Origin of the sequence: Dyadobacter jejuensis (assembly GCF_003149085.1) — a bacterium.
GTDB classification, from domain to species: domain Bacteria; phylum Bacteroidota; class Bacteroidia; order Cytophagales; family Spirosomataceae; genus Dyadobacter; species Dyadobacter jejuensis.
Map to the genome: position 1 here is coordinate 115343 of NZ_QGDT01000007.1, position 57671 is coordinate 173013.

40 protein-coding genes, 1 tRNA gene and 2 pseudogenes (2 of these 43 running past the window's edge) are annotated in these 57671 nt (G+C 43.3%); 26 read left to right on the forward strand and 17 right to left on the reverse strand.

What is annotated here, in order from left to right; translation table 11 throughout:
- The 7 genes from CLV98_RS14310 to CLV98_RS14340 form a co-directional block, all read left to right on the forward strand.
- A protein-coding gene (locus CLV98_RS14310; protein WP_109675072.1) for a Z1 domain-containing protein crosses the window boundary here: on the forward strand, positions 1-447 show its 3' portion. 2268 nt of this gene lie to the left of the window's left edge; 447 of the gene's 2715 nt are visible here — the last part of the coding sequence; its start codon lies beyond the left edge, outside the window; the stop codon is at positions 445-447.
- On the forward strand, positions 434-1429 hold the full coding sequence (locus CLV98_RS14315; protein ID WP_158281262.1) for a PD-(D/E)XK motif protein: 996 nt from the start codon (positions 434-436) through the stop codon (positions 1427-1429). The genes CLV98_RS14310 and CLV98_RS14315 overlap by 14 nt, the downstream gene beginning before the upstream one ends.
- 6 nt (positions 1430-1435) lie before the next feature.
- Positions 1436-3760 (forward strand): AIPR family protein, encoded by a 2325-nt coding sequence (locus CLV98_RS14320; RefSeq protein WP_109675076.1) that lies wholly within the window; start codon positions 1436-1438, stop codon positions 3758-3760.
- A 124-nt stretch (positions 3761-3884) separates the two neighbouring features.
- Positions 3885-4700 carry an AraC family transcriptional regulator gene (locus CLV98_RS14325; RefSeq protein WP_109675078.1) on the forward strand — a complete coding sequence of 272 codons (816 nt, stop codon included), beginning with the start codon at positions 3885-3887 and terminating at the stop codon, positions 4698-4700.
- Between the two features lie 77 nt (positions 4701-4777).
- On the forward strand, positions 4778-5260 hold the full coding sequence (locus tag CLV98_RS14330; protein ID WP_229203380.1) for a VOC family protein: 483 nt from the start codon (positions 4778-4780) through the stop codon (positions 5258-5260).
- Positions 5261-5376: 116 nt separating this feature from the next.
- Entirely contained in the window at positions 5377-7404 is a 2028-nt protein-coding gene (locus CLV98_RS14335; protein ID WP_109675080.1) for a YHYH protein, read from the forward strand.
- Positions 7405-7589: 185 nt separating this feature from the next.
- Positions 7590-9392: an ABC transporter ATP-binding protein gene (locus CLV98_RS14340; protein WP_109675082.1), complete on the forward strand. Its 1803-nt coding sequence runs from the start codon at positions 7590-7592 to the stop codon at positions 9390-9392.
- A gap of 825 nt (positions 9393-10217) precedes the next feature.
- On the opposite strand, the pseudogene CLV98_RS14345 reads toward CLV98_RS14340, so the two are convergent.
- From CLV98_RS14345 to CLV98_RS14380, 8 genes and pseudogenes are all read right to left on the reverse strand, one after another.
- A pseudogene (locus CLV98_RS14345) lies at positions 10218-11050 on the reverse strand (IS982 family transposase).
- A gap of 472 nt (positions 11051-11522) precedes the next feature.
- On the reverse strand, positions 11523-12347 hold the full coding sequence (locus tag CLV98_RS14350; RefSeq protein ID WP_109675084.1) for a putative outer membrane beta-barrel protein: 825 nt from the start codon (positions 12345-12347) through the stop codon (positions 11523-11525).
- Between the two features lie 191 nt (positions 12348-12538).
- Positions 12539-13834, reverse strand: coding sequence for a PKD domain-containing protein (locus CLV98_RS14355; protein WP_109675086.1), 1296 nt, complete (start codon positions 13832-13834; stop codon positions 12539-12541).
- Between the two features lie 45 nt (positions 13835-13879).
- Positions 13880-15061, reverse strand: a complete 1182-nt coding sequence (locus tag CLV98_RS14360) for a hypothetical protein (RefSeq protein WP_109675088.1) — start codon at positions 15059-15061, stop codon at positions 13880-13882.
- Positions 15062-15416: 355 nt separating this feature from the next.
- On the reverse strand, positions 15417-16133 hold the full coding sequence (locus CLV98_RS14365) for a metalloprotease (RefSeq protein WP_109675090.1): 717 nt from the start codon (positions 16131-16133) through the stop codon (positions 15417-15419).
- A complete protein-coding gene (locus tag CLV98_RS14370; protein ID WP_109675092.1) occupies positions 16120-16647 on the reverse strand; it encodes a hypothetical protein in 528 nt (175 codons plus the stop codon). The genes CLV98_RS14365 and CLV98_RS14370 overlap by 14 nt, the downstream gene beginning before the upstream one ends.
- 83 nt (positions 16648-16730) lie before the next feature.
- A complete protein-coding gene (locus CLV98_RS14375; RefSeq protein WP_109675093.1) occupies positions 16731-17093 on the reverse strand; it encodes a hypothetical protein in 363 nt (120 codons plus the stop codon).
- 397 nt (positions 17094-17490) lie between these two features.
- Positions 17491-19311: a fibronectin type III domain-containing protein gene (locus tag CLV98_RS14380; RefSeq protein ID WP_109675095.1), complete on the reverse strand. Its 1821-nt coding sequence runs from the start codon at positions 19309-19311 to the stop codon at positions 17491-17493.
- Between the two features lie 461 nt (positions 19312-19772).
- On the opposite strand from CLV98_RS14380, the gene CLV98_RS14385 reads away from it, so the two are divergent.
- Both CLV98_RS14385 and CLV98_RS14390 read left to right on the forward strand, forming a co-directional pair.
- Positions 19773-21680 carry a 7TM diverse intracellular signaling domain-containing protein gene (locus tag CLV98_RS14385; RefSeq protein ID WP_109675097.1) on the forward strand — a complete coding sequence of 636 codons (1908 nt, stop codon included), beginning with the start codon at positions 19773-19775 and terminating at the stop codon, positions 21678-21680.
- Positions 21670-22287, forward strand: a complete 618-nt coding sequence (locus CLV98_RS14390; RefSeq protein WP_158281263.1) for a response regulator — start codon at positions 21670-21672, stop codon at positions 22285-22287. The genes CLV98_RS14385 and CLV98_RS14390 overlap by 11 nt, the downstream gene beginning before the upstream one ends.
- Before the next feature lie 381 nt (positions 22288-22668).
- Here the strand turns inward: CLV98_RS14390 and CLV98_RS14395 are convergent.
- The 4 genes and pseudogenes from CLV98_RS14395 to CLV98_RS14415 form a co-directional block, all read right to left on the reverse strand.
- Positions 22669-23037, reverse strand: a pseudogene (locus tag CLV98_RS14395) (ATP-binding protein); the annotation flags it as partial.
- A gap of 40 nt (positions 23038-23077) precedes the next feature.
- Positions 23078-23548: an integrase core domain-containing protein gene (locus CLV98_RS14400; RefSeq protein WP_262512152.1), complete on the reverse strand. Its 471-nt coding sequence runs from the start codon at positions 23546-23548 to the stop codon at positions 23078-23080.
- Positions 23549-23921: 373 nt separating this feature from the next.
- Complete coding sequence (tnpA, locus tag CLV98_RS14410; protein ID WP_109675108.1) at positions 23922-24287, reverse strand: IS66 family insertion sequence element accessory protein TnpA; 366 nt, start codon at positions 24285-24287, stop codon at positions 23922-23924.
- A gap of 1753 nt (positions 24288-26040) precedes the next feature.
- Positions 26041-26114: transfer RNA gene (locus CLV98_RS14415), tRNA-Asp, on the reverse strand.
- Positions 26115-26281: 167 nt separating this feature from the next.
- On the opposite strand from CLV98_RS14415, the gene CLV98_RS14420 reads away from it, so the two are divergent.
- The 4 genes from CLV98_RS14420 (at position 26282) to radC (ending at position 30615) form a co-directional block, all read left to right on the forward strand.
- Complete coding sequence (locus CLV98_RS14420; RefSeq protein ID WP_109675110.1) at positions 26282-27382, forward strand: Nif3-like dinuclear metal center hexameric protein; 1101 nt, start codon at positions 26282-26284, stop codon at positions 27380-27382.
- 101 nt (positions 27383-27483) lie between these two features.
- Positions 27484-28230 carry a zinc ribbon domain-containing protein gene (locus CLV98_RS14425; protein WP_109675112.1) on the forward strand — a complete coding sequence of 249 codons (747 nt, stop codon included), beginning with the start codon at positions 27484-27486 and terminating at the stop codon, positions 28228-28230.
- Positions 28231-28292: 62 nt separating this feature from the next.
- On the forward strand, positions 28293-29831 hold the full coding sequence (locus tag CLV98_RS14430) for a tetratricopeptide repeat protein (protein ID WP_109675114.1): 1539 nt from the start codon (positions 28293-28295) through the stop codon (positions 29829-29831).
- An 82-nt stretch (positions 29832-29913) separates the two neighbouring features.
- Positions 29914-30615, forward strand: a complete 702-nt coding sequence (gene radC / locus CLV98_RS14435; protein ID WP_109675116.1) for a RadC family protein — start codon at positions 29914-29916, stop codon at positions 30613-30615.
- Here the strand turns inward: radC and CLV98_RS14440 are convergent.
- The 4 genes from CLV98_RS14440 to CLV98_RS14455 all read right to left on the reverse strand — a co-directional run bounded on the left by CLV98_RS14440 (position 30612) and on the right by CLV98_RS14455 (position 34036).
- Entirely contained in the window at positions 30612-31394 is a 783-nt protein-coding gene (locus tag CLV98_RS14440; RefSeq protein WP_109675118.1) for a PdaC/RsiV family protein, read from the reverse strand. The genes radC and CLV98_RS14440 overlap by 4 nt on opposite strands.
- Positions 31395-31426: 32 nt before the next feature.
- Positions 31427-32161 (reverse strand): LytR/AlgR family response regulator transcription factor, encoded by a 735-nt coding sequence (locus CLV98_RS14445; protein ID WP_109675121.1) that lies wholly within the window; start codon positions 32159-32161, stop codon positions 31427-31429.
- A gap of 71 nt (positions 32162-32232) precedes the next feature.
- A complete protein-coding gene (locus CLV98_RS14450; protein ID WP_109675123.1) occupies positions 32233-33288 on the reverse strand; it encodes a sensor histidine kinase in 1056 nt (351 codons plus the stop codon).
- Between the two features lie 103 nt (positions 33289-33391).
- Positions 33392-34036, reverse strand: a complete 645-nt coding sequence (locus tag CLV98_RS14455) for a histidine phosphatase family protein (protein WP_109675125.1) — start codon at positions 34034-34036, stop codon at positions 33392-33394.
- 84 nt (positions 34037-34120) lie between these two features.
- Here CLV98_RS14455 and CLV98_RS14460 point away from each other — a divergent pair, with 84 nt between their 5' ends.
- The 9 genes from CLV98_RS14460 to CLV98_RS14500 all read left to right on the forward strand — a co-directional run bounded on the left by CLV98_RS14460 (position 34121) and on the right by CLV98_RS14500 (position 48637).
- A complete protein-coding gene (locus CLV98_RS14460; RefSeq protein WP_109675127.1) occupies positions 34121-34546 on the forward strand; it encodes a hotdog fold thioesterase in 426 nt (141 codons plus the stop codon).
- A gap of 44 nt (positions 34547-34590) precedes the next feature.
- The gene (locus CLV98_RS14465) at positions 34591-35838 is read left to right on the forward strand and encodes a chorismate-binding protein (RefSeq protein WP_109675129.1); all 1248 of its coding nucleotides are present in this window, start codon (positions 34591-34593) and stop codon (positions 35836-35838) included.
- 227 nt (positions 35839-36065) lie between these two features.
- Positions 36066-37175, forward strand: a complete 1110-nt coding sequence (locus tag CLV98_RS14470; protein WP_109675131.1) for an efflux RND transporter periplasmic adaptor subunit — start codon at positions 36066-36068, stop codon at positions 37173-37175.
- Between the two features lie 27 nt (positions 37176-37202).
- Positions 37203-40295, forward strand: a complete 3093-nt coding sequence (locus CLV98_RS14475) for an efflux RND transporter permease subunit (RefSeq protein WP_109675133.1) — start codon at positions 37203-37205, stop codon at positions 40293-40295.
- A 60-nt stretch (positions 40296-40355) separates the two neighbouring features.
- Entirely contained in the window at positions 40356-41687 is a 1332-nt protein-coding gene (locus tag CLV98_RS14480) for a TolC family protein (RefSeq protein WP_109675135.1), read from the forward strand.
- A 200-nt stretch (positions 41688-41887) separates the two neighbouring features.
- Entirely contained in the window at positions 41888-44287 is a 2400-nt protein-coding gene (locus CLV98_RS14485; protein ID WP_109675137.1) for a TonB-dependent receptor, read from the forward strand.
- A gap of 52 nt (positions 44288-44339) precedes the next feature.
- Complete coding sequence (locus CLV98_RS14490) at positions 44340-45179, forward strand: CvfB family protein (RefSeq protein WP_109675139.1); 840 nt, start codon at positions 44340-44342, stop codon at positions 45177-45179.
- A gap of 160 nt (positions 45180-45339) precedes the next feature.
- Positions 45340-47172, forward strand: coding sequence for a cytochrome-c peroxidase (locus CLV98_RS14495; protein WP_109675141.1), 1833 nt, complete (start codon positions 45340-45342; stop codon positions 47170-47172).
- A gap of 10 nt (positions 47173-47182) precedes the next feature.
- Positions 47183-48637, forward strand: coding sequence for a purple acid phosphatase family protein (locus CLV98_RS14500; protein WP_109675143.1), 1455 nt, complete (start codon positions 47183-47185; stop codon positions 48635-48637).
- Positions 48638-48706: 69 nt separating this feature from the next.
- Here CLV98_RS14500 and rihA read toward each other — a convergent pair whose 3' ends face one another.
- Positions 48707-49645, reverse strand: coding sequence for a pyrimidine-specific ribonucleoside hydrolase RihA (rihA, locus tag CLV98_RS14505; protein ID WP_109675145.1), 939 nt, complete (start codon positions 49643-49645; stop codon positions 48707-48709).
- A 383-nt stretch (positions 49646-50028) separates the two neighbouring features.
- Between rihA and CLV98_RS14510 the strand changes: the two genes are divergently transcribed.
- The 4 genes from CLV98_RS14510 to CLV98_RS14525 form a co-directional block, all read left to right on the forward strand.
- Positions 50029-51726 carry a sodium:solute symporter family protein gene (locus CLV98_RS14510; protein ID WP_109675147.1) on the forward strand — a complete coding sequence of 566 codons (1698 nt, stop codon included), beginning with the start codon at positions 50029-50031 and terminating at the stop codon, positions 51724-51726.
- 361 nt (positions 51727-52087) lie between these two features.
- A complete protein-coding gene (locus tag CLV98_RS14515; protein ID WP_109675149.1) occupies positions 52088-53446 on the forward strand; it encodes a TolC family protein in 1359 nt (452 codons plus the stop codon).
- Positions 53447-53471: 25 nt separating this feature from the next.
- Positions 53472-54641 (forward strand): efflux RND transporter periplasmic adaptor subunit, encoded by a 1170-nt coding sequence (locus CLV98_RS14520; protein WP_310588724.1) that lies wholly within the window; start codon positions 53472-53474, stop codon positions 54639-54641.
- A 74-nt stretch (positions 54642-54715) separates the two neighbouring features.
- Positions 54716-57671, forward strand: partial view of an efflux RND transporter permease subunit gene (locus CLV98_RS14525; RefSeq protein ID WP_109675153.1) — the 5' portion only. It continues 206 nt past the right edge of the window; 2956 of the gene's 3162 nt are visible here — the first part of the coding sequence; it begins with the start codon at positions 54716-54718; its stop codon lies off the right edge, out of view.

Below are 57671 nucleotides of genomic sequence, written 5' to 3' on the forward strand. Positions count from 1 at the left end.
TCGCATTGGACTGTGGCGATATTCAGCAGTCAAGACAAAGATGCTGTTAAATTTTCTTTAGACACCAATTATACAACATACGATATAGGTTTAACAAAAAGAAGTAAAGAGGCGCATACTTATCCTACTAAGGACAATCTTTTTTTAGTAAACAACTCACAAATTATTTCCCCTAGACATGAATTCATTGACATTGAAAGACTTCCTGAAAATCCTACGGGAAGAAAAATTAGATCTATTCGAGATCCAAGAAGAGGACTATTAATGATATACCTATTGGAACCTCAATTTATTGATTTAGATCATAATGTTCCACTTGTTGCTTTTGCTTTAAGCTTTCCTGAAAGTCCAAGTGATGTTAAAGTAAGGTACGCGGCACACAACCAATTAATTGATTATTTAGATTGGGAAGAAACAGATGAAGATTACAATTATGACGAAGATTGAAAGTATATGGGCTGATCTAGAGAGTGATATTTCAATTCATTCTGGGTTACTTTATAAGCGGTATTCTGCGGAGGTATTACCAGATGTATTTATTGCTTTAAAAGTTCCAGAAAAACTTAGGTGTATTTCATTTAGGCTAGAGGCTTCTTTTTCATTTGATATTAGGCCATGGAATAAACTAAAAGATATCAAGATTGAAGAAGTTCCTGACGTGGGAGATATATCCAGGAAGTTCTTAGTAATCCTATTACTCAACAAGCAACATAAAGACATATTCTCCACTCTTTGTGAGGATCTTATTTTTGGAATATCTGAGGTCACCACTGAAGAAAATCTAGTAGAAAAACTGTTGGAGCGTTTAGCCAAATGGCAATCCTTATTCGAAAAAATCGGCAAGCAAGGTCTTTCCAATGAAGCTCAAAGAGGCCTTTATGGTGAGATTTACTTTTTACGTTTTTTCTTAAACAGCACTCTGGACAAAAAATATTGTCTCAAATCTTGGCTTGGCCCAGAAAGATCGGTCCAAGATTTTCAGTATTCTAACTGGGCCGTCGAGGTAAAAACGACCCACGGGAATAATCATCAAAAAATCCACATAAGTAGTGAACGACAATTAGACGACTCTATCACTGAAAAAATATTTTTGTATCATCTTTCTCTTGATTTAAGGTTAGGAAATGGCGAATCGTTAAACGGGCTAATTGACGAAGTTTCAGAATTATTAAGTAGCCATACAATAGCTTCTGGCTTATTTAAGCTAAAGCTATTAGAGTCTGGATATTACGAAACCCATAAAAAGTTATATGCAGAAATGGGATACATAATAAGACAGGAGAATATTTATCGTATATCTGGCAATTTTCCGAGAATAACTGAAAGTCAGATATCAAGAGGAATAGGTGATGTAAGCTATTCAATAATTTTATCGGAATCTGAGGATTGGAAAGTTACACAAGAAATTCTTTTGAAGGAAATACAATAGCATCTTATGGAAAACAAAGAATTACAAAAGTTCTATGCTGATATTCTAGAAGAAATAAACTCAACAGTAATTACAAAAGAGGAAGGTACCAACCCTGAGCAGGTCTTTACAGAGTTGGCACTTTCATTTTTGTCGGAAGCGGGAGAAACGGAAAATTATCGGGTGTGTTTTGATGAAAAGCTCAGCAAGAGAGGTATTGAGCATAAAATTAATGGTTATTCTCTTTATGAAAATTACGAAACCCTTGACTTGTTTGTTACCATATATAATAGTGATACCACAATTCAAACCGTAAGCAAAGGAGATGCTGAAAAAACAATTGATAAAGCTGTTAAATTCTTTAGAAATGCTATCTACAAAGATTATGTGAATGAGATTGAAGAAAGCTCTGAAATATTTGATTTAGCTCACACCTTGGCAACGGTACCTGAGATTAAAGAATATCTAACAAGGGTAAATATTTTTTTAATTACAAATAATGAAGTAAAAGCTGATTTAAAGTCTTCGGATACCATTGCCGGTTATACTGTATTTTATAGAACAATTGATCTCAACTATCTTTTCAACCTTTCTGACCAAGCAAGAGTGCCTATCGAAATTAATTTTGAACAAACTGGTTATAAAGTTCCGTGTATAGCAAATGAAACAGAAAATACTGATTATCAGTCATGGCTTGCAATCATTCCTGGACTAGCTTTAGCTGATATTTACGAGCAATTTGGAGCTAGATTGTTAGAGCAAAATGTCCGTTCATTTCTCCAATTTACTGGAAAAATTAATAAAGGGATTCGCAATACTATATTAAAAGAGCAGCATATGTTTATGGCATATAATAACGGTATTGCTGCAACTGCTGAAGAAGTCTCAATAATAAACTTGCCAAACAATCAAGGAAAAGCCATTGGCATAGTAAAGGATTTTCAAATTGTAAATGGTGGTCAAACAACTGCCTCCATTTATCATACTTGGAAAAAAGATAAAGTCGACATTAGTAAAGTGTTTGTCCCAGTTAAACTAACAATTGTTAAGAACAGAGAAGATTTTTCTAAAACCGTTGGTCGAATAGCCGAATATGCAAATACACAAAACCGTGTATCGGCTTCAGACTTAAGCTCTAACAAAGAAAATCACGTCCTGATTGAGAAATTATCTAGAACCATATGGGCTCCACCAATATCGGGAGAAACAACTCAAACTCGTTGGTTCTTTGAACGATCAAGAGGACAATATAAAAATGAAAGATTAAGATTTGGGATTACAACATCAAAGCGTCAAGTATTTGACAAACAGAACCCTAGAAGTCAGATGTTTACCAAAGAATCTTTGGCAAAATATATAAATTCTTACGAAGAAGTATTTAATGGTAAAAAGTTAGCAATAGGCCCACATATTGTTGTGCGAGGAAGTCAGAAAAATTACGCACAATTCCTCAACTATAATTTCAATTTCAAACCTGACAATATATGGTTTGAAGATGCTATTGCAAAAGCAATTCTATTTTCATCTGCAGAAAAAGTTTATGGTGTAAAACCAAACGCAATTGGTGACATGCGATACATCACCGTCCCCTATTCATTAGCATGGTTAGGGTTTAGACTTAACTACAAACTGGATTTATATAAAATATGGAAGCAACAGTCTGTAAGTGAAACACTTAAATCCAGATTGTACGAAGTTATGTCCAAAATTGAAAATTACATAAAAACAAAAGCCCCTGGGTCACTTTATGGCGAATGGGCAAAAAAAGAAGAGTGTTGGAACTCAATCAAAAATGAGGGTTTTGGCATTGACCTAGAGAGTTTAAAAACAGAGTTAGTAAATAAGTTATCTGAAAAGCGAAAAAAATTAACAGATGACGAAACTCAAAGGGCTGAAATTGACGCGTCGTTGAACAGATTACAATCTATACATCCCAAAACATGGAAGAAAATAGAACTGTGGGGAAGTGAAACTACAAATTTAACACAGTATCAGTGTAATATGGCATATAGTATCAGAAATAGACTAAGTAACAATAGGTCAATAACCGATATTGAACGAGAACAAGGAGAATTTATCTTAAATACAGTTGCAGAAATTAGCCCTGAATTATTCTTTGATATGGATGATTTCTTTATGGAAGATCTCAGTCGGAAGAATGAAGAACTTGAAATCACTTTGGACCTCATAGAAAGAATTGTAAAATGGGATAGAACCAAGAAAAAACTAGATGCCTACAAATACCGTTTTATGGTCGATTTGTTAGAAGGCAAAAAAGAACTATCAGACAGGAATAAGTATCTAGCAAGAATAAACCTTAAGACAGCAGAAAAATATGGTTTTGGAGGATGATAACACCAATATTTAGCCAAACATGGCCAATTGTGCTGGACCTAACTATTTTTGGAGTTCTAACATAATAGATGCTTGGAGATCCTAAATGACGATTATTGGGGCTAGTAAAACACTTTAATCCATGAACTATCAAACATTTCAACCACATTCTGACTTAGAATCACTTGTAAGTTGCTATTGGACCTTGGATGTTCCAGCTCAACCTGCCCCCCAAAGACAGCGGATTATTCCTGATGGTTGCATTGAAATGGCCTTTATACTTGGAGACGACATCAAGCGGTATACTTCTCAAGATGCATACCTCCTGCAACCTCGGGCCATGGTCTTGGGCCAGACGATAAAGCCATTTTATATTGAACCAACGGGCTATGTAAATACCTTCGCCATTCGCTTTCATCCCTATGGTTTTGCAAACTTGGTTCCTATGCCCATAAAAAACTTGGCCAATAAAGAGACACCCCTATCAGAACTGTTTGAAAAACAGACCGCCGTTAGCATCGAAAATGAAATAATAAAGGCTAACAGCAGCAGCGAACGAATAGAAATCATTGAAAAATTCCTCTTCGATAGACTACACGATAAATCCACCATTGATAAAATCGTAAAGACTACGATTGATGCCCTTTTATTGACCAATGGAAGTGCGTCGATCGGTACGATTCTTAAAGATAATTTGCCCAAACGAAGACAACTTGAAAGAAATTTTGCAAACCAAATTGGCGTCAGTCCCAAACAGTTGGGCAAGGTGATCCGATTACAAACGGCTCTCAAAATGCTACTGAACCAAAAGTCAGAAAATCTGACCAATATAGCCTATGAAAGCCAGTATTTCGATCAATCCCATTTTATCAAAGACTTCAAAGCTTTTACAGGCATTAGTCCAAAGTCGTTCTTAGACGACGAAAATATGGCCCTCTCTTCCCTTTTCTACAAATAAGTAGTTCTGTCTCATTTTTACAATTTTAGGGATTCAAGGTATCCTAGTTTTGTCGTGCCAATCAAAAACAAGACCCTATGAAAAACCGCCTACTCTACTTATATCTACTGCTCACCTGTAGTATGACTGCTTGTAACACCCAAACCGAATCCATAGCGGATGATACTCACTCTAACCCAACAACCCCCATCATGAAAAGTCATATCTCACTTTTTGAAATTCCAGCAACCGATATCTCACGAGCTGTCGATTTTTATCAAGCAATTTTAGGCATTACCATCGAAAAAATGGAAATGGATGGCATGGAAATGGGGATATTCCCATACGAAGAACATCTGGTAACCGGGGTGATAATGAAGGCCGACGGTTACAAGCCTTCGGCCAATGGAGTAACGATCTATCTGGACGGCGGCGATAACCTTCAAAAAATCCTGGATAAGGTGGAGGAGAACGGCGGAAAAATCGTAGTTCAGAAGACAGCCCATGCAGATGAAAATGGATTTTTTGCTTTGTTTATTGATACCGAAGGAAATAAACTAGGCCTCAACTCCCCTAATTAACTGCGACATTCATCCCGCAACTGCGAGGAATAAAAGACCGGTACGTATTCTGGTCTTTTTTTATGATCCATTAAACCTCTAGAACGGCGTGATGTCAAAAATAGTAAAACCCAATCATGGCCAAATACTTCGCTGTATTATTACTATTTCTAGGATCCCAGGGGTTCGCTCAAAAAATCACTGAACACCTCACTGCCACCATCATTGGATCGGGCTCGCCAAAATACAGTACCGAACGCTCCGGGCCTTCCGTGTTAATATCCTATAAAAAGACACAAATTTTGGTAGATATGGGCAACGGCACCCAAGCCAATTTGAACAAGAACAACACCAAAATCAAGGGCATTGACGGTTTCCTTTTTACTCACCATCATTTAGACCATAACGAGGAATTTGCCCCCATCTTTATTCAATCGCTGCTGGGAGGGAATAAGTCGATTGTTGCAGGCCCCAAACAGACCACGGGCATTGTCGACCATATCTTCGGGATTTATGAAGAAGACATTGAATATCGGTTATCGAGATCGGGAAGAGGCTTGAAGGATGTTAAACCCAATTTTGACGCTAAAAACTTAACTGGAACTGCTTCATTTTTTATTGGAGACGTCAGAGTCACCTATACCCCCGTCCATCATACTATTGCTACCCTGGCCTACCGTTTCGATGTCGGCAAGGAGTCCATCGTAATTTCTGGTGATTTGACCTATTCTGAATCTCTGCCTATTTTGGCCAAAGATGCCGATTATCTAATCATCGACTCTGGAGGGGCTATTGAATTGGACTCAAAAAGAAATGCTATTCCAGCAAGAAACACCGGAAACAGGACTCCCAATAAAGAAAAAGCCCATGTGAATTTAGCCGAAAGCGCGCTAATGGCTAAGGAAGCCAATGTTAAAAACCTGGTACTAACACATTTCAATTTCGACCAGGTCGACGAAGCGGCTACTACTTCAGCCTTACGTGCCCATTATACTGGAACGGTGTTATACGCCCACGATTTGATGACCCTCCCCCTTCAACAAGAGGTCCATAGCCATGATGGCGTATCTCACGCCCATCATAACGAACACCTACCAGAAATAAAGAATTCGTCCAAAGAAACACTATCCCTTAAAAATAAAGTTTCCATAACAGAAGATAAGCAGCATGATCTGCGTATTATCAAATCCAACGCCATTCCCAATCATACCGTGGGTCTATTTCCTACAAAAGGGAATCCTAATAAAATTGCGGAACAACAAAAAGTATATACCCTCGATTTAACTCCTGAATTAGCCTCCAACATCACCTATGTCTACGATTTGGGGATTGATAGAGGGAAACCCAGCTATGTGTTTGGTGTCGCCATCAATGGGGTAAAATTTGAACCCTCAGCAAACGAGTATTTCAAGAATAAAGAAACCAATCAACCCAATTATGAATGGCCCCTGGAGCCCTTGAGTGACGAGGTAAACTTAGGCGAAGACTATAATAATGCCCACGTACAGCCCAATGGAGAGTACCATTACCACGGAACACCAACGGGATTGGTAGCGACCTTCGATTCAAACAAAATGACATTGGTGGGTTGGGCAGCCGATGGCTTCCCCATGTATTACAAAATGGGCTATCAAGATCCGATGAACCCAGCCAGTGAAGTGGTTCAATTGAAGTCTAGCTACGTTCTAAAGCGTGGTGAAAGACCTGGAGACGGCATTTCGGCACCAAATGGGGCTTATTCGGGGAAATATGTCCGAGACTACGAATACCATATTGGCTCTGGCGATTTGGACGAATGTAACGGTAGAACGGGCGTGACGCCTGAATTCCCCGGCGGAACCTATTACTATGTGGTCTCCGACGAGTTCCCGTCAGCCAGTAGATGTTTTAAGGGTACACCGAGCGACGATTTTGAAATTGGTGGAGGTAGAAACCGGACAGGACAAAACCAACCTCAAAAGAAGAATCCACAACCAGCAGAAGGTAGGACCTCCAACAGGGCGCCGAGTTTCACGGATCTGTTAAAAAGAATGGACTTCAACCAAGACAAAAAGATTTCCGAATCGGAAGCTCAAGGAAATTTAAAGGAAAATTTCAAGAACCGCGACCGTAACAAAGATGGCTATATCACCGAAGAGGAAATGACAAGAAACTCTCGACCATAAATCGGTCAGACATTTATAGCTTATGTAGTGATTGAATTGTTCCTTGCCTATTTTTAGTACGAAATAAGACAAATTTTGAAGGAACAATTTAAGCTATCATGGTACTAACCGCCACGAAAACTTTCCAGTCGTACTTGAATTAAATACCTTCAGGGGTTCACTAAACAAATTATCTGATTCTTTCAATGAATAAAACAAATTCTTCCACAGTAAACCTCATTCAACTTTTTAGAAAGTTAGCCCCGTATATAAAGCCGTATAAATACCTGGTACTTGCCACCCTGGTTTTAACCTTCATAGGCGCCTTTATGGCACAAGTCAATGCCTTGGTTTTAAGGTATACGGTCGATGAGCTTACGGTGTTGGCCGACAACCATAAACCCCTCTCCGATGGCTTAACCCTATTGATGACGATTAGTGTTATTCTTCTATCCAAAGAGTTGATCCAGGCACTTTTACAGTACGGTCAGAAATTTTATGGTGAAAAAATAAAAATATACATTTCCCGGGATTTTGCACAGTTGGTGGTAGACAAAATCTTGACCTATAAGATGACATTTTACAGTGCTACTGAAAATGAAACGGGCAAACTACAAACCCGCATCGATCTAGGAATATCAAGCCTTACACAGCTGGTTAAAAATTTCTTTATAGATATCCTCCCACTATTCACCAACGCCACTATTGCCCTCATACTGATGTTTCAGGCCAATGTGTATATCGGTTTGGTTAGTGTGGCTATTATTCCAGTATTCTTCTATATCAGCAGCTTGCAAGCAAAAAAGCTAAAGGGTTTCCGACGAAAAATGAGAAAATTTCGGGAAACAAGAAATAATGGAATCATAGGCCTGATAGACTCCATCAATGTTATCAAATCATTTACAAGAGAGGATCTGGAAAGCAAAAAACACCAATCCATACAGCTTGAAATGACCGATAATCAAATGAAAACGCGGCAATTGAGTTTTCTATTCGACGGAGTCAAGGTGTTTATAGAACAATTTGGTGTGGTGATCATCATTATTCTGACTGCCTATTTTGTATTGAATGGCACTATGACCATCGGGGCAATTATGTTCCACATCCTGCTATTCAATAACGTGTCGGCTCCTATCCGTCAATTGCATAGGATTTATGATGAAGTCAACGATGCGCTGATTTATTCGGAAGCGTTTTTCGATATTATGGATGCCAACGAAACCGAGTTGAGCGGCAGCTACATTCCAGAAAATTTTGTGGGTCATTTTGAACTTAAAAATGTAGATTTCACCTATCCAAACGGCACAAAGGCATTACATGCTGTTTCGATGGAAATAAAGTCAAACACCAACAATGCCCTAGTAGGCTTAAGCGGGGCCGGAAAGAGTACAATCATAAATTTGTTAGACAAATTCTATGCCCCCACCTCGGGGGCTATCTACCTGGATGGCGTGGACCTGCAGGAGTACGATACCGAGTGGCTACGAAACCATATTGGTTTGGTATTACAGAAAAACCATATTTTCAACGGGACCATAGCCGAGAATATATTGTATGGAAAGGAAGGTGCCAGCCACGAAGAGGTGGTTATAGCCGCTCGAAAAGCCCATATTCATGAGCAAATCATGGATCTACCGGAAGGCTATCAGTCCAAAGCCACGCTGCTTTCTGGAGGGCAAAAGCAACGGATATCTATTGCCAGAGTATTTCTAAAAGATCCTCCTATTATTTTTCTGGATGAACCAACGGCTAGTTTAGACGCCATAGCCACCGAACAGATCAAGAAAAGCTTAGACGCCATAAAACAAGGCCGAACGGTCATCATCATCTCTCATAATATTTCACAAATTATTGACGCCGAAAATGTCATCGTGCTAGAGGCAGGAAAAGTGGTGGAAGCTGGAAGTCACGAAAATTTATATAGTAACGAAAGCGCCTATTACCGGATATTCAATGCCATGGCCAACAGCCTAAATATTGATAAGATTACGAATACGCTGAAGGACTAAGATGGTCGAGGATTCAAGTCATTCAGGGAAGATATGAAGCCTGAAAGGACATTTGGGCTGTCGGCTAAAAATAATCCATACCAGATATAATGGGTTCACCAGGCCGACAGGCTTTGTGGGCTTCGTGGGCCGCAGGCTATTGGCCATCATCTAAAATACCATAAGACCCTATATGATCGAGATATGTGGATTAATTAAATGGATATGCTGGACCCTTCCGAATCTGGACAAACATGGTCAGTGAATGTTTTGAGGCCTGGAAAGGAGCATCCTGCTTGTAAGCCATAATCTTTTTTTCTGACGCCCATCCATCTTGGTGAACCCAATGTTTGAAAAATGATTGAATTGCTATAGCTTACTGCATCAAGTATATGGCTTTAATAGAATGCAAAAGCGCATACAAACTTGCTTTACCTGTCAAGGGAACAATGATGAGCATGGCCCATAATCTACTCGCTTCATAGACAGGATTCTTAATCGAATCCAAATTCTTTATAGCTGACGATAATTAAAAAAAGAGAGCCAGTCTAAGCGCTTATCTGCCACAAGGTCCGATTGGTCAAAAACAGTTTTCAATTCTGAAACCCCCTTCGTACATTTATGTTGTAGCCTAATTTTTTTGTTTTGTTTTGCAAAATTAATACTTTGTTTATCAGCGTATTAAATTAAAATCTATGCTACTTTTTTATGCCAAAATATTAGATCAAAACGTATTAAATAGTGCCTGCGACACTTGAGTCATTTAGAATACAAGCCACTTCTTTATAAATTAATCCGTTGGATGAAATTTTGTGATTTGCATTTTAACATTTTCGATGTTTCCATTTAGAGTAAATTAATGTATTGAATGGCAGTCAATGCTGTGATTTTAGCAAGAATTCTTGTTTTAAAGCCATCAAAACTTTTGGAGTAGTGCCTTCGAATCATAAATTGATCACATAGTTGAGAAAAAAGGGTTTTAACTCTATTCCTAGTTTTTCTAAAAATATAAGGTTGCTTTTAGTAGTTCTTTTGACTGTGCCTCATTGGAGTTTCCAAACGAATATTTGCAGATTCAAACAGGTCGATTTGCTGTTGATTTGAAATGTACCTGCGATCTCCAAGCAGCACAACATCAGACAATTGTATTTTCACCTCGTTTAATACATAATATCAGGAACATTTGCCTTTAAATTGTCTATCGAAGAAAAAACTCCAAAAATTGTACAGACTTCAAGTTGCATATAACCGAAAAACCAGGAGTTTTTCGATGCACAAAACACTTTTCAGGGGCAGTCTCCAAATCTTCTTTACATATTTTGACCATTTTATGCCTGGTCATTTTGCATATTTCTAAAGGCATTGAATCGACAATGAAGTAATCTTCCAATTCTGTGAATTTATGGGCTAACTTTAAACGGACTTGTTCAGTAAATGCCAGTAGTCTGCGACGGCGCTGATTAAATTGGCCCCTTTCCAATAGATTTTGAATTAAACCTGAGATAATCATTTTAAACAAGTAATTTTCACTGTCAGGTGACATATACTCTGCCGTTAAACCCAATTCAACTACTTGAAAATCAGTCATTTCCCCTAACAACAGACTTCATCTCTACTGAAATTTCTAAGGCCTCTCTCGTCTCAAGTATTTTTGGGTGATTTTTCACTAATTTAGACATGCATATTGGGGATTAATTGGCAACTATAATGTTGCTGAATATCAGCACATTACCCTAATAATCGCCTTCTATTATTATAATTTATATTTCACCAAATTGGTTAAATTAATTATTCCGTATGCGCCTTGTTCATAAACCCGATTACAGAATTAAGCACTTATTCAATTATTACCAACTTAGTATAGTTTAAGAACGAATAATACAAAAGTGCCCAGGTCAAGGAAATTCGCATTAAATATTTCACCTTTGATTTCGATGGGATAATGCGAATCACTCCGCCAGATTCGACCCACATAATACCTTGGACCTAATTGCAATTTGGCTCTTGCCAATTATCAAAATGCCTGTCAAATTCTTAATTTTACAACAATCTCCGAATCTAGATGATCTCACATCATCAGCTAAATTCCATAACAGTATATGACATCACGAATAGTAGGAACCTACTTTATCAAAAACCTATTGCTATAAATTAGAATCCATATGTGACCCCTATTTTTAGAAATGAATAAATTCTTTCAACCGCCTGATATTCCAAACCAACACCAAATATTCCAAATTTCAGCCCACCACCAATCCGGTATCCGAATCCATCGTATCCATCCAGGTTATACGTGGGGGAGCCTTTTTGGAGGTAGTCGGTATATTTCCCATATGTCCCTGCATACCCCAAGCCGCCAACCAGATATAGCCCATTGTCTTTAATAGGTGAAAAGTGAATGCGGTAGGTTCCTCGTAATCCAAGTTCAAGCGACTTTAATTCCGTTATTCCAATAGACCCCGTTGGCTCTTTGGGAAAGAAGGTTCCTCCCGAAAACAATATTTCGGTCGAGAGTGCCCTGTTGAATTTGTAACCAGCCATCATACCCAGATACATACCACTAGCGTTGTTGCTTTGATCGGAAAAAAGGCTGTAGCCAGCTTCATACGCAAGGATAAAACGTTTTCCCTTATCAATTTCAATTTGTTCGTTTTCTTCCGATAACGTTGTCGTTTGCTTTTTCTCAGTCGCCTCCTGTTTTGCCTTGTTACCCTCGGGCGTATTTGTAGCCGTTTGATCAAAAACCTCAGATTCTCCGTTTGCGTAAATAATTACAGCTAGCTCCCTTTTGTTAATTGAATATACGGGACCGTCAAGATTGGTATATTTTTTGTATTTGACGGTTGACTCAGTCACTTCTATCACTTTTACTTCCATTTGGATATTATCCCTTTTTATAATTTTGTCGGGCTTGATGTTTTGTGCATACAGACCACAAGTCGTTAAGATTAACAACGATAAGATAAGTTGTTTCATAGATATAGTGAATAAGATTGTAAATGCTATTTAATTGACATGTGTATGTTTGACCATCAGTGGATGGTAGATTTAGCTTTTCTACGAACCAATATCCGCCCTGACGTTCTAATCTGACGTTTGAATTCGAGTATGCCCAATAATATCCTACCCCTATTGAACTTCCGGTATTATTGATGAATAAATTCTCATCAATTGACTGAGATTGAAGTCCATAATTCACATATAGTTTTGAAAATCCTGTAGTGGACGATGTGTTTTTGATATATAAAAAAATTATTGGAAACTAAAAGCGAAATCTGCAAATCATCTGAGGTAGGGAACGTTCGAATAAAATCGTTCCCTAATATTTTTAAACCAATCAATTCACCATTGGAAGTGACTACACCCGTTTCCCCCTTGCAAACAACCTGTTCGCTAGCTTGTCCTGTGAAAGTACCAATAGCACCCGGATTAATTTTTTTTGTAACAGTACCTACCGTGAGTGTTATTGGTGTATATGCTTGGTTTTTGAAACTCAACGTGGATTGAGAGGGCGTAGCTGCAAAATCGATTCGAATTTCTTTACACCTATTGCTTTCAACCGTATACGTACCAGTCTGCTCAGCAACTTTTGCTCCAGAATTAAGGTAGGCAATGGCCCTATATGAATAACTTTTGACAGGACGTTCCGTGGTAAAAAAGCCATCGGCTCCACACTGAGGAGCCGTAGACGTGTTTTTTGTCTTAATAAAGCCAATGTATTGTGAGACCCAGTATGGGCCGTTAGCCGTTTTTTGGTAAGTTGCACTTTCGGTTTCTATTTCAACGTAATCCCAGTTGCCAGTTGCCCAGAAAACCGCTTTCCCTGGTTCGATAAAGGCCACAGGGGGGGGGTCCACTGTTATTGACTTAGTTATTACATCGTTTTCGCCATTTTTTGTCGCAGTTAATTTTATAGTGTACATGCCGCCATGCTTAAATTCGAAATCGAAGTCTACGCCATTGACGGTTGTTTTGTCTCCGTCGCCGCTTATCAACCAGGTGTAAGATTCGGCATTTTGAGAAGTGTTTTTAAAGGATATCTTAACCGGAGCCACAAGGTTCTGGCTTGGACTATAGGTAAAGTCTGCTTTTAGTAAATTATTTGTAGGCTGCGATTGTGCTTCCGAAACAACAATAGTCTCGGTATAAGTATCTGTATTTCCGTTATTAAAAGCCTTCAGACTCACTGGATATGTCCCCGCTTTATTAAATGTCAGAATAATGTTTTCATCTGTCGCTGACTGCCCAGCGTATGACCATATGTAGCTATTCGCATTTTGGGACGTATTTATGAAAGAAACGCTAACAGGAGCCACAAGATTAACATTGGGAGAATAGGTGTAACTCGCTTCTGGAAGCGGCTCTGGGGTAGGTACTTGTTTCTTAACACAAAACACGCAAACAAAGAGCAATAGGAAAAGTGAGAGATGGGCAGTTGATTTATTTTGATCTATAAGTTTCATATATAAATTGATTTTAATTCAGCTTCAAGGATGTCCTTATCTTCATTAATTGGCATTTAACGTTACTAACTGATTCACTGTAAATGGAAGATTGAGTTGGTCTGATCCGAATTGCCAGTACCAGTTAACATCTGTATTTTCGAACCGAACGTTGGAATTGGTAAAGGCTCTATAATATCCTAATCCATATAACTCCTTGTCATTCGGGATGGAAAGATTTTCGATTGTTCCACTCTGTAGCTGATAGTTGACGAGTACTTTGTTGATGTTTCGGATAGAATTGTTTCTAACCCTAACAAAAAACCAATTTGAAGCCACATTTAACGCAACGTTGGCTGTGCCGGAAGATGGGAAGGTGACAGCAAAATTGTTCCATACAATTTCTGATCCGACAATTGTTCCGGATGAGGTTGTTCCGCTTGTTTTGGCATAGTATGTAGTCTGGCTTCCGCCCTTGCCTTTGAAACTGCCTTTCTGAGAGGGTTGAATGGTTTGGGTAACTCCACCTAAGGTGATTGTGATTGGTGTAAACACTTTGTTTTCGAATGTCAGCTCAGTATTTCCTGAGGTTGGATTGGGGTTGCTAGGGTTCGTTGGATTTCCTCCGTCAATACCTGGCGTTGAGGTATTGCAATTTGCAAAGGAATCCTCGTCGGGGTAGATGGGTATATTGGTAAAAGACCCTTGAAAACGTGCATCCGCCGATTGTCCCGCTGGGTCATATGCGGTAAAAGTGAATACACATGACGCAATTCCTGTTGCCTGATCGAAAGAGGTTATGCTGATCGCACCGGTCTTGGTAATAAATAACTGTTGGCCCGTATTAACAAAGTTTACTCCCCCCCAGCAAAAAGGAAGATTGTTCAAGTCGAGGTCTTCTAGGGCACCAATGGGTATGGTCTTATTCATAGCCAAGTCGCTGAGTGTATTGTAATAAACAGAAAGCAGTATGGTAACCCCAGTTTTTATATCAGTGGCTTTTAATGCAATTGACTTTAATCCGCCGCCTACGTCCACAACATATCCGCCGGACACTTCACAATCTGTGGTCTGGACATCAATGATTTTCTTGCCGTCTTTGGAAACCGTTAATTCGCTCTTTTTCAATCCGTCCTTTGGGACTACCGTTAACTTTTCATTTCCAATACACGCCTGGAGCAACACAATTACCAACAGGATCCTCAAAGCAATCAGCGATCTTCTGGTTATATTATTAGTATTTTTCATGAGTATTAAACTTAAGTTGTTGGTGTTTTATCGAGGGGATATTTAGGCGAACGACGATTCTTATTGGTGTTTTGGGTAATGATTATTAATAATAAAACCAATGTTGGGTTTAGACTAAAATTGATCCGTGGTCAATTATATTCAGTTAATTTTTAGATTCACTGGTCTCATATACAGACCAAAGAGTTCTATCGCCGATCGTTCCATCCAGGCTGCATTTTATCCACCCTACTAACGCAAACTTGCTGTGGAACCGTGGCTAACCTTGAAGCCAGCACATAACCAATAAGGCTTTTCCCAGCCAAACAGTGTGCAGCTACGCGAAAATTAGATTATATAATGCTGACAAAGAGCCCTAGCGAAGTCCCTCAATATACGAAGACCCGCTTGTAACCAAATCGGGTAGCGTTATTGAAATGCCGCGATAATGAAAACCTTTAGCATCTGAGAACCCTCTCCATACCGAATCGTAACGTTCTTGGGGTGTGCCATGGTGAGAGGGGCTGTTAAAGGCATAGTCCCCAATCTCGAAAAAGGTCTTTAATGTCGCACTAACATCGGTCGACTTCCAAAACTGACGGTAGAACATATAGGCCCCCGCGCAATAGTCTGCCCACAGCTCCTGATACTTGCCGTCAAAAGACAAATCCATTTTAAAAGAAAGGATGTGTCCAAATTCATGCGCCATGATCATCGGTATAGTAGTGCCACCCATTGATTTTGGCATTTCTCTGTTATGTAGTCTAAGTCCAAAAAGCACAGTACCATCAGGAAAACTTTCATCATTTACTTCACTGGTTGCAAAGGCATTAGGACTTTCAATTTCACGGAAGAAGTAAAACTGTGGATTGACTCCAAACATGCTCCGTAGCCGCTGCACTTCCTGACCAGCTACAAAATCAATTTCTAAATTTCCTGATGTAGCCGATACCGAACCGAGGCTTATGAGCTCGTCACTTAAAAAGCAACCTTCGGCATCTTGGCCATAACCGGACATGGGGATCATTGAATAAATAAAAACAAACCCTACTATCAGCCAATCGCTTGAGACAGGTAATTTAGTACTTTTCATTTTTATTGGTTTTGAGGTCATTAATACATTTCATCATTCGTTGAGCAAGATCTCCCTCAGATTTTGGAGAATCAAACGATAATGAATAAAAGCCACGTTTTGTCTTCCAAGGAGTACTAAAATTGGGAGCATATACCGCTATTTCTTCCGCACATTCGCAATTGAGTAGGAACATTAATACCGCACCAGGAATATTTGGTTTATACAGTAACGATTCAATATTGTTAAATGGGGTGTACACCGTAAATTCTCTAATTGAATATTCGGAAGAGTATTCAAATTCCCAGTAGTGCTTTAAGTAAAACATCTGATTTTTTGCTACTACTGATATTTTCGAATAACTGACCTTTGCCATATTCATATATGGGCACTCGTAAGGCTTTCCATACAAGTTTAGTTTCTGAAGCAGCCAATTAGTGGACTCCGTGGAAATTAAAATATCTCCACTCTGACCTTTTACGGACTCAATTCGCAATAGGACAATAATAATGAACAAAAGTAATGATGATTTCATAGTAACATCGATGAAACAGCTCCTAATAAATAGCTTCCAAAATTGAATACCAATTAGAATACAAGCAATAATCTCAAGAGATCCTAAATACTAAAATGATCAACCTTTTTTGCCTTATCAATTAACTTGTTCCTAAATGTCCGCGCCTCATAGCGGTCATCAAAGGTTCTGTAATACGATTTATATCCGGATGAATATGGGTTTTTCGCTGCTGGAAACTTGATATATACCTCTGAATTGAAGTACTCAGATGCTTCCTCGGCTTTTGCGGATTCAACTACCGCTACGTTGGCAATACACAAGTGATCAATGGTAATATATCCTAATCCAAACTCTCCCCAACATACAATGTAACAATCCTTTGAAAATTGGTTTTCAGCCTGAACATTACGGTAAGTTCCTGCTGTCGAAAGAATAAAGAGGGCGAGAAATAATAGTGCTTTCATTGTAAATATAGTAATAGTGGAACATGTTTTATTTTCATTTTTGTTTATCGCTTTTCATATAATAAACTACACGGCTGGTGACCCAATGGCCTTAGGCATCCCACAAGAACCACATTCCCTAAAACCCAATTCCCTCTGCATTAATGCTGACATCCATGATTTCACCAACTAGTACAGAATAAGGTTTTGGATCGGATCTCAACACCTGCAATTGCAGGCCAATCAAACCACACTCTTCCCACACGTCCAAGCAAAGCACTTCATATCGGCGGCCAGCTTCACTGTAAACATACTTTTCACCCGATTTGACCCTCCAATCGACCAGACTAAATTCGGATGTTTAATATATAGCTCTTTGTCGTTCTTCATAAATATCTTCGATTAAGAAGCCTTAAGCTCACTCCACCACCAGCTTATACCCAACCCCGTCACTGCGGATCAGATAAATACCTTTCACCAAACGCTCCTTTGGTGTAATTTCCACAGCCTCGGCACTGACTCGCCTGTAACCAATGGGAACTTCAATACCGGCCTCGGTGAACAGCTTGAGACCCGCCATATCGGCGGTTTCAATCTGAAAAACCCCACCTTTAGATGGATTGGGATAAGGCGAATCTGTACCCGAGATCCGTACACTTATCGCTCTATACGTAGTGGATTTCCCGTCCTGGTCTACCTGACGAAGGCGATAATAACTTCTGCCTTTCAGGGGTGTTTCATCTGTGTATGTATAGGTGCTTGTTTCATTGGCATTTCCAGCTGCCGGCACCACACCTATTTGCTCGAATCCCTTCATGTCTTTACTTCTTTCCATTGTGAAATGCAAGGCGTTTAGCTCCTGGGCTGTTTGCCAGTTGATAAGCACTTTATTGGCTTCTGGTTTTGCATTAAAATTCAGAAGAGTTACTGGCAAAGCCGATTCGTCCCGAATTTTCACAATCCATATGTCACCCCCGCCAAACGCATCCTGTGCTTTGTTTCCTGAAACGCTAGAGGATGAGCTCCCTGCCAATAAGTACTCATTATAGGAGACTTTCTGGATACTTTTCAGCTCATCATCTTCGCTTCCTCCAAATGAGACGTCCCACTCTTTGCTACCGTCGCCATCTATTTTCACAATCCAGTAGTCTTTAAGGCCAAATGAACCCTGAGATTTGTCACCCGAAGCACCTGAGGATGAGGATCCCCCTAATAAAAACCCTTTGTCTGATGTCGGACGGATTGTCCATAGAAAATCGTCCTGATCTCCACCGAATCGTGCATCCCATTGTTTTACACCCAGTTCATTGATTTTTACTACCCAGTAATCACTCCCACCTCTGGAATGTTGCGTGACATCACCTGACAAGGAGGAGTAGGTAGTGCCTGCCAGTAAATATCCTCCACTTGCGATGGGTTGAATGGCGAAGAGCACTTCATGATCTCCTCCCCCATAACTTGCATCCCACAGTTTGGTTCCGTCGGCATTTATTTTTATTATCCACCAATCACTTCCCCCTTTTAGTTCGGAAGACTTGTCAAACCCTGCCGAGGATGAAGAAAATCCTCCCAGGAGAAAGCCTCCATCAATTGTTGGTTGGATGTAATTTAGATGGTCCTGGCCATATGCGCTAACATTCCCCCCTCCACTGTATGTTTTGTCCCAGAGTTTCACCCCTTGACTATTCACTTTTATCACCCAATAATCGGCAGAGTAAATATATGGAGCTGATTTGTCGCCTGAAATTCCAGAGTACGACCTGCCTCCAATAAGATATCCTCCATCTGGACTTGGCTTTAATGTTTCCATTAAATCCATATTGTCTCCTCCAAATCTTGCATCCCACTGTTTAATACCCATCTCACTGATTTTCACTATCCAATAGTCGTAACTACCCCTTGAGTTTTGAGTTACATCCCCGAAGGCGCCCGAATCCGTCACCCCTCCTAATACATATCCTCCATCGGAAGCAGGTATAATCTCTTTCAATCCATCCCAGCCATTTCCACCAAATCGGTAATCCCATTGCTTACTACCATCGCTATTCATTTTAGACACCCAAAAATCCCCCCCTCCATATTCATTTTGCGACTTTGTGCCTGATATTGGAGAGCTAGAGACAGCACCGATAATGAAACCGCCTCCGGTGGCAGGTATTACGCAGTTACTCGTTTCCATATACTCTCCTCCAACTCCGCCAAGTACTATCTCTGAGACCTTAGTGGGAGATTGCGCCATTGCATTCCAACATAAAAGAATTGATACGAACCAAAAGGCAGTAATGTAGGTTGCCCCGAATTGCCTAATTTTATGGAGGTGGTTAACTGTCATATTGTTAGCTGAATGAACTTCATCTTGTATAATCTATTAAGAAATTTGAGAACAATTAGCAATGTCTTCCCTTAGTAGATTCTCAGTTTTGGGGCCTTAAAACCATACTAAAAGTCCCTTTTTCAACTGCTGAGGTCTACATTATCTGGGGGGGAATATCGCGCTAGCTCTTTAGGTTTCTTCCTGGCTTCAAAGTTGCACTTGCTTTCTGACAGGTAAAATCCCCTTTAGGGGGTATTATCCAAAAATTTATTTTCATTAACATTGTCAGGAATTACAATTGCTCTGAAAACCTACCTATTGTATGCGAATCCCCATTGTACAGGCTATTTATATCCTTAAACTCCCAATGTCCACTGCGCTAATTGATGAAAATTTTATTCTATTTGCTGCTATTGAGTTTATGCAACCATCCCAACTTGTTTGCCCAGGATCGGAATGTTCATAAAAAAAGCGAATCCACTGGCTATTTTTCGGGATCTTTACGCTATTTGTTAAGTGAAGAAAGCTCAGAATTAAAAGAAGCGGCGCAGAATCTTGCTAATAATCACTTCCAAAAATCTCGCCATGACGTGATCAACATGGGCAACCACCGGTTCGTGTGGGTGTATTTACCGGTTGAAAACAGAAGTAACTCTTCGGTCAAACTAATTCTTCGCCTTAAAAACACCGGAATCGCTGCCATTGATATTTACAAGCTTACTTCCGGAATCCCGTCCGATTCGATGGCCTGGCGCACCCAATACCATATCAACAACATTCCTGATCTTACTGAAAACAATGCGCCGGTATTTCCAATTGAATTAAAACCGCGTGAAAAAACAGGATACTTTATTTTGGTAAAGAGCCAGTTTGCCCAGCCTTCCTTTACGGTCAAAGTAACTTCATACAGCGCGTTTTTCTCGAACCAGCTTCTGGAATATGCCTTTAGTTGCCTGATACTAGGTCTGCTGTTATTTGTAATCGTGTACAGCCTGTTTTTATCTTTTTCCCTTCGAGATTCAATCTATCTTGTATACATCGGTTTTTTGCTGTCATCCATGTTGTTTCATGCGACGCAAATCGGGTTTGGACGCCTCTATCTGTGGCCCGACTACCTGATTTTTGATAGCTACGCATCAAGTGTATTTTCAATGTTATGGATGTATTTTTTCACGCAGTTCACGCAGATCTTTACGGGGCAGACAGCGGTCGATGGTCTTTTGTACTGGATCAACCAAACATTTAAAATGTTAAGTATCGTCTGCATTGGCTTGATGTTTTATCACATGCAGGATGGAAAGCTGATCAGGGATTCATTGATTGGCTTTCCCGATCACTTACTAAAAGGCGTACAGTTGATGGCCATGTATCCGGTGTACATCACTGCTGTTAAAAAGGCAATGTCAGGTGATAAGCCTATCCGTTTTTACCTGTTTGCAAATGGTATGTATGGCCTTGTTCTGGGGCTGGATGCCTTAAACAGATGGAACATCATCATGATCCCCTACATTTTTTCCTTCACATTTATTCCGGTAGGCATGGTTGTGGAGGTTGTGTTGCTTTCTTTCGGATTGACGCAACGTTATCGTGCCTTTAAAGAAAACAATGAAAGTCTCCGACTGGCCCTTGTCGAAAAAGAACGAGAACACGTAGTACGTCTCATACAAACCCAGAATGCCGAATGTGATCGTATAGCCCAGGACCTGCACGATGACCTCGGCGGTATCATGGCGACCATTAATGCAAAGCTTGATGCACTGATGCAATTGGATTCCACTGCTGCGATTAGGCAAGGGATCAGCAAGGTTCAGATCGTCTCGAAGAATGCCGGACAAAGGATTCGACAAATTGCACACAATCTGATGCCTCCCGAGTTTCTCAAAGCAGGGCTGATGGATATTATAAGTGAACACCTCGATACAATTTCCTTACCTGTTTTCACCCATCATACTTTTGGCAAGGAACACCGGTTTTCCCCTGAGCGTCAGTTAAACTTATATCGCATATTGATGGAATTGATCAACAACATCTGCAAGCATGCAAAAGCAAGCAACTGCTCCATACAGTTTTTCTTTCATCTCGACAGACTAATCATTGTAATTGAAGATGATGGCCGCGAATACACCGAAAATATCAAGGGAAATAACGGCATTGGTAAAAAAAATATTAATTTAAGGATCAATTATCTCAACGGAAGCATTTGTACAGATCATAACTCGGAAGGAACTTCCCAAATCCTCGAAATACCCTATGACGACCTCAGATCCTCTAGCATTCAGTATCATGATTGTTGACGACCATGTATTGTTTAATGATGCTCTTTTTGCCTTGCTCAGCCCGGTTTACCGTTCAATAACACAAGCCTTTGAAGGAGCGGGCCTTGTTCAGTCCGTTGTAAAGCAACGTCCGGACCTGCTGTTATTGGACATTAATTTGCCAAGGCTTGATGGGTTGGAGGCCGCCGCACAGATTAGAGACATCCTTCCTGACCAAAAGATTATCATCGTGAGCATGTATAATCAAAAGCGTATGGTGGACAAGGTTAAGGTTCTGGCTTTGAACGGGTACATACTCAAAGATTCCTCCTCCCACACGTTATTGACAGGCATAAAAAAGGTGTTGGATGGTGAGATATTTATTGATCCGGATATAACTAAACGACAAAAGGCCCCCGACGGATTTTCAAAAAGCGCAAATCTGACCGCCCGCGAAAAACAAATTATCCGCGGTCTTGTAGACGGGCAGTCTGCGTCAGACATTGCGACAAAAATCAACCTTGCTCACGAGACGGTCAAATCGTACCGGAAGAATATCTACCTCAAGTTAGAAATCAACAGTGTCGTTGAGCTCGTGAAGATGTTTGAAGGAGAATCGTGGCTGCTGGAGAACACTGCCGGTTGAATCTTTTGCCCCAGTCCGAGCACTATCTGAAAGGGAAACATAAATATCTATAATCCAGGTTTTGGGTTTACTTACAGGAGCGTTTTATCGAAATCTTTAACTATAGGGTTTTGGAACGTAGTATCAATGTCGTTTACTTAAGCTAAAAATAGAGCTTTGGTACGGTGTTTAGGTGTAAAATACCTAAATTTAAACCAGAGTATAGGGAGGTAAATACCTCGTTATTTAAGAGAAAAGATTACCGGAAAACTGCACAAAAGTATATAATCCGCGCGGCGTGTCTATAACGGCGATACTGGGCCAGCGAAAACGGATGATAGGGCGCCAGTCATGACGGAAACCAATGGGCCACTTTTCAATTACAATTATAAGTGATTAATTTTAATGACTCAACTGTTTTTTTCTTCTAAAAGATTCGCCCTCCAGTTCAATGCGATGAGAAGAGAAAACAATTCTGTCTAGGATGGCATCTGCAGCCGTACTTTCCCCAATTAACCCATGCCAGCTTGCTACCGGTATTTGTGTGGCGATTATAGTAGAGGAGCTTTCATGTCTTTCTTCAATAACATCCATCAGCACATTCTTTGCCTGTTGATCGATATTGGCCAAACCAAAGTCATCGAAGATAAGCAGTTCGGTTTTTTGTATACGCTTGATGAGTTTATAATAAGTCCCCTGCAGCTTGGCGAGTTTAGCCAAATCAAAGAACCGGGCTGTGTTGTAGTACATCGTTCGGTGCAGCAATTGACAGGCCTTAACGCCTGCTCTTTCCGCTTAAAAACTGGACTAGTTATGCCGCGAGTTTAAAATTAAAATATTCTTCTGGAGTTTTCATATTAAGTGCTGAATGAGGGGCGAAAGTATTGTATTCATAGACCCATTCTTGAATTTTACTTAATACCGTTGCTGGGTTATCTAGACAGTTCTCATAAACATAATCACGCTTAAAAGTCCCATTTAAGGCTTCGCACATCCCGTTTGATTGGGGAGAATAGGTCGGTGTGTGGCAGTCTACTATATTCCAGTTTTTCAGACTTTGCTGCAACTTTTTCTCAATATACTCTGGGCTATTGTCATGTAGTAATTCCAGTTGGCCAGCCTCGGGTACACAAATTCCAAAGCGCTCGAAAAGGGCATTTTGAATGAGTAACTCTATATCACAAGCCTGCATACTTAGGCCTGCTTTCCAGCTGATAATAGAACGATCACAACAATCCATTACAAATGCTAGTCTGAGTTTTTGACCATTCCAACATTTGATGGATGCCGCCGTGGCCCGGTAATAACGCTAGCCCACCTGGTGTTTGGTTTATCCACAGAAATTTTCCCTTTATATGGTCTACTACTACCCCTTGGACGAAACCGCTTCAACAGCAGCCCTTCTTCTTTCATGTACCTAGACAATATGATATTGTAATCACGCTTCAAAATTGCTCTAACCCTAGGCGTTCCGTAGGCGGTCCGTCGCACGGTTGATTTTTTACTTGTTATTGCTTTGATAGACTCCTTTGCTTGCTCAGAAATTTGCTTTTTAGTAATTGCTTTTCGGCTCGGATATGTCTTGGATTTATAATACAAGCTCGACTTTGCAACGCCTAATATTTTTATGATTCGATTCATACTTAGGCCGAAACTTACGGATAACGATTCAACTTCTTGTTTCGTAGTAGATCCATCTCCAACCGCTTCGGCGGACCGATTTTTTTTAAAACTTTGATTTCGAGCGTTGATTCTCCCAGAGCTTTTTTCAGATCGTCGTTTTCTCTTTTAATTATTTCAAGCTCTGTTTTAGAATGAAGCTCTCCGTCGTTTTTAATACCCATTACTGCTCCTGATTTAGCATCCGTACGCCATTTATAAAGTTGGCTGGCGATAAGTCCTTGTCTTCTACAAAACTCAGGACAAGACAAGCCAGAAGTTTCCCATTCTTCAACTAAATACGCCTTTTCTTGACTCGAAAGTAGCTTTCTGCGGCGCTTACCCGAATATTCTTGATCAATTCATCTACCATCATTTTGTGCTTGTTTAAGCTACAAACTGGTCCAAGGATTCAAGCAGTTAAGAACATTAATAGCATTCTCTCGATTGTCATATTTGTTTAAAGGGAGAATACATTTTATGGATCAGGACCAAATGATGGCTATGAACATGGAAAACGGAAAATTGGGCTGCATCCCAAATAATCCCAGGGATGACAGGATGGTAGCAATAGCAAACCCATGCGAGTTAATACCTTAAAAGGTTGAATTATTATTATTAGCGTATTGGAAATGTGATTTCGGTCGGTAAAGACAGCGACCAGGGAGATTTTTGGGCGGATGGCTTTACACTGTCGGCCCAAAAGGGTCAAAGATGTTTCTTTTTTTCTATTCAGACTCTCCAGACTGTATGCCAAATTTTATTAGATGAAGCCACCTATTAAAATGATTTGATCCTTGAACGCATAGAGCATACAGCTTATGGTATTAGTTTGAAAGGATTGCAACGAACGCTAGCGATTAATTCGGCGCCTATTGCCTAGAGCATAAAGCTTACCGCTTATAGCATAGAGCATTCCTTTGGCAGGATGACAGACAAATATTCTATAAAACCTATTGTTAAATTCAACACCTATAGCTTAGAGCATAAAGCTTACAGCTAATAGCATTCCTGGATCAGGACCAAATGTTGTGGAGTAACATGGATTAAGCATATAACTGAGATGTTCGATACCTACGGCATCGTCCTAGACGAATCAATGTTTGTATTTCTATAAACATTTTATCCCGCTTGGATAATGTGGCAATGAATTTTAGTTCAAATTGAATATTTCAAAAATATTGCCGAAAAGATGCCATCGGCATCTAACGTTTGTAGCAGAACAAAAACCCTATGAATCGGACCAAAGTTGTACAAACCTTGAAATTTACTTCTATCCCTGCCATTATTTTTGCCTGTTGTTCGGCAACCTATTTTTAGGTTAATTCAATCAATTCATGAGCTTTTTTACAGGGGTTTTGATTTAAAAAACTTCTATCAAAGTATAGGTTTTCATGTTTTTCTACATTTTTAATAGCATTCTCTCGATTGTCATATTTGTTTAAAGGGAGAATACATTTTATGGGTCAGGACCAAATGATGGCTATGAACATGGAATACGGAAAATTGGGCTGCATCCCAAATAATTCCAGGGATGACAGGATGGTAGCAATAGCAAACCCATGCGAGTTAATACCTTGAAAGGTTGAAATATTATTATTAGCGTATTGGAAATGTGATTTCGGTCGGTGAAGACAGCGACTAGGGAGATTTTTGGGCGGTTGGCTTTACGTTGTCGGCCCAAAAGGGTCAAAGATGTTTCTTTTTTTCTATTCAGACTCTCCAGACTATATGCCTAATTTTATTAGATGAAGCCACCTATTAAAATGATTTGACCCTTGAACCCATAGAGCATACAGCTTATGGCATTTGTTTGGAAGGATTGCAACGAACGCTAGCGATTAATTCAACGCTTACAGCTTAGAGCATACGGCTTACAGCATTCCTTTGGCAGGATGACAGACAAATATTCTATAAAACCTATTGTTAAATTCAACGCCTATAGCTTAGAGCATAAAGCTTACGGCCTAAAGCTAAAAAACAATCCGCTCCACAAGTTTATGATTTGTTCCTAAATATTCAGCATCCCCCCAAACTTGTTGGTTGATCCAGCCTATGGCCTAATACCTATACCCCTAACACCAAAAAAAGCCCAGATTTCTCTGAGCTTTTTTGCGGTCTGGACGGGACTCGAACCCGCGACCCCATGCGTGACAGGCATGTATTCTAACCAACTGAACTACCAAACCGTGCTTTACTTTTCCGTTACCAGATCCGTAAATCGTGGTGCAAAACTAGTATTAATATTTCTTATTTCAATGCATATTGGAGAAAAATATTTATTTCTTTGTACCTATCATTAGGGCACTCAAGCCTAATAATTCTGATATTGAATCAGTTGTAATCGAAAAATAGCATGAATAAAATTAAAGAAATTATTTCGGCCTTAGAAAAACTAGCTCCACCGGCTTATCAGGAGGGTTATGACAACTCAGGGCTGATTGTGGGAGATAAGAATTGGGAAACGACCGGGGTGCTCATCTCCCTCGACACCACCGAAGCGGTGGTCCTTGAAGCCATCCGCAGAAACTGTAACCTGATCGTCTCCCACCACCCCATCGTATTTAAAGGCCTTAAAAAGCTGACGGGCAGCAATTATGTGGAGAGAACCGTAGCTTTGGCCTTAAAGAACGACATTGCACTCTATGCCATCCATACCAATCTGGATCATGTGGAACAAGGGGTCAATTGGAAGATTGCCCAAAAATTGGGGCTAAAAAATGTAAAGATCCTAGCCCCTAAGAGCCAGTTACTTCAAAAACTGACCACTTTCGTCCCTACCGACGACGCCTATGCCGTACGTCAGGCCCTTTTCGCTGCGGGAGCCGGAGAGGTGGGCGATTACAGTCAGTGCAGCTTTAGTAGCCAGGGTGTAGGTACCTTCCTGCCCGGCGATTCGACTCAACCGGTCATTGGACAACGGGGTACCCTAGAGCATGTCAACGAGATTAGGATAGAAGTACTGCTCCCCAGCCACCTTTCAGCTGCCGTACTCCTTGCCTTAAATGCGGCCCACCCTTATGAAGAGGTCGCTTATTATTTACAGAACGTGGAGAACACCCACCAGCAAGTGGGCGCCGGCGCCATTGGCGAACTGCCCGAAGCCTTAGACTCCGAGCAGTTCCTAGCACACCTTAAGGAAAGTATGAGCCTGCCGCTTGTAAAGCATACAGCCATATTGGGCGATAAAATAAAAACAGTAGCCCTTTGTGGTGGAGCGGGAAGCTTCTTATTGCCCAAGGCCCTGTCGGCCAGTGCCGATGTTTTTATTACTGGAGACTACAAATACCACGAGTTTTTTGATGCCGACCAACGGCTCATGATTTGCGATATTGGCCATTATGAGAGCGAAGTATTCACGAAAGATTTACTTCTTGACTATTTATCAGGAATTTTTAGTAATTTTGCACTCTGTTTATCGGAAACCAATACCAATCCTGTTCATTATTACCACTAACTGGCTTGGAGTACCTTGGACCTTCCTAACGAACAATACATATATTGAGCTATCCAGCTCCGATCATAACTGGCATTGAAACAAGTCCATTAAAGACATACATGGAAAATACAATCGCACAAAAATTAGACGCGCTCCTGAAGCTTCAGGAAATTGACTCAAGTCTCGATGAAATTCGCAAAACCCGTGGAGACCTTCCCGAAGAAGTTCAGGATCTTGAAGATGAGGTAGCTGGGATAGAAACCAGGTTAGCGAAATTTAAGGGAGAAATCGCCAATCTCAATAGCGAGATCGACAATTTTAAAAGTGCTCAAAAAGATGGGGAGAAACTCATCAAGAAATACAAAGAGCAGCAGATGAACGTCCGCAACAACCGCGAATACGATGCCATCACCAAGGAAATTGAGCTACAAGAGCTAGATATGCAGCTAGCCGACAAAAAGATAAACGAAGCCCGTGCGCGCATTCGACTTATCGAAGAAGACGCCAATCGGGCCGACAATTCCCTGAAAGAGCGTAATGAAGACCTTAAGGCTAAAAAAGACGAACTCTCGCAAATCACCAGCGAAAGTGAAGCTGAAGAGAAAGATTTGCTTACCAGCCGCGAGAAACATACCAAAAAAATTGAAGAGCGTTTGTTAAAATCTTATCAGCGCATCCGCGGCAACTCCATCAACGGCTTGGCCGTAGTGAATGTTTCCAGAGGTGCTTGTGGTGGATGTTTTAGCATTGTTCCTCCCCAACGTCAGGCAGATATCCGCGAAAGGAAAAAACTCATCGTTTGTGAGCATTGCGGTCGTATCTTAGCCGATGTTGAAAGCGTAGAGCCTATCAATCAGAGAAGATAAGAATTCATATCCCATCGAAAAAAAGGTTGCCTGGCTTAAAGGCAACCTTTTTTGCTTTTCTTATGAACTCCAGAACAACCAGACATCATCGACTAGCCTTGGCCATCCACCTGTTGTTTTGGTGGCCGCTATGCTTCTTCTCCTTTGTTGCCACGGCCGAAACCGCAGACCCCGTGTCGGTACGTTTTACCCCCGAACTTCAAAAGGCTTATTTTGAGATCCAAAAGCTGCGCCTCGACACGGCCAGGGAACTCCTAAAACAGGCACGGAGCCAGGACGCCAATAATGCTTTTATCACTTATCTAGACAACTACGCCGACTTACACTACCTGTTAATAACAGAGGACCGAAAAGCCTATAAAAGTCTACTCAGCCAGGAAGATCAGCGCCTGGAGCAATTGGGCCAGCTGCCCGACACCTCCCCCTATAAGCGGTTCTTCCAGGCAGAGGTGCGGGTACACTGGGCCTTTGCAAAAATGAAATTTGGCAATGAGATCCAAGGTGCATGGGAAGTTATTAAAGCCTATAAATTGTTGGAAGAAAATCGGAAGTTATTCCCCGACTTCCGTCCCACGCTCAAAACCTTAGGCCTATTGCATATATTAATAGGATCGGTACCTGACCAATACAGCTGGGTAACGAGGATGCTTGGGCTCAGTGGAAACATTGCAAATGGACTGGAAGAACTTCGACTGGTGATTCGTACCGAACCTCTATTCCGACAAGAGGCCCAACTGATCCATATTTTAATCCATGCCTATACCCTCAGCCTACCCGACCACTTGCTACAGCAGCTGCTCACCATGGCCGACGACCAACCCGACAACCTCTTATTATCTTTCTTTGCAACCACCACGCTCATGAAAGAGGCCAAGGGTGCGCAAGCCAGTAGATACCTGTATAAAGCCCCACAAACGGCCGCCTATATCCCATTCCCATTTCTGGACTACCTCAAGGGCGAACTTTCCTTGCAACAAGGCAAATATGCCCAGGCCCATGGATATTACTCTCAGTTTCTAAAAAGATATAAGGGCTTCAATTATATCAAAGACAGTAATTTTAAGCTATTTTTCTGCAGCTGGGTGCTCAACAAGGAGGACCAAGCAATGACCTACCTTTCCCGAATAGGCAGCCAAGGAACTACCGTAGTAGAAGCCGATAAGGCGGCCCTACGCATGGCAAAGGAATTTGAAGCACATCCACTGGACCCGGAACAAAAATTGCTCTATCAGGCACGCTATGCCTCCGATGGAGGCTATTTTCAGGAGGCTCTGAGCTTCCTGGCTCAGCGACCCGAAAGTGCACTCCAGGTCCAAGCCCACCGGGTAGAATGGAACTACCGCAAAGGACGAATCCTACAAAAACAGGATCAACTCAATGCAGCCATCCCCTTTTTGATGCGGGCCATAAGCTTGGCATCCGACCAATCTGCGGGCTTAGCGGCAACTTCCGCCTTGCAGCTGGGCTATATATATCAGTCCAAAAATGACACCGAAAAAGCCATCCAGTATTTCAAAAAGGCCCTGACCTACAAAAAGCATGATTACAAGAACAGTGTAGACAACAAGGCACGAGCGGCCTTAACGGCCTTGCAGAAATAAGTCGAAAAATTATAGCTATATTTAGGAGTAAAAGATTTCGGATACGTCCCACACTTAGTTTCTACTAAATCCTGATCGAGCTATGGACGACGACTACCCCAATTCCCGAAATATACTCAGCTGGGCAGAGGAAGATCGGCCACGCGAGAAATTATTACTAAAAGGAAGAACGGCCCTTTCGGAAGCCGAACTGATCGCCATCCTTCTTGGAAGCGGCACCAAGGAGCACTCAGCCGTAGACGTAGCCAAAACCCTGATGGTGAGCGTGGGCAATAACCTACACCGGCTCGCGAAGTTGAGTGTAAAAGAGCTGATGAAAATAAAGGGCATAGGAGAAGCCCGGGCCATCACCATAGTGGCGGCATTAGAACTAGGCCGTCGCCGGTCGGAAAGCGAAAGCGTGGGGCGTCATAAATTGTCGGAGTCCAAGCAAGTATACAACCATATGAAACCCTACCTACTTGACAAAGTCATGGAAGAGTTTTGGGTGATATTGCTCAATAGGGCCAACGAAGTCCTTCAGACGCACCAAGTCAGTATAGGAGGAGTTGCGGGCACCGTAGCCGATACAAGGATGATCTTCAAATTGGCCATCGAAAACCTGGCAAGTTCCGTCATTTTAGTACATAACCACCCATCTGGCCAGCTTTCGGCCAGCAACGCCGACCTCAACGTCACCAAACAAATAGCCCATGCCGGCAAAATCATCGACATCCCCGTCTTGGATCATGTCATTTTTACCGAAACGGGCTACTACAGTTTTCGGGATGAAGGGCTGCTCTAGAACAATAGATCCATCTTGACAATGCCCTCCAGTCGATCGTAAGGAATCGTCAATACGATAGAGCCTCTTACGTAGGCTGCTATCTCATAGGGGTTATAGTACAACCGAAGTCCTTCCCTGGTAAAGTTATAATTGGCAGGCAGGAAGAACTTATGGTTCGCTAAAAAGTATCCTTGTTCTTCCAAGTCTACTTCAGGACCTAGCTTCTCAACTTTACGAAATTCCTTTTCTGCCAGATTGAGCAGGGCAACAGTATCCGATATAAAATAATTCATATCGACCGACTTTCCACTTTCAAGATCGAAGGCGTAGTCGGACTGTAGGGTATTTGGATGAGCCCCCCCTGTAAAGAAGTACTGTTGCAAGGCATAAAACATCCATTTGGGGGTCGTCATGATGGTATCCCCTTTTATTTCGATTTCCCAGCAGCCAGGAGCCTCGGGAAAATCGGCTTTAAAGTCGGTATAATTCTTTTCGAACAATAAAAAGGCCGACCGCACCGATTCATGATGCAGAGAATCATCGGCTTCTACCCCGGCAATTCCCAGAATATTCTCGATAGACTTTGCCGACAGCGTAGCACCAATGGCCTTCCATTCTGGATTTTTCTCCTCTGGCAACCATACCTCTGTTTTTACGCTTACCCCGCCGGTACTGTCACAGGAGCCAAAAGCCATTATCGTCTTTTGACCCGTCAATTTTGGGTCGTTAGAACTTCCTCCGCAGCCCAACAACAATCCTCCCAGCAACACACATCCTAATCCTAACCAATGTTTCATATTATACTTTAGTACTTTCCTATCTCCTCTCCCTACAAGCTCATGAGCTCTTTAAAACGAATGGCTTGCCGGCGGGAGATTTCTATTTTATCACCACCATGCAAAGTAACCAGTAATCCACCACTAAACCATGGCTCAATCTTATCAATCCAATGTAAATTTATGATATGCTTCCTATTGGCCCTAAAATAGGTATTAGAATCCAACCTTTCCTCCAGATTATTCAATGATTTTAATACCAACGGCTTCTGGTCGTCAAAGTGCAACCGCACATAGTTTCCCATGGATTCGAACAGTCGGATTTTTTCAAGTTTCACAAACCAACATTTCTCTCCGTCTTTAACGAATACTTGGTCGTTTTCATTCAAAACTTTCCCTGCCCTTTCATTCACTTCTGCGGGCAATTCTGGTGCCACCTGGTTTTCCTCTATTCGGTTGATGGCGTCCTTGAGCCTATCCTGATCGATGGGCTTGAGCAGGTAATCGAGGGCATTGAACTCAAAGGCTTTTATGGCATATTCGTCATAAGCGGTTGTAAATATCACCTCAGGAGCTTTCCCTTCTATAGCCGTCAGGAGCTCAAAGCCGTTCTTTCCGGGCATTTGGATGTCCAAAAACAAGAGCTCCGGCTGTAGCGATTCTATTAGAGGCAGCGCTTCATCGGCATTGGCGGCTTCGCCAATGATCTCGATTTTCATATAAGGCTCTAATAGCCTTTTAAGCTCATTGCGAGCCAATCGTTCATCATCAATTATCAGTGTTCTCATGGATTGAAAGGTTTGGAGTTATAAAGACAGGTCACTTAAGGCATCAAATGGTGAACCGAACACCCTGCAGATCATTGGGAAGGCTCGCTAATAAAATCCTCTGAACGTACCGGTATGCGTATTTCGGCCCTCACCACCTCTTCTTCTTCTTCCTGTTCAATATGGAAAGAGGCGTTTTTACCATATAAAATAGACAAACGTTCAGCTGTATTTTTAAGGCCGACCCCACCCGAATCGGTGCCACCTAACACCCCAGAATTACGGATCACGATCAACAGTATTTCTTCTTCAATTTCGCTATTTATTTCAACAAATCCACCCCCTATCATTTTACTTACTCCATGTTTAATTCCGTTTTCTACCAGAGTCTGCAACATCATCGGAGGAACTTGCCAATAAACCGCCTGCGGGTTGGTGGCTATGCGATAGGTAAGTCGTTCTTCATAACGCACCTTTTCCAGCTCCAGATAATCCACCACAGTTTTGAGTTCCTCTTGCAAATCTACCGTTTTACGGCGATCGGCCAACAAGGAATTTCTTAATATATTAGAAAGTTTGGTAATACTCGACTGCGCCCTTTGTGGGTCTTCGAATACCAAGGCCCTGATGCTATTAAGGGCATTAAAAGTAAAATGAGGGTTTAACTGAGACCGAAGCACCTTGGCTTCCGTATCGCGCATCGACATTTTGAGCATGATTTTCTCATATCCCACCATCCTATTTTGCTCTACATAATGATATACCGTATAGGATAGCACCCATGTAAGGAGATTCTTACACCAGCTAAAATAATAACCCCAGAATACCAGGGGCTGATTCATCAGGTTATGGGCCAGCACCTTCCTATCGAGGGGCTGGTTAATCATCGTCATAATAAGACCCAACAGCAAAACCGACCCTAACACCCGCAAAGCGAGCCGTGGCAATGGCAGTGCCGACCACTTCCATTTTCTAATAATGAGCCTATAAAAATGAGTGAGGGTAATGGCCAATAAGATATTGGCTAGCGCAGCGTAAAATGAAGCCGTATCGAAACCGTATTCGAGGATATAGGGGATGTACTCAAACATGATGAGTAAAGACCATCCGACGATTTGAAGCGTCCAGTAAATTCTATTTTTGGACATAAACCACCTATCTACTTAAAATAACTAAACCACAAATGTAAGACGGCAAATCCTTAGGTTCTCCGAGAATACACCAAAGGAAATGCGCCTACACAAGCGGCTGTTAGGCTGTTTGTGGAATGTCTATCGATAGCAGGTGGGTAATATCGTTGGCTACCTCAAGGTTAAATGTTTTGGATTCATAGGAATACTCCAGCTTATACAAGCATAAGTTGCTATGGTGGTATTGATCCATATCGATCAGGGGTTGCTTCATGAGTATGGTAAGCAACACCCGCATGGCCCGCCCATGCATCGCAATGAGTATATTACGCTCATGAGGGCGTGACAATATCGTTTCTATCACCGGAAGTTGGCGATTTCTCACATCGAGCGGACTCTCCCCTCCCTCTGCAGAAGCCTCTATATCCCCACTTTGCCAGGCCGATACCAGGTCAAGGTAGTATTGGCTATCACCGGTATTGGGCTCCTTCCCTTCCCTATTTCCCCAAGAAATTTCGTTCAATCCTGAGTAACTTTCGTGGGGAATTCCCAACTTTAGGAAACTATTTACCGTCTGATGGGTTCTTATTAAATTGGAGGTGTAAATTTTATCGAAAGGTATATGCTGATAGGCATTAAAAAAGGCTTGAGCCTGGGCTTTTCCCCATTCGTTCAATGGAGAGTCCACCCCACTGCCTTGCACAATTCCCTTGCGATTCAGATCCGTTTCACCGTGACGGATAAGGTAAATAGACTTTCTTTTCAAAATATTGTATTATTTAAATATTTCTTTTGCAAATATTGCGTATTTGCTTAATATAGCCGTTACAAATTTATACATTTTTTAGACATGTTCGCAAATAACCCTACCCTTAATCAGATCCAGGACATCGGTAAAAACAGCATGTCGGAACATGTGGGAATAGAATTTATCGAAATTGGGAAAGACTTCCTAGTCGCCAAGATGCCCGTAGATGCCCGCACACAACAACCTTTCGGTATTTTACACGGTGGCGCCTCCGTGGTGCTAGCCGAAACTTTGGGTAGCGTAGCGTCTTACCTTTGCCTGCCCGACCCCAGCAAACAACAAGCTGTAGGCCTCGACATAAACGCCAACCATATCCGTCCTGTAAGTGAAGGATTTGTATATGGTAAGGCACAGGCCCTGCATATCGGAAGAAGTACCCATATTTGGGAAATAAAAATCACCAATGAAGACCAAAAACTCGTGTGCATTAGCCGGCTTACAGTCGCTATTATGACCATAACGGCCTAATGCCAGAATATTTTCATCAACAGATTTATTTCGTATACGTGTAAATGATTGCAGTACATCCGAAAGTAACACGCAGCCTGCAAGACTATAAAATGGAAACCATTTGGCAGGCCATTAGTAATTTGGGACTCCCAGGGGCGGTCTGGAAACTCCCTTACGAGTCGTCTATCAAAGTGCTCGTTTCGTTCAACGCCGACCTTAGGATGGTAGAGCCCGATCTGGACAAGCTCCCACCAGGCTTTATGATCGCGCCTTTTCTATGGAATAGCACTCAGCCGGTGAGCTTTATGGAGGGCGACCTGCTAATGGACTACGCCATGACCGGAACGGCACCGAAAGTAGACCCCTTCGCGCACGACCAAGACCACCCCAAAATAGTTGAGCTCATGGAGGAAGCCGAAAAATGTAGCAAAACAACTCCTTCCCAAAGTGTTACACCGAAATTTTGGCCTATAGAAGCCCAAACTTCGGCCCATGATAAGCGGCATTTTATCTCAAATGTTCAGAAGGCCGTTTCGGCCATAGAAAAAGGAGAATTTCAAAAGGTTGTACTATCGAGAACGAAACAACTAGGGTTCGACGATCATTTTGAAGCCATAAAAGCCTTTCAGAAATTGACAAGCCAATACCCCCATGCCTTCGTATCGTTGGTGAATCTTCCTAAGCAAAAAGAGCTATGGCTAGGGGCTAGCCCGGAGCTGCTCCTCTCCACAACCCATGCCGGAACATTTAAAACCATGTCACTGGCGGGTACTCAACCCGCCATCGATTCAAAGGGAGGAAATATTCAAAAAAATGAGATCAGATGGGGGCAAAAGGAGATTGAAGAACATGCCCTAGTAAGTCGTTATATTGTAGAATGTTTCAAGAAAATACGGCTAAGAGAGTACCTGGAAACCGGCCCTAAGAGCACGCAAGCGGGCAATCTTTACCACCTACGAACCGACTTTGAGGTTAATGCCCACGAGGTTCATTTTGAAGAACTAGGGTCCGTCATGCTGAAGTTACTCCACCCAACCTCAGCTATATGTGGTACCCCAAAAGAGTCGGCCTTGGCTTTTATAAGCGCTCAAGAGGGGTTTGACCGAAAGCTATACAGCGGCTTTCTGGGCCCAGTTAATATAGAAGAGGCTACCAAACTTTTTGTCAATCTAAGAACTGTCCATCTCAAAGACCATCTGGCCACCTTTTATGCAGGGGCAGGTATCACCGAAGACTCAAATGCAGAAAATGAATGGAATGAAACGGAATTAAAATGTGACACCTTATTGCAGGTCATTGCCGCTATGTAACCATAACCAATGGCCCTTATGGCAAGGGGCTACAGTAAATTTATTTTGAACAAGCAACCATGAGTAAACGTATTGGCTGATGCCCTTTCATTTAAAGATCAATAGCCAGCCAAAAGTAGCCCATATTGGCCCAATTATTAAGCAGTACAACCCTACAACAGAGCCTAATGATCGTTGTGTAAAAAGGAAGAAAAGACCGAAAATATAACTTTACTAAACCCAACCTAATGAACCTTTTATCCAAACCGCGGGTGTTTCCTGAGCAACGCCACACCCTGGCTCAAATTGCGGGAGTGCTGCTATTACCGCTCCTTATTCCATTGGCTAGTTCCTGTGGGGAGAAAAAAGATACTTTCCAGAAAGGCAAAAAGAACGCAGCCACCATTGTGGATGTAATCGTTGCCAAAAAGGAGCTGATCCAAGAAAACGTGGAAATTAATGGGGCCGTGGTAGCCCATGAGTTTGCCGAATTAAAGCCTGAAGTGAGTGGCTTGCTTACTTACGTGAACGTGCCCGAGGGGCAGATCGTCAAGAAAGGGACCGTCATAGCCCGAATAAATAATGCGGATTTATTGGCCCAGTTAAAGAAAATTGACGTACAAATAGACCTGGCAGAGAAGACCGAGAAGCGTCTTCAAAAATTGATCGCCATCAGCGGTGTCAATCAGTCGGAATATGATTTGGCATTCAATCAACTCAATACGCTGAAGGCCGATAGGGAATATACCCAAGCGATGATCGACAAGACGATCGTTAAAGCCCCCTTTACGGGGTCCATAGGCCTCAGGAAGGTTAGTGAGGGCAGTGTGGTAACTCCAGCCACGGTAATTGCCAGTCTTCAACAACTCAATCAATTGCGTATCGACTTTACGGTACCCGAAACTTATAAAGGCTATATTCAAAAAGGAAAAATAGTAAGTGTCAATTTGGGCGGACAAGAAAGCAACCTACACAAGGCAAAAATTATTGCCACAGAGCCGTCTATTGACCTCAACACCCGTAACATAACGGTAAGGGCGATCCTTCTGGACGGCCAGGCGAACCCTGGGGCATTTGCCAAGGTGTATTTAGATGCTAGTGGATTAAAATCTGCTATATTGGTACCCACCAATTGTATCATACCGGAAGCGAAAAGCAAAAAAATTGTTACTGTAAAAGACGGAAAGGCCAAATATGTAGTCGTAGAAACCGGTGATCGGCAGTCGGATAATATAGAGGTGGTAACGGGGCTAACACCGGGAGACACGGTAGTGGTATCTGGCGTACTTTTTACCCGGCCCGACAACCCCGTGCAGATACGTAGCGTGAAGAAGCTGGAAACCTCACCCAGCGAATAAGCCAACCACAACTTCCTGAACCCCGTTATGAACATTTCCGAATTATCCCTAAAACGACCGGTATTAGCCATTGTAATGAATCTACTCATTATATTGTTTGGCGTGGTGGGGTACAATTTCCTTTCCCTTCGCGATTACCCGGCCATCGATCCACCCATCGTTAACGTCCGCACCAGCTATACCGGCGCCAATGCCGATATTGTCGAAAGTCAGATTACCGAGCCTCTAGAAAAGAGTATCAATGGTATTCCAGGCATCAAAAGCATCAATTCCTCGAGTCAGATAGGGTCGAGTAGCATCACGGTCGAGTTTAACCTAGAGACGGATTTGGAGGCTGCTGCCAACGATGTCCGCGACATGGTAAGCCAGGCCCAACGAAACCTCCCTCAGGACATAGACGCCCCACCGGTGGTGCGCAAGGCCGATGCCAACAGCGATTTCATCCTCTTATTGGCCGTTCAGAGCCCGTCCAAGGGGCTATTGGAACTCAGCGAATATGCAGAAAACGTGCTTCAACAAAGCCTGCAGACCATCGATGGCGTTAGTGCCATCAATATTTTTGGTCAAAAACGTTATGCCATGCGCCTTTGGATAGACCCCGACCAGATGAGCGCCTACAACGTATCTTTTAACGATATCAGCACGAGCCTCAATCAAGAGAATGTGGAGCTCCCCGCTGGGAAAATATATGGTAATAACACCGAATTAACGATCCGTACCTTAGGCAGGCTCCAGACCGAAGAGGATTTTAAAAACCTGATTATCAAAAACAATGATACGGGTATCGTGCGGCTAAGCCAAGTGGCTAAGGTGGAGATTGGCCCCGAAAATGAAGAACAAAGCTGGAAATACAATGGCGTGTATGCCGTAGGATTAGCAGTAATTCCGCAACCTGGAGCCAATTATATCAAGATCTCCGATGAGTTTAATAAACGGCTCGACGACATCAGACGATCCAACAAATCGGACATTTCATTTAATGTCCTTATTGATAATACCAGCTTGGTTCGCCAGTCGCTCGAAGAAGTAGAGGAAACCCTTTTTATCGCCTTTAGCCTCGTGGTGATCGTGATTCTATTCTTCTTTAGGAATTTTTTGGTAGCCGTCCGTCCGTTGATCGACATTCCTATTTCGTTGATTGCCACATTTTTCGTGATGTACCTTTTTGGCTTCTCGATCAACATCCTTACCCTCTTGGGCATTGTACTGGCCACCGGACTAGTAGTCGACGACGGTATCGTGGTCACCGAAAATATATTTCGTAAGCTCGAGTCGGGCCTGCCCATCCGACAGGCCGCGTTAGAAGGGAGTAGAGAGATATTTTTTGCGGTAATATCGACCTCCTTAACCCTAGCCGTAGTTTTCCTTCCCGTCGTGTTTCTAGAAGGATTTGTAGGAAGCCTTTTCCGAGAGTTTGGGATTGTAGTAGCTTCGGCGGTATTGATATCTGCCTTTGTATCCTTGACGATCACCCCGGTATTGAACGTTTATTTGAATCGCAAAAATGCACAACACGGTTGGTTTTACAACAAGACAGAACCCTTCTTCACGGGGATGGAGTCCATTTATAATCGACTACTGAAGGCCTTTATGCGGGTACGCTGGATGGCCTGGGTATTGGTGCTCGCCTGTGGCGGCATCATCTGGTTTACCTATACGAACCTACCCAGTGAGTTGGCTCCCATGGAAGACCGTAACAGTCTTAGGTTCTCACTGACGGCTCCAGAAGGAACGAGTTTTTTGCAAATGCAACAAATAACCGATGAACTTAGCGATTACCTCAACGACTCCATACCCGAAAAGGCCTTTATATTTACGGCTACTCCAGGATTTGGTGGGTCGGGTATGAACAGTGCATTTGGGCGAATTGGACTGGTACCCGCCTCTGAGCGCGTTAGGAGCCAAAACGAAATAGCCCAGGCGATTAGCAAAAAGCTTCCTGAATTCAATAATTCTAGAATTTTCGCTACTCAAGAGCAAACCATTGCCGTAGGTATAGGATCCAGAGGGGCCGTTCCAGTTCAGTTTATATTACAAAATCTGGACTTTGAGAAGCTGAGTGCTGTATTACCCGTATTCTTAGAGGAGGTTCGGAAAGACCCTACCTTTCAGAATGTTGATGCCAACCTCAAGTTTAACAAACCAGAGGTTCAGTTGACCATCGACCGCCTCAAGGCCAAGGATCTAGGACTTTCCACCACCGATGTAGCGGCTACCATACAAGCGGCCTTCAGCGGGAGAAGATTGGCCTATTTCATTATGAATGGCCAGCAATATGAAGTGATAGGGCAGGTCAAAAAATCGAGTAGAATGACGCCTGCCGATATTGAAAAACTTTATGTGCGCAATGACGCTGGTGAAAACATCCCCATTTCATCGGTCGTAAATCTCCAAGAGGAAAGTGGCCCACCTACCATTTACCATTACAATCGCTATAAAAGTGCGACCCTGTCGGCCTCCTTGGCAGAAGGAAAAACGGTGGGCGATGGAGTAGTAGCCATGCGGGCCATAGCCAGCCGATTGCTAGATGAGAGCTTTCAGACCTCTCTCAGCGGCCCATCTCGCGACTATGAGGAGAGTGCCTCTAACACCAGTTTTGCATTTGGCTTAGCCCTACTATTGGTCTATCTCGTACTAGCGGGGCAATTCGAAAGCTTTACCGACCCCTTCATTATCATGATTACGGTACCTTTAGCCCTGGCAGGAGCACTTTTAAGTTTATACCTTTTCAACCTCACGATCAACATTTTCTCTCAAATAGGGATGATCATGCTCATAGGACTGGTCACCAAGAATGGTATCCTCATCGTGGAGTTTGCCAATCAAAAGAGAGAACAGGGCCAAGACCGACTCAAAGCGGTGGTGGAGTCGGCAACCCAACGTTTACGACCAATTTTGATGACTAGCCTAGCCACAGCCTTTGGCGCCTTGCCTATCGCTATGAGCCTAGGAGCAGCGGCCACCAGTCGGGTTCCCTTGGGGGTCGTTATTGTGGGAGGCCTCATGTTCTCTTTGTTACTGACTTTATTTGTGATACCGGCGATCTACACTTTTATATCGCCTAAGCACGAAATTATAACCGAAGAAGCCAAAATGATTCAGGAAATCCAACAAACCTAGGGCCTACCTCTCCTTTTGCATATAAAAATATCATTTAAAAACTACCTAAGCTACCTATTCATGAACCCTATTACTCGCCTAAAATATATCCTAATCATCGGCTGGCTCACCACGATAACCTTGTCCGCTCGGGCCCAAACTCCGGTGGATACCTTGTACCTTAGCCTGGAAGACGCTCTGGACCTTGCCGTAAAAAATAGCTATGAACTTGAAATAGCCAAAAATACGTTGGAAGCCAACACCCTTTTGAATCATTATGGAGTCGCTGGAGGCTTACCGACTGTGGCGGGGACCCTGTCGAACACCGAGCAAATCACCAACCTCAACCAAAAGCTCAATAATGGCAATGAAACCAATAAGAAGGGAGCTACCGTCAATAACACCCAGGCCGGCATAGCGGGAAGCATACTGCTCTATAATGGTCACCGAGTAGTGGCAGCAAAAAAAAGACTAGAATATCAACAACTCCAAAGTCAGGAGTCGCTGCAAGAACAACTACAAAACACCTTGGCCTCCGTAATGGCTAGTTATTATGACGTGGTGCGACAAAAAAGTTATATCTCTACTATAAAGACATCTATAGCGGCCTCCCAGAAACGTCTGGAAATTCTTGAGGTTCGAAAGGAGGCAGGCATGGCCAATAATTCGGATATATTCCAGGCCCAAATAGATCTTAACACCCTTCTGCAGACCTTAATGGAGCAGGAAATGGTCGAGAAAACCTCCAAAACTCAGCTGCGCTATATCATGGCCCTAGATTCCCCCATCGAAATCGCAGTAAAAGACACCATCGTATTAGCACGCAATATCGACCTCACAGCCATTCTTGAAGGATTGGAACGAAACCCAACCTATCAGGCGGCAGAAAGGCAAATTCAGATCAACCAGCAATTGGTTAAAGAAACAGCGGCATTAAGATACCCTACCGTTCGGCTGAATCTAGGCTATAATTATTCTCGCAACCAAAGTACGGCGGGCTTTACCCTCTTAAACCAGACGATAGGACCCAATGCAAGTGTTACCGTAGCGGTCCCTATCTATAACGGAAGTGTATTCAGGCGCCAAAAGCAAGTGGCCGAGCTAGACGTACAAAATGCCAAAGCCCAAAAAAACATACTCTTGCGGGACTATAGCTCAGAGGTTATCAAGCAGTACGAAACTTACAAAAGTTCCTTGGAGCAAATTACCATTCAACAAGAAAATTACGAGCTGAGCAAAAAACTATTGGACCTTACCCTGATGCGTTTCGAGCTCATTCAGGCCACAATTATTGACGTCAGAGAGGCTCAAAAAAGTTTTGAAGAGGCCGGTTATAAGCTTGTAAACCTAAACTATGCGGCCAAATCTGCCGAAATAGAACTGAATCGTCTCAGCAACCAACTGGCCAATTGAGTTTCAATAAAAAGACATTGCCTCATTAATCGGCGTGTTAAACATTATAGTTCTTTTCAGTGTTTTAAGAATATCTGACTATTTAGTGCGAACTTACCATTAAATTCTAATTTTGAACAGTCAGGAAAGCTTATCAGATGGAGCGCGGCCCCAACTGATAAGCTTTGGTAAGGTTTTTGCTTACTAACAGAAAAAAGTCTATGAAAAATCTCTTCGCTTTCCTCATATTTTCCCAATGTGTACTCTTCGATGCATTCGCTCAAGAGGAGCAAAAACGGCGAATCGTGGGAAAATTGGTCGATCAAAGCGACCAACCGGTTCCTTTTGCTACTGCGGCTTTGTACCACAGTGCCGACTCTACGCTACATACAGGTGTTACCACGGAGGTAGATGGGGCATTCGCCATAGAAACGACTCCTGGAGCCTATTACCTGAATATAAGCAGTCTTACGCATCAGGATCAGGTAATCGGTAACCTTACCCTCACCGTTGCCGACATGGACCTAGGCATTATCACCATGACGAGCTCATCCCAAATATTAGAGGAGGTACTCGTTCGTGGAGAAAAAAGCCAGATGGAGCTTCAGCTCGACAAAAGAGTTTTCAACGTCGGGAAGGATTTGAGTAATATTGGAGGTAGTGCCTCCAGTATTCTAAACAACGTTCCTTCGGTAACCGTCGACGTGGACGGCAACGTGGCTTTAAGAGGGAGCCAAAATGTGCGAATTTTGATTAATGGAAAACAGTCGGGAATGATCGGCTTAAACCCGGCAGAGGCATTGAAACAAATCCCTGGCGATCTCATCGAAAGCATAGAGGTAATCACCAACCCATCGTCGCGATACGACGCCGAAGGGGAAGTGGGGATACTGAATATAGTGATGAAAAAGAATGTACGCTACGGACTCAACGGCTCGTTTGTGGCGAATTTGGGCCATCCTGCCAATTATGGGGGCTCATTTAATATCAATTATCGTAAAAACAAGACCAATCTGATTGCCAGTTATGGCCTCAGCTACAGAGACCGTCCGGGGCGCGGCAACTCCGAACAAGCCTATACCAGTGCCGATACCAGTTTCGTTTACCAACAGACCAACCGACGAAACCGAACCGGACTCTCCAATACGGGTACCTTCGGTATGGATTACTTCGCCAATCAGTACAACACCCTGACCACGACTTTCTCCTTTCGTTACTCTCAAAACAAAAACAACTCCAACCTAGAATATCTGGATTTCAATCAGAATAACGAACTAACCAATACCGTCATTAGGGAGGAAATAGAAAAGGAGCCTAGTATAAACCTAGAGGGGAATTTGATGTACAAAAAGACCTTCGAAAGAAAGGGACAAAGCTTCAATGTGGACCTGAAATACATTATCAGTGATGAAACGGAATCGGCCCAATACCGGCAATATGCGCTAAGTGAATCATCGGTATTACGACAAAGGTCCTTCAATACAGAAGATGAGAAAACGTTTCTCCTTCAGGCCGATTATATTCAACCCATTGGAGAAGACGGCCAGATGGAGGCTGGACTTAAGAGCTCGATCCGGCTATTAGACAACGACTTTTCAGTTCATCAGCTCAACGAATCGGACAACTGGCAAATCTTATCCGATTTTGACAATTATCTGGCTTATGATGAGAAAATTCATGCCGCCTATTTCATGGGAAGCAACAAATTCGGAAAGTTCTTCGCCCAAGCTGGGTTGCGGGGTGAGTTGTCGGACATCACCACCACGCTTAAGAAAACCAACCAGACCAACACCAGAAAATATTTCAACCTTTTCCCGAGTGTACATCTATCCTATCAGATCGATAAAAAACAAACCTTGCAATTGAGCTACAGTTATAGGCTTAGCCGCCCTGGTTTTCGTAATTTATTGCCCTTTTCAAACTTTAGTGACTCTAGGGTCTTTAGGGCTGGAAATCCTGAGCTAAATCCTGAATATACCCATTCCTATGAAGTAGGTCATTTGATCAACATGGAAAAAGGCACTCTGCTTTCCAGCGCCTATTATCGTCGGCGAACAGGGGTTATTGAGTATATAACGAGCGTCGATAGTACGGGATTTACAACGACTATGCCCATTAATTTATCGACGGGCGACTCTTATGGCCTTGAGTTTAATCTTACTTACGACCCCTTCCCCTGGTGGAAGCTAAGTGCCAATGCCAACTTATTTAGGAGCCAAAATCAAGGCCAGTTCAACGATCAGATCCTTAAAAGCGACACCTACTCCTGGAACAGCCGGATGACGTCTCGCACGACCTTATTCCAGAATGTGGATTTCCAAGCGGCATTGAACTACCATGCGCCACGTAAAACCACCCAAGGGCGCGACCTAGCCATGTATGCCTTGGATTTGGGCTTGGCCAAGGATATACTTAAAGGAAATGGGACCATTAGCTGCAGTGTCAGGGATCTACTCAACTCCCAAAAGAGAAGACGCATCGTAGAAAGCGCTGGCTATTACTCTCGTTCCGAATTCCAATGGAGCCCCCGTCAAGTGGTTTTGAGCTTTTCGTACCGACTTAATCGTAGCAAAGAGAAACAAAAAGGGAATAAGGAAGACAACTTTGGCGATGATGAATGATTTCTAACCGCCTAACTGGTATCTTTGTTGCCAAACATAACATTTAGCAGAAATGCTCTTTATAGGAAAATACAATAATTTAACGATAGAACGCGTCACTAGTGTCGGCATGTTTTTAAGTGAAGTAGAAGGGGAAGAAGTTTTATTGCCCAACCAGTACATCACCGAGGACATGAAGATTGATGATGAAATTCGTGTTTTCGTTTATCAGGATTCGGAACATCGCCCCGTTGCCACTACAGAGACTCCCAAGATCATCCGCAACCAGTTTGCCGTTTTGGAGGTCAATGACGTCACCGAACATGGCGCATTTATGGACTGGGGCCTGATAAAGGACCTCTTCGTGCCTTTCAGAGAACAAAGCACTCCCTTACAGGTAGGAGAAAAACATGTAGTTTTTCTTTATTTGGACCAAAAATCTTCGAGGCTTATCGCTTCCACTAAAATCGACAGGTTTCTGGAAAATGATCGCTTGACGGTGGCCGAAGGTGACGAAGTGGAAATATTGGTCTGGAGTAAAACCGACCTCGGGTATAACGTCATCGTCAACCAGTTTCACAAAGGTCTCGTTTATGATAATGAAATCTTCACCGACCTCAGCATAGGAGACACCCGAAAGGCCTACATCAAAAAAATAAGGGAGGAAAACAAGCTCGACATTAGTCTTCAAAAAATAGGCTATGAAGCCGTTGAGCCCAATGCCAAAACTATATTGGACCAGTTGCAAGCGAGTGGTGGTTTCTTAAACCTTGGCGACAAAAGCTCTCCTGAAGACATATATGCCCGCCTAGGCATGAGCAAAAAGCTATTTAAAAAGGCTATCGGTGGACTCTATAAACAAGGCCGCATCCGAATATCAGATGATGGCATAACCTTAACCGCCGAAGACTGACCTCGCCCTGTTGGCCGGCACCCATACCACTCTGCCGGCCAACAGACCCGCTCCACCTTATTGCCCCCCGCTCCTATCGACTCGTTCGCGATTCCATTTCTGCCAAACTAGTCCTTTAGTTACTTTATGGAGTATAGTAGCATACAGCAATAATACCAGAATGTCGTTTTACCAAAAGTTGCTTTTACTGCTAATACCAGCCTATTTGTTAATCTCCTTCCAGCGACCACAGTCGTTCCAGTGGAAGGAACCCATAGCTACTACCCAGACCCTCCTCTTCTTCAAATCAGAAGCCAAAATTTTCGCTACGCGTACCGACCTCCTACTTACCGCTCTTAACAACCTAACAGCGGATAGCTCGTCGGTACATGAAGCCAAACAACAACTGGCCGCATGCCGACTTGCCTACAAAAGAATTGCTTTTTTTACCAATTACTTTTTCCCCAGCGAAACGCGGATGTACAATGCCGCCCCAGTTACCGAGGTAGAAGAGCCTACCTTAGAGTATGTTGAGCCCATGGGCCTACAGCAAATCGAGTCCTTATTATTCGAAAACGATGCGTATGCGTATAAGGCCGAACTCGTGCAAGTAGCACGAGTCTTACATGCGGCAGTGGCCGATTTACCGGCCTTGCTCTACCAATTTGAACTTACCGACGCCCAAATTCTGGAAAGTATCCGGCTCGAATGGCTACGAATTATGAGCCTTTACGTGAGTGGATACGACGCTCCACTCTTAAAAACTGGGATTGCCGAGGCTTTTCAAGCTACCAAGGCCTTCCGGGAGGTTTTACACCCGTATTTGCAAGATGACCGCGGTGCTGAAATAGATCGTCTGCTCATGGCTTCTGAAATGTATTTTAAAAACCATCAAGATTTCGACCGTTTCGATAGACTCCAATTTTATACCGACTATGCCATTCCATTCCAAAAGGCCTTGGATGCCTTTGCTCGTACTCGTGGCCTGTATACCAATAGTAGTATCTTCCTAAACGAAAACACGCCCAATATTTTTGCCAAAGATGCGCTACTATTTGAAAAACAAAATACCCCTAATGAAAAAGGCTCCGTGCTTATTCAATTGGGTGAAAGGCTTTTTATGGACCCAGCCCTGTCGGCCGATGGTCGGGTTAGCTGCTCTACCTGCCATATCCCCAGCCTCTATTTTCAGGATGGGTTGGCTAGGAGTAAGTCCATGAACCCTCATGAAAAGCTCAAACGTCATACCCCCACCCTGCTATATTCGGCTAACCAGCGCATTCAGTTTTGGGAAGGACGTGCCGGTTCCCTGGACCAACAGGCACTGGATGTACTTTTTAATCCGCTAGAAATGGGGGCGGATAGCCTAAAACTTTTGGCCTATTTAAGAACTTTACCGGCCTATCAATCAGGCTTCACCCAGGCCTATGGTGCTGGCCAGGCCGTGTCGATGACCCAGGTTACGAACGCCCTAACTGCTTACGTCAGTACGCTAGCGCCCTTTTCTTCGGATTTTGACCGATATATCGCCGGCGACCCTACCGCCCTGGATGAAGGTCAGAAGGCGGGATTCAACCTATTCATGGGCAAAGCCCAATGTGGCACCTGCCATTTCATTCCATATTTCAATGGTCTGCTCCCACCACTCTTCGACATTTCCGAAATAGAGATATTAGGCACCCCACTAAACGAGGATCTGGAACACCCCAGCGTCGACCCCGATGAAGGCCGTTACGATCTATATCGTGTCCCTTATTATAAGGGGGCTTTCAAAACCCCTACAGTAAGAAATGTGGCACAAACGGCGCCTTATATGCATAATGGCGCCTTTAGCAGCTTGGAAAAAGTGGTCGACTTCTATAATGAAGGAGGAGGCGTAGGAATAGGTCTAGACATTCCACATCAGACCCTATCCCCCCTCCCATTGGAGCTTACTAATACCGAGATACAAAATTTGGTTGCCTTTATGGAATCCTTAACTGATAACCCAAAAACCTTTACCCATAATTATTAATTGAATAACCATGTACAACAAATCGTTCCGACTCATTCAAATCGTACTGCTCGCCTTACTTCCTCTGCTGGGGTTGGGGCAGGCCCAAAGGGAAATCCCTTACATTCAAAAACATAAACACTTAAAAGGTATTCAAGCAGGATTGCTACGCGGCCCTTACCTTCAAAATGCTACTCCTACCAGTATGACCGTCCGCTGGAGGACCGATTCCTACGACAGAAGCCGGGTGCAATACGGTGAAAGTCCCGACCAGCTAACGAAGTTTGTGGACGACTCCACCCTAGTATCGGAGCATATCGTTAAGCTCAGCAACCTGCAGCCGTATACCAAATACTACTATAGTATAGGAAACCTAGCGGATACGACCTTACAAGGCGATGCCAACAATTTTTTCTACACCTTACCTGAGGAGGGTAGCGAACAGCTAATTCGGGTAGCCGGCTTTGGCGACTGTGGTAACAACTCCGTCAACCAGCATTTGGTACGTGACCAGATGATCAAAGCCATCGGTGATGAAGGCATCAACGCCTGGATATTAATGGGGGATAATGCCTATGGCGACGGTACTGATGCCGAGTATCAAGCCAAGTTTTTCAATGTATACAAAGATGAATTGCTCAAGAAATACCCCTTATTCCCCTCTCCTGGCAACCACGATTACCGAGACTTCCGCTCTGCTTCGGCAGAAGATGCGCACAAAATGGCCTATTATCAAAATTTCAGCATGCCCACCCAAGGGGAAGCTGGAGGAGTAGCTTCCAACACCCAGGCCTACTACTCTTATAATATCGGCAATGTTCATTTCTTATCGCTAGATTCTTATGGGCCCGACCAGGTAGGTAATTTTATGTACGACCAACTCGGCCAGCAGACCGAATGGGTTAGAAAGGACCTTGAGGCCAATAAAAGCAAATGGGTAGTGGCCTATTGGCACCATCCTCCCTATACCATGGGGTCCCATAACTCCGACGACGACGACGAGTTGACGGCCATTAGAGAGAATTTCATCCATAACCTCGAGGAATTCGGTGTAGACCTCGTGCTATGCGGCCATAGCCATGTATATGAACGCTCACGACTGATGAAGGGTCATTATGGTAAAGAGGCTACCTTCGATGCCAAAAAATATAACCTTAGTGCCTCTTCAGCTCTTTATGATGAAAGCAAAAATTCGGCCCCATACCTCAAGAAAACCGACAATAACCAAGGAACGGTATATGTGGTAAGTGGCTCGTCGGGAGCTTTAGGTGGTCACGAAGACAGCTATCCACACGATGCCATGTATTTTTCGGAAAACCAGATAGGGGGTGCCGTGTTACTGGAAGTGCAAGGCAATAAGTTACAATTGAAATGGATTTGCTCCGACGGCTCAATCCGTGACAAATTTACGATGATGAAAGACGTGACGAAGGCTGAAGAAAAGATTCTTTTGAAGGATAAAATTCTGGATAAAGACAGACAATAAAGAAGCATATGCCTGTGCTGGGTACATACTACCCAGCACAGGCCTCTATCCTATTTTAATCCCGAAAGCTTAGGGCAAGGCGGCTATAGACGTAGCGAGCAGATCGATATACCGCTCCCTATTTAAGTCGTAGACCACCTCTACATTAGGCTTTTGAGCAAGAACCCGATAAAAATCGACTACCGTAGCCCCCGTGGTATAGGCTCCCTGGGTTTCTACACGCACATAGCAGGACTTGGACTGGAACATCTCCGGATCCATCAACCAGGCTATGGCACAGGGGTCGTGTAGGGCCGCACCTCCATGGAGCTCGGTACGGTTTTCTCTATAAAATTTAGAAAAGAAATCGAGCAAGCCAGCAGCAACTGTTCCGGTCTGGTTACCAATGGCCCGAAACCGGGCAATGTCCTCGGCGTAAACCAGGGCTTTATGGGTAACGTCCAAGCCACACATGGTAATAGGAACTCCCGACTCAAACACGATAGCGGCTGCCTCCGGATCGGCATAAATATTGAATTCGGCCAAGGGGGTCATATTCCCTCGGAATATCCCACCCCCCATCAAGGATATCCGTTTTATTTTATGCTTTAAATGCGGGTAAGTCGAAAGTAGTAAGGCTATATTGGTAAGCGGGCCTGTGGGTACTATCGTGATAGGCTCCGAACTAGCCTCTAGAATATGCGCTATGCCCTCAGCGGCCGGAGTAGACTCCTGTTCGAACGTAGGGACGGGTAGTTCGGGGCCGTCTAGCCCCGTCTCCCCATGCACATAATCGGCGATAATCAATTCGCGGTGCAGCGGTTTTTCAGCTCCTCGAAAAACGGGTACCCGTTGGCCTATGAGCGTTAAAAGTTTGAGGGCGTTACCCAGGGTCTTGTCCTGGGTTTGGTTGCCGGCCGAGGTGCTGACTGCCTTGACGTCGAAACGGCCGCTCCCAAAGGCGAGCATCAACATCAACGCATCATCATGCCCCGGGTCGCAGTCGATTATGATAGGTATTTTATCCATAGTAGTATTTTGCTATCAATCATCAGCATACAGCCAAGTAGGTTACCCGGCACAGGTTGATTCTTTCCTTGAGGCCTGTGGTGGGTTAGTACCTCAGCTGATTTTCTTAACAATTGTTAATTTGGTTCTAAAACCCCCAAATTATATAAAAAACAAGGAAAAGTATGCGAAATATAATGCAAAACCGTTGTAGTTTTATCAAAATCCTAATTGGATAATAATCTAGGCCTCTACTCCCAAATCATGAAAGAAATAGAAAAGCTACCGCCCGATCGTGACGGACTTCCTCCATTTGTAAAAAACTGGAACCAGTTGTACCTCCTTTTAATTGCCACGCTTGGCTTGCTTATTGTTCTATTTTACCTCTTCATGATACATTTCCAATGAATTACCTTGACTGGATCGTTCTGGCCCTCACCCTTTTATTTGTAGTTTCTTACGGTATATATAAGAGTCGCGAAAAACAGACCATGGACTCATTCCTGTTGGCAGGTCAGTCCTTGCCCTGGCATCACGTCACGCTCTCATTAATGGCTACTCAGGCGAGTGCTATCACCTTTTTATCGGCGCCAGGCCAGGCCTATACCGATGGCATGCGTTTCGTACAATTCTATTTTGGACTTCCACTGGCCATGGTAGTGCTCTGCATTACTTTCGTTCCGAAGTTCCATAGGCTCAAAGTATTTACCGCCTACGAATTCTTAGAGAGTCGGTTTGACCTGCGCACCCGAGGCCTTACCGCCATGTTGTTTCTATTGCAGAGAGGGCTCTCTACTGGGCTGTCCATATATGCCCCATCGCTTATACTCTCTACCCTGCTAGGCTGGGACATCACCTGGACCAATATCATATCTGGAGCCCTGGTGCTGATATATACCATTAGTGGGGGCTCGAGGGCGGTATCTTATACGCATCAGCAGCAGATGGGGATCATTACAGTTGGAATGGTAGTGGCGGGGTACATGGTCGTAAAATACCTACCTCCAGGGGTTACCTTTTCCGATGCCCTACATGTAGCGGGTAAAATGGGAAAAACCAACGTGATCGATTTCAGTTTCGACCTTAACAATCGCTATAATGTATGGTCTGGGATCATAGGAGGCTTCTTTTTACAGTTATCGTATTTTGGTACCGACCAGTCGCAGGTAGGGCGCTTCCTTACGGGGCGTTCGGAAGGTCAGAGTAAGCTAGGGCTGGCCATGAATGGCCTATTAAAGATCCCCATGCAGTTTCTTATATTACTCGTGGGGGTGCTGGTATTTGCCTTTTATCAATTTACCAACCCACCCCTATTCTTCAATGAGACGGCCGTACAACAGGTAAAAGGCTCACCTTATGAGGAGGAATATCGGGCCTTGGAAAAGCGCCACGATGCCATACAGTCAGGGAAACATGAGCATGTAATGGCGCTCACGGAAGCCCTTCGCGAAAAGGACGAAGATGCTATAGCCCTAAGTAGAACCAAACTCGGCTCTATTGAGGACGAAGTCAAGAAAGTCAGAGGGGAAGCTACGGCCGTCATTTCTAAGGCCAATGGGTCGGAAGTCAATGATGTGAATTATATATTCCTTCGCTTTGTGCTGGACTATCTGCCCGTGGGCTTGGTGGGTTTACTAATAGCCGTCATCCTCCTGGCGAGTATGGGATCGGTAGCTTCCGCATTCAATTCCTTAGCCTCCTGTACCGTAGTCGATATCTATAAGCGGATCTTCCGCCACGATTCCGAAGGAATCAATTATGTATTATCCTCCCGCTTAGCCACCTTTTTCTGGGGTGTTTTCTGTGTTGGTGTCGCCCAATTTGCCTCCCGTTTGGGCAGCATGATCGAGGCTGTCAATATATTAGGATCGCTCTTCTATGGTGTAATTCTAGGCATATTTCTGGTAGCCTTTTATTTCCGTAAAATCGGCAGTCGGGCCGTATTTTGGGGAAGTATACTGGCGGAGTGTTTCGTCATTACCAGCTTTATACTAGAACTTACTGCATTCCTATGGCTCAACCTTATCGGATGTGCTTTGGTCATTATGTTTGCCGCAATTTTCGAAAAACTATGGCCCGAAGAAAACGTAAAATCCGCCTAAATCGTAACAACACCGCACTATTTTTGGTTAAAAAATGATATTTTAACGATACGCCCCTTTCTAGCAAATTAATTTTTGCCTTTTCTGAAACTATTCGAGGACGTTTATCCTTTATTAGTACAATTGATCTGAAAAGATTAGAAAACCTAGACTCCAGACATTCTTCAAAAGAAATTGAGTAACCATTTATCAAAAAAAAGTATACTTAATAACTTATTTGAACTAAAAAATGATTTGGAGCTCTAGAGGCATTATTAAATCATTAATTAACAATCACTTAACATCCGCTATTTATAATTCCTATCCGCAAGTTAGGTTGGGGGATTTGTAACTAGTAATTTAATATTAAATCCAAACTTACATGAAGTATCCGTCTAAACGAGGTAACGCCTTGTGGTTGGCAATTGGAATGGCCTTGGTTTTGTCATATTGGCCAAGCACCTCCTCCGCTCAAGATGTGGGCACCGACAGCCCTTCACAAACCCTAGAATCGGCTGGTTTGGAAAGCATTATCGCCTATGCCCTCAAGCATCAACCTAATGTTCAGCAATCGGTTATTGACGAAAAGATAACTGAGAACCAAATTCAAAGTAAATTAGCAGACTGGTATCCTCAGGTCAACTTTAGCTATAATTACCAGCACAATTTCGTCATCCAGACGAGTATTATTGCCGGCAATCCCGTTAAGCTAGGGGTTAAAAACACTTCTGCCACCCAACTCACTCTTTCTCAGCAGATCTTTAACAGGGACGTACTATTAGCCAACCGGACCAAACAAGACGTTCAGCTACGGGCTAATCAGAATACCACCAATACCAAAATCGATCTTACGGCGAATGTTTCGAAGGCTTTTTACGATGTTCTGGCCACTACCGAACAGATCAACGTAGCCACTGAGGATATCCGTCGGCTGGAGCGAAGCCTTAAAGATGCCAATAACCAGTACCAGGCCGGCATTACCGATAAAATTGACGTTAAGCGAGCTACCATTACCCTCAATAACACCAGGGCTAGTAAGAAAAGCAGTGAGGAAGTGTTGAAGGCCAAAATCGAATACCTAAAATCCTTAATGGGCTATCCGGAGAATGAACCCCTACAGATTGCCTATGATACGTTACAAATGGAGCGTGAGCTATTTATAGACACGACCCAAGGCCCTACCTATAATCAACGGATCGAATATCAAATTCTGGAGACTCAAAAACGATTGGCTCAAGCCAACTTGCAGTACAATAAATGGAGTTTTTTGCCTACCATCACCTTGAATGGAGCGTATAATATGAACTTCCAAAATAACCAATTCACCGATTTATATGGTCAAAGATATCCAAACTCCTACGGTCTGATCACCGTTTCCTTGCCGCTATTACAAGGTGGTAAGAGGAAAGCCAATGTAAGCCAGGCCAAATGGCAGCTAAAAAGGGCGGACTTGGACTTGGTGAACCTAAAGAACAATATTAGGTCGGAATATACGACTGCCTTGGCCACCTACCAAAGTAATTTAACAAGCCTTTTGGCACAAAAGGAAAACGTAAGCTTGGCAGAAGAGGTCTACCAGATTATCCAATTACAATACCGGTCAGGACTGAAGGCCTACCTGGAGGTGGTCACCGCCGAAACAGACCTCCGTTTGGCACGCATCAATTATTACAATGCCCTATACGATGTACTGTCTAGTAAAATAGACGTTCAACGCGCTCAAGGACAGTTCAACAATTAACATTCCCGATTTATCGATTTCGAAGATGATAACAAGAATAATCTCACCGAATAATACCCCTATGTTACCTCAACTTAGACCCTTATTGGCCTCAGCCATTTTAATGGTGGTGCTTTGGTCCTGTGGCCAGAAGGAGCAACAAAAACCGACTCAGCCACAAGAAATTCCGGTTACTGTCATGGATGTAAATACCCAAACTGCCACCTATCAGGATCAATACCCGGGTACGGTAATAGCGCTGAATGAGGTAGAACTTCGCCCTCAAGTATCCGGGTTCATTTCTGGAGTACATTTTAAGGACGGAGCTAGGGTAAAAAAAGGGCAACTATTATACAGTATTGACGCCCAACTATATGCGGCCAACTACGACCAAGCTGTGGCCGCCCTACATGTACAAGAAGCGAACTTGGCACGGGCTCAAAAGGATGCAGACCGTTACCATGCCTTGGCAGAAAATGACGCCGTAGCCACCCAACTGGTAGACAATGCCGAAGCAGCCTTGGAGGTAGCCCGTAAACAAACAGAAGCGGCAAAGGCCAATATCAAAGCAGTACAAACCAACGTTCGATACACCAAGGTGGTGGCTCCATTCAGCGGAACCATCGGCATATCGCAAGTTAAGCCAGGCTCCCCAGTCACTGCCGGCCAGACCCTCCTCAACACGGTTTCCACCGATAGCCAGCTGGCAGTCGATTTTAACGTAGACCAGAAGGAAATCTACCGGTTCACACAGCTTATACAGGATAATAAAGCAGCGGACTCGACCTTTACATTGGCATTTGGAAAACAAGTATACCCATATCCAGGAAAAATTGCCCTACTCGATCGGGCAGTGGATTCTCAAACAGGAACTATAAAAGTTCGTCTTACCTTCCCTAACCCTGCCAATACCCTGAGGGCCGGAATGACAGGCAATGTGCTCGTACGCAGCGATACCAATAATAATGCGGTGGTAATCCCCAACAAGGCGGTGACCGAACAGCTGGGAGAGTTTTTTGTGTACGTGATCGCCGATAGTAGTAAGGTAAGCCAACGCCGTATCGAAACCGGAAGAGTTATTGGCAGCAATATCATCGTAGAAGAAGGTCTTAATAAAGGAGATAAAATAGTGGTAGAAGGGGTCCAGAATCTTAAGGAAGGCTCTAAGGTATCTATCCAGGCCAACAAGGCCTCTAACTTGGCCAAGACCAAGTAGAATGTATTCAAACAAAATGTATGTTAAAGGCCAAATATTGAGGTCGTTAACCTTACTCGATATTCATTAGAATTATGATTGCAGACGTATTTATAAAAAGACCTATAACGGCCATCGTAAGCTCGGTGGTGATCGTTTTGGTAGGTCTTATCTCCCTGTTTAACCTGCCCGTAGCGCAGTATCCAGACGTAACACCTCCAACAGTTACCGTATCGGGTAACTTTACTGGTGCCGATGGACAAACCGTAGAACAGACTACAACCACCCCCATCGAAACCCAGATCAACGGTACCCCGGGCATGACCTATATGTCCAGTAATAGTACCAGTAGTGGGCAGAGTAGTATCAACGTTGTATTCGATGTGGGCACCGATATCAATATTGCCGCCTTGGATGTACAAAACCGAGTAAGCGTAGCGGAGCCTACCCTACCCGATGCCGTAAAACGACTAGGACTCACCGTAAGGAAACGGCAACCTAGTATCATGATCGCCTTGGCCTTGTATTCGCCCAATGGCTCGCATGATGCCCAATTCATAGGAAACTATGCTAATATCTACCTAAAGGATGCCTTACAAAGGGTAAAAGGTGTGGGTGATATTGTGACCCGTGCCGACGACTTTAGTATGCGTATCTGGCTGGACCCCGACAAATTGGCCTCCCTCAATATGGTCCCTAGCGACATATCGGCGGCCCTCGCAGAGCAAAACCTTCAAATAGCCGCGGGTACGGTTGGAGGAAACCCACAACCCAATAGCCAAACCTTCGAATATAGTGTACTCACCAATAGCCGACTAGACTCTAAAGAAGAGTTTGAAGATATAATTGTACGCAGCTCGCCTGCCGACGGCTCCATCGTCTACCTAAAAGATGTTGCTCGCGTCGAGCTAGGCAAGTTCGATTATGGCATTAATGCCTTTGTTGATGGTAAACCGGCGGCCTTCGTATTGATTTACCAAGCACCGGGGGCCAATGCCCTGGACACCTACGACGGTGTTATGGCGGCTTTGGCCAAGTTAAAGCCTGGCTTTCCTAAGGATTTGGACTATCTAATTCCCCTCGAAACGGCATCGGTAGTGCGGGTTTCTATAGAAGAGGTGCTTCATACATTTGCCGAAGCCATGATCCTTGTGGTCATTGTGGTATTTTTGTTCCTTCAAAACTGGCGGGCCACCTTAATTCCTATATTGGCTATCCCGGTTTCCTTGATCGGTACCTTTATCTTCTTTATCCCATTCGGATTCACCATCAACACCCTAACACTCTTTGCATTCGTACTGGCGATCGGGATTGTAGTGGACGATGCCATCGTGGTCGTCGAGGCCGTCCAACATAATATCGACCACGAAAAGCTGTCGCCAAAAAAGGCTACTAAAAAAGCCATGAAGGAGATTTCGGGTCCGGTAATCGCTATCGCTCTGATCCTTGCTGCCGTATTCGTTCCGGTGAGTTTCGTTCCGGGTATCGTAGGAAGGCTCTATCAGCAATTTGCCATCACCATAGCCGTGTCGGTTTTGCTTTCTGCTTTTGTGGCACTATCGCTGACCCCAGCCTTGTGTACCATTATGCTGAAACCCAGTAAGGGAGCTAATGAAAAGAAAAATATCCTGGAGAAATTCTTTGCTGCCTTCAATCGCTGGTTCGATAGGCTATCGGGACGCTACACCAATGGTGTGGCCAAATGGATCCGCGCTACGCCTTTGGTAATGGTGATGATGGTTTGTCTTTTTGTGGGACTATTTTTCCTTTTCCAAAACAAACCTACAGGGTTCATCCCTATTGAAGATGAAGGGCGGCTTTACGTGACCTACGAAATGCCTGAAGCTACTTCCACCACTCGAAATGTGGCGATGATCAAAGAAATTATGGCCCGAGTGGGTGAAATTCCCGAAGTAAGGGTAGTAGGTGGTCTGGCAGGTCTTAACATCGTGAGTTTCTCCAACAAGTCTAACGTAGGAACTATGTTTGTCAACCTACATCCATGGGCCGACCGTAAGGGAGCACAACAACATGTACAAGCCGTAATTGCCAAAATTCGCGAGAAGACGGCCGATATTCGGGAAGCACAAATAAGGCCTATTGCTCCTCCTGCCATCCCAGGCTTAGGCGCCACCTCCGGCTTTACCTTCCAGCTACAGCAGGCCACCAGTACCGACAATATTCAACAGTTTGAAACGGTTGCGCGAAATTTCTTGGCACAAGCGAACGCCCGTCCCGAAATTGGCATGGCCTTTACCTTCTTCAATGCCCGTACTCCTAGCTACGAGCTGGAGGTAGACAGGAATAAGAGTAAAAAGCTGGGCGTGAAGATTTCGGACGTCTACAGCTCCTTGTCGACCCTGTTGGGAAGTAGCTATGTCAACGACTTTAACTTGTACGGTAGAAACTTCCGGGTGATGGTACAAGCCGATAGTAGCTACCGATCTTCGATGGATAAAATTAATAAGTTTTATGTCCGCAATACCCAAGGGAATATGATCCCGTTAAACTCCTTGGTTACGTCCAAATTGATCGAAACCCCGGCCTTGATTTCTCACTATAACATTTATCGCTCCGTCGAAATTAACGGAACACCCGCCGAGGGATATAGTAGTGGGCAGGCCATCGAGGCATTAAGAGAAGTAGCTCAGAAACTACCCGATGGCTATAGCTATGAGTTCTCCGGAATGAGTAGCGAGGAAATTAAGGCAGGAAATAGCACAACGCTCATTTTTTCGATCTCGATTATATTTGTATTCTTGTTCTTGGCTGCCTTATACGAGAGCTGGTCTATCCCCTTCTCGGTTCTCTTTGCAGTACCCATTGGGGCCTTCGGATCCATCATTACCCTGACATTTATGCCTAACCTGTCCAATAATATTTATGCCCAAATCGGGTTGATTACATTAATTGGGCTCGCCGCCAAGAATGCCATTCTGATCGTGGAGTTTGCCAAGGAGCGGGTGGATAATGGAATGGAACTGGTAGCAGCTACCCTCGAAGCTGTACAGCTCCGCTTAAGACCCATTATCATGACCTCCCTAGCCTTTA

What these genes read in the sequence shown, in the direction of transcription:
- CLV98_RS14385 (WP_109675097.1), top strand. Translation starts at nt 19,773, where the DNA reads ATGAAAATTTTATTCTATTTGCTGCTATTGAGTTTATGCAACCATCCC.
- CLV98_RS14375 (WP_109675093.1), bottom strand. Translation starts at nt 17,093, where the DNA reads ATGAAAGCACTATTATTTCTCGCCCTCTTTATTCTTTCGACAGCAGGA.
- CLV98_RS14460 (WP_109675127.1), top strand. Translation starts at nt 34,121, where the DNA reads ATGTTCGCAAATAACCCTACCCTTAATCAGATCCAGGACATCGGTAAA.
- CLV98_RS14430 (WP_109675114.1), top strand. Translation starts at nt 28,293, where the DNA reads ATGAACTCCAGAACAACCAGACATCATCGACTAGCCTTGGCCATCCAC.
- rihA (WP_109675145.1), bottom strand. Translation starts at nt 49,645, where the DNA reads ATGGATAAAATACCTATCATAATCGACTGCGACCCGGGGCATGATGAT.
- CLV98_RS14470 (WP_109675131.1), top strand. Translation starts at nt 36,066, where the DNA reads ATGAACCTTTTATCCAAACCGCGGGTGTTTCCTGAGCAACGCCACACC.
- CLV98_RS14515 (WP_109675149.1), top strand. Translation starts at nt 52,088, where the DNA reads ATGAAGTATCCGTCTAAACGAGGTAACGCCTTGTGGTTGGCAATTGGA.
- CLV98_RS14330 (WP_229203380.1), top strand. Translation starts at nt 4,778, where the DNA reads ATGAAAAACCGCCTACTCTACTTATATCTACTGCTCACCTGTAGTATG.
- CLV98_RS14485 (WP_109675137.1), top strand. Translation starts at nt 41,888, where the DNA reads ATGAAAAATCTCTTCGCTTTCCTCATATTTTCCCAATGTGTACTCTTC.
- CLV98_RS14440 (WP_109675118.1), bottom strand. Translation starts at nt 31,394, where the DNA reads ATGAAACATTGGTTAGGATTAGGATGTGTGTTGCTGGGAGGATTGTTG.
- CLV98_RS14445 (WP_109675121.1), bottom strand. Translation starts at nt 32,161, where the DNA reads ATGAGAACACTGATAATTGATGATGAACGATTGGCTCGCAATGAGCTT.
- CLV98_RS14495 (WP_109675141.1), top strand. Translation starts at nt 45,340, where the DNA reads ATGTCGTTTTACCAAAAGTTGCTTTTACTGCTAATACCAGCCTATTTG.
- CLV98_RS14380 (WP_109675095.1), bottom strand. Translation starts at nt 19,311, where the DNA reads ATGGCGCAATCTCCCACTAAGGTCTCAGAGATAGTACTTGGCGGAGTT.
- CLV98_RS14315 (WP_158281262.1), top strand. Translation starts at nt 434, where the DNA reads ATGACGAAGATTGAAAGTATATGGGCTGATCTAGAGAGTGATATTTCA.
- CLV98_RS14490 (WP_109675139.1), top strand. Translation starts at nt 44,340, where the DNA reads ATGCTCTTTATAGGAAAATACAATAATTTAACGATAGAACGCGTCACT.
- CLV98_RS14475 (WP_109675133.1), top strand. Translation starts at nt 37,203, where the DNA reads ATGAACATTTCCGAATTATCCCTAAAACGACCGGTATTAGCCATTGTA.
- CLV98_RS14325 (WP_109675078.1), top strand. Translation starts at nt 3,885, where the DNA reads ATGAACTATCAAACATTTCAACCACATTCTGACTTAGAATCACTTGTA.
- radC (WP_109675116.1), top strand. Translation starts at nt 29,914, where the DNA reads ATGGACGACGACTACCCCAATTCCCGAAATATACTCAGCTGGGCAGAG.
- CLV98_RS14500 (WP_109675143.1), top strand. Translation starts at nt 47,183, where the DNA reads ATGTACAACAAATCGTTCCGACTCATTCAAATCGTACTGCTCGCCTTA.
- CLV98_RS14365 (WP_109675090.1), bottom strand. Translation starts at nt 16,133, where the DNA reads ATGAAAAGTACTAAATTACCTGTCTCAAGCGATTGGCTGATAGTAGGG.
- CLV98_RS14340 (WP_109675082.1), top strand. Translation starts at nt 7,590, where the DNA reads ATGAATAAAACAAATTCTTCCACAGTAAACCTCATTCAACTTTTTAGA.
- CLV98_RS14335 (WP_109675080.1), top strand. Translation starts at nt 5,377, where the DNA reads ATGGCCAAATACTTCGCTGTATTATTACTATTTCTAGGATCCCAGGGG.
- CLV98_RS14355 (WP_109675086.1), bottom strand. Translation starts at nt 13,834, where the DNA reads ATGAAACTTATAGATCAAAATAAATCAACTGCCCATCTCTCACTTTTC.
- CLV98_RS14350 (WP_109675084.1), bottom strand. Translation starts at nt 12,347, where the DNA reads ATGAAACAACTTATCTTATCGTTGTTAATCTTAACGACTTGTGGTCTG.
- CLV98_RS14390 (WP_158281263.1), top strand. Translation starts at nt 21,670, where the DNA reads ATGATTGTTGACGACCATGTATTGTTTAATGATGCTCTTTTTGCCTTG.
- CLV98_RS14450 (WP_109675123.1), bottom strand. Translation starts at nt 33,288, where the DNA reads ATGTCCAAAAATAGAATTTACTGGACGCTTCAAATCGTCGGATGGTCT.
- CLV98_RS14465 (WP_109675129.1), top strand. Translation starts at nt 34,591, where the DNA reads ATGATTGCAGTACATCCGAAAGTAACACGCAGCCTGCAAGACTATAAA.
- CLV98_RS14360 (WP_109675088.1), bottom strand. Translation starts at nt 15,061, where the DNA reads ATGAAAAATACTAATAATATAACCAGAAGATCGCTGATTGCTTTGAGG.
- CLV98_RS14480 (WP_109675135.1), top strand. Translation starts at nt 40,356, where the DNA reads ATGAACCCTATTACTCGCCTAAAATATATCCTAATCATCGGCTGGCTC.
- CLV98_RS14425 (WP_109675112.1), top strand. Translation starts at nt 27,484, where the DNA reads ATGGAAAATACAATCGCACAAAAATTAGACGCGCTCCTGAAGCTTCAG.
- CLV98_RS14370 (WP_109675092.1), bottom strand. Translation starts at nt 16,647, where the DNA reads ATGAAATCATCATTACTTTTGTTCATTATTATTGTCCTATTGCGAATT.
- CLV98_RS14520 (WP_310588724.1), top strand. Translation starts at nt 53,472, where the DNA reads ATGATAACAAGAATAATCTCACCGAATAATACCCCTATGTTACCTCAA.
- CLV98_RS14320 (WP_109675076.1), top strand. Translation starts at nt 1,436, where the DNA reads ATGGAAAACAAAGAATTACAAAAGTTCTATGCTGATATTCTAGAAGAA.
- CLV98_RS14420 (WP_109675110.1), top strand. Translation starts at nt 26,282, where the DNA reads ATGAATAAAATTAAAGAAATTATTTCGGCCTTAGAAAAACTAGCTCCA.
- CLV98_RS14510 (WP_109675147.1), top strand. Translation starts at nt 50,029, where the DNA reads ATGAATTACCTTGACTGGATCGTTCTGGCCCTCACCCTTTTATTTGTA.